We start from the raw sequence: 56,507 nt of genomic DNA, 5'->3' as shown, positions 1-56,507 counted from the left end.
CCAAGACCATGCACAACGAAGGCAACTACATCATCTCCCTGGGCAACCTGTGCCGCTGGCTGGCTCAGCAGGCCGAAAACCTGGGCGTGGAAATCTACCCGGGCTTCGCCGCGCAGGAAGCACTGTTCGACGAGAACGGCGTGGTGCGCGGGATCATCACCGGTGATCTGGGCGTTGACCGCGAAGGCAACCCGAAAGAAGGCCTGTACACCCCCGGCATGGAATTGCGCGGCAAGTACACGCTGTTCGCCGAAGGCTGCCGTGGCCACATCGGCAAGCAGTTGATCAAGCGCTTCAACCTCGACAGCGAAGCCGACGCCCAGCACTACGGCATCGGTCTGAAAGAAATCTGGGAAATCGACCCGGCCAAGCATCAACCAGGTCTGGTGGTGCACACCGCCGGCTGGCCGCTGGACATCATGGGCACCGAGAACACCGGCGGCTCGTTCCTCTATCACCTGGAAAACAACCAGGTGGTGGTCGGCCTGATCGTTGATCTGTCCTACAGCAACACCTACCTGTCGCCGTTCGACGAGTTCCAGCGCCTCAAGCATCACCCGGTGCTCAAGCAGTACCTGGAAGGCGGCAAGCGCATCAGCTACGGCGCACGCGCCATCTGCAAGGGCGGCCTGAACTCGCTGCCGAAAATGGTCTTCAAGGGCGGCGCGCTGATCGGTTGCGACCTCGGTACCCTGAACTTCGCCAAGATCAAAGGCAGCCACACTGCGATGAAGTCCGGCATGCTCGCCGCTGAATCCGTGGCCGAGGCGCTGTTCGCTGAAAAGGACGGCACCGAAGAACTGACCACTTACGTCGACGCGTTCAAGAAGAGCTGGCTCTACGACGAGCTGTTCGCCAGCCGCAACTTCGGCCCGGCGATCCACAAGTTCGGCGCCATCGTCGGCGGTGGTTTCAACTGGCTGGACCAGAACATCTTCGGCGGCAAACTGCCGTTCACCCTGCACGACACCAAGCCGGATTACGCTTGCCTGAAACTCGCGGCCGACTGCAAGAAGATCGACTACCCGAAACCGGATGGCAAAATCAGTTTCGACAAACTCAGCTCGGTGTTCATCTCCGGTACCAACCACGAAGAAGAACAGCCTTGCCACCTGAAGCTGGCCGACCTGAGCATCCCGATCGCCAAGAACCTGCCGATGTACGATGAACCTGCCCAGCGTTACTGCCCGGCCGGCGTGTATGAGGTGGTCACCAAGGAAGACGGCGAGAAGCGCTTCCAGATCAACGCCCAGAACTGCGTTCACTGCAAGACCTGCGACATCAAGGACCCTGCACAGAACATCACCTGGGTGGCGCCGGAAGGTGCTGGCGGCCCGACTTACCCGAACATGTAAGTTGATTCGCTGAACATCAAGGCTCCCTAAATGGGAGCCTTTTTGTTGCCCACAATTCATACCCCAACACAGATCCAATGTGGGAGCGAGCCTGCTCGCGATGGCAATTTATCATTCAACATTGATGCAAGCTGACCCACCGCTATCGCGAGCAGGCTCGCTCCCACAGAGGATGTGTGGTGAGTCAGGCAGCGCGCTCATCACCGGGATTACGCTCAAAGTAGCGCTTGTACTCCCGACTGAACTGCGACGTGCTCTGATACCCGACCCGATGCGCCACCTGCGCCACGCCCAGGCCCTCCGCCACCAGCAACGTCTGCGCCTTGAGCAAGCGCAATCGCTTCAAATACTGCACCGGCGACAACAACGTGCTGCGCTTGAAATGCTCATGAAAGGTCGACGCACTCATGTTCGCGCAACTGGCCAGGGTCTCGACGTTCAAGGGTTCGGCGTAGTGCGCATGCAAATGGCTGATCGACGCCGCGACACGGGCGAACTGCCCCTGCTGTTCCACCAGCGCGCGCAACACATCCGCCTGCGGCCCGCGCAACGCGACGAACAACAACTCGCGCAGGTGTGACGGCCCCATGATCCGCGCCTCCAGAGGATCGTGCAGACAACGCAACAGCCGTTCCACACATCCGCGCATGCCGTCGTCGAGCACCACCGAGGTCATCGACTCCGGCGTCTGCGCCGCAATGTGCCGCCCCGGCGCCAGTCCCATCGCCAACACCAATTCACCCAGCAGCACCCGGTCAATCGCCACGGAAACCCCGAGCAGCGGCGCATTCGGCAAGGCAAAGGTTTCGCACTCGAACGGCACCGGCAACGCTTGAATCAAGTAATGCCCGGCGCCGTATTCCAGGGTTCGCGGCCCCAGATACGCCAGTTTGCTGCCCTGGGCGATGATCATCAGGCTCGGTTCATAAATATGCGGGCCACGGGCGACGTCACAACTCGCGCGCAGAACTTGCACACCGGGCAACCCGGTCTGGGTGAAACCGTCGCGGGTCGCCAGTGGCTCAATCAGCGAAACCAGCGTGGCATTGGCATCGAGATGACGGGTCAACAACATGGGAGCTCTTCACAAAATAATCACGGAAAAAGGGATGAAAGCATCATCGCAGGTCTGATTGCCCATTGGACCCAACGAACGCAGATGCCGGAGGAATAGGCATGACACCCGGAGGAATCGCCATGGCCGCGCAAAGGTGCGGCGCCCAGAATGCGCCGCCTCACCTGTCATGCTTTTTGCGAGGTCCACCATGTACACCGCCATCGGATACGCCGCCCAGTCGGCCACCACTCCCCTTGCCCCCGTGAAATTCGAACGCCGCAGCCCGCGTGCCGACGACGTGGCGATCGAGATTCTCTACTGCGGCGTCTGCCATTCCGACATCCATCAGGCGCGCAATGAGTGGGGCATTGCCGTTTACCCGCTGATGCCCGGCCACGAGATCGTAGGCAAAGTGACCGCCATCGGTGCGAATGTCACCCAACATAAAGTCGGCGATCTGGTCGGCGTCGGCTGCATGGTCGATTCGTGCCGCAGCTGCGAGGCTTGCCAGGCCAACCTCGAACAATATTGCCTCGAAGGCCCGACCATGACCTACGCCACACCCGACCGGGTCGATGGCAGCAACACCATGGGCGGTTACTCCGACAGCATCGTGGTCAGCGAGCACTTCGTGGTGCGCATCCCGGAAAAACTTGACCTGGCCAGCGCCGCGCCGATCCTCTGCGCCGGCATCACCACCTACTCGCCGCTCAAGCACTACGGCGTGAAAGCGGGCGACAAGGTCGGGATTCTCGGCATGGGCGGCCTCGGCCACATGGGCATCAAGTTCGCCAAGGCAATGGGCGCGGAAGTGACGCTGTTCACCCGTTCGGCAAGCAAGGCGGAAGAAGGTCGTCGTCAGGGCGCGGACCATGTGATCGTGTCCACCGATGCCGAGCAGATGAAAGCTGCGGCCGGCCATTTCGACTTTCTGCTGGACACCATTCCGGTGCAGCACGACCTCAATCCCTACCTCGACACGCTGCGTTTCGACGGCGTGCACATTCTGGTGGGGTTGATTGAACCGATTGATCCGCCGGTCCACGCGGCCAAATTGGTGCTGGGTCGCCGCGTACTGGCGGGCTCGCTGATCGGCGGCATCGCCGAAACCCAGGAAGTGCTGGATTTCTGCGCCGAGCACAACATCACCTGCGACATCGAAATGCTCGACATCCGCCAGATCAACGAGGCTTACGCCCGCATGATCGCCGGTGACGTGAAGTACCGCTTCGTCATCGACATGGCGACGCTGAAGGTCTGATCAGACCTTAGCGCCAAGCTCAGCCGAGAGCCGGGCCGTGACCCCTTTGATCAGGGGAATCAGCTCGGCCATTTTTTCCAGCGGCATGTACGGCACGGTGCTGGCGATGCTGATGCCGGCGACGATGCGCTTGCTCGCGTCACGGATCGGCGCCGCCACGCAGCGGATCGACGGTTCGTTGTCTTCCAGGTCGAAGGCGTAACCGCCCGCCACGTACTCAATCATGCGCTGCTGGAACTGCTCCCAGGATTGCTCCGGGTGCTGCGGCCAGAACTGATTTTTCCCACCCGCCGGCAGGCTGACTTCGTACAGCCGTTGCCATTCTTCCTGCGTGTCATCGAGCATCAGCGCCTTGCCGATCCCGGTGCGCGCCAACGGCATGCGATGGCCAACCCGCGAACGCATTTCCGGACCATTGCGCCCCGGATTCTTGTGCAGGTACAGCACCTCGTCGCCCTCGCGAATCGCCAGGTGAATGGTGTCGCCGGTCAACGCCGACAACTCATCCAGATACGGACCGGCCAACGTGACCAGCGGCAATTCCTCACGCGCCTGAAAGCCCAGTTCGATCAGCTTCGGCCCCAGCAAATAACCGACTTGCGGCACCACGCGCAGATAACGCTCGTCCACCAGGCAACTGGCCAGACGATGGGTGGTGCTGCGCGTCGTGCCGATCAGCCGGGCGATTTCCTTGAGATCGCGGGCGCCACTGGCCACGGCCTGAACCACACCCAGACCGCGAAGCAGGGTCTGAGTGCCGGTCGGCGCGGCGTCCTTGGCGATTTTTGGGGCGTCTTCCTGCATATCCAGCCTTTACCGTTGAGCGAGTGAACGGGCGGCATTATGGTCGCCCGACGGCTACGACTACAACTTGATACGCTCGACCTTCCCGACCAGCAGAATGTAGGAAAGCGCCCCCAACAACGCGAGAACCGAGATGTAGGTGATCGCTGGAGCGAACGAATCACCGCTGGCGAGGAAACCGATGACAATCGGCGTGGCAATCGCCGACAGGTTGCCGATGAAGTTAAACACCCCGCCGGTCAGCCCCAACAAGCGTGCCGGTGCCAGCGTTGAAACCAGTGACCAGGTGATCGAAGCCAGACCGTTGCCGAAGAACGCCAAGGCGAGGAAGGCAATCACCAGCGGCGTCGACTCGACGAAATTGGCGCCGATGATCGAGGTGGAAATCAGCAAGCCGCCAATGATCGGCAACTTGCGGGCGAAACCCACCGTGTAGCCGCGACGGATCAGGAAGTCGGAGAAGAACCCGGAACAGAGTACACCGACGAAAGCGGCGAGAAACGGCAACGATGCCAGCAGGCCGGACTTGATGAAATCCATGCCGCGGTACTTCACCAGGTAGGTCGGGAACCACGTCAGGAAAAACCACAACGTCGAGTTGAGGCAGAACTGGCCAAGGTAAATGCCCCACAACTTGCGCTTGGTCAGGACGATGCCGAGGTCGGTCCAGCTGAATTTGGCCTTGACCTTCGCTTGCTCGGCCTGAATATCCACCAGCCCGCCGCCTTCGCGGATCAGGTCGATTTCAGCGTCATTGGCGCCTTTGAAATCCCGTGGCTCGCGATACACCGCGTACCAGATCACCGCCCAGAGAATGCCCACCGCACCGGTGCTGACGAACACCATGTGCCAGCCAAATTCATGCTGCAACCAGGCGAGTACCGGCGTCAGGAACGCCAATCCGACGAACTGGCCGGAGGTGTAGAAACCAATGGCCGTGGCGCGCTCGCGCTCCGGGAACCAGGTGGTGACTACGCGGCTGTTGATCGGATAGGCCGGAGCTTCCAGCGCACCGACCGCCATGCGCAAGACGAACAGCGCAATGAAGCTGGCGGCGAAACCGAGCATCACCGTGGCGATCGACCACAGCAGCAAGGCGAGGCTATAAAGGATGCGCGGCGGAACACGATCCACCAGCCAGCCGCCGGGGATCTGCATGGCGGCGTAGGTCCAGCCGAACGCGGAGAAAATCAGTCCGACGTGGATCGGGTCGATGCCCAGGTCACTGGTCAGCGCCGGGGCGGCGATGGACAGGTTGCTGCGGTCCAGATAGTTGATCACTACGGTGATAAACAGCAGGACCATGATGAAAAAACGCTTGCGGCTGGGCGCCACCAACGACGCCTGCCCGGTGAGGGTTTGCGGTTGCATGGGGAATGCCTCTTCTTATGTTTATTGAGGTCGATGTGGAACTGGAATGATGCCGATCTCCCTGTCCATGGAGATCAACCTGTGGGAGCCAGCCTGCTGGCGATCGCGTTGGGTCAGTCACCATGAATGCTGGATGTGCCGACCAAATCGCCAGCAGGCTGGCTCCCACAGGGATTTGCGGTGGGTCAGCGATCACTCACCACTCGGCAAAACTGCCATCGGCATGGCGCCAGATCGGGTTGCGCCAGCGATGCCCGACCGCCGCGCGTTCGATCACGTACTCCTCGTTGATCTCGATCCCCAGGCCTGGGCCGTTCGGAATCTTCACGAAGCCTTTGTCGTAATCGAACACCCGCGGATCCTTGACGTAATCCAGCAGGTCGTTGCTCTCGTTGTAGTGGATGCCCAGGCTCTGTTCCTGGATGAACGCGTTGTAGCAAACCGCATCCAGTTGCAGACACGCCGCCAGCGCAATCGGCCCCAACGGGCAATGCAGCGCCAGCGCTACGTCGTAGGCTTCGGCCATGTTGGCGATCTTGCGAGTCTCGGTGATGCCACCGGCATGAGAAGCATCCGGCTGGATGATGTCGACGTAACCTTCGCTGAGCACGCGCTTGAAATCCCAACGCGAGAACAGACGCTCACCGAGGGCAATCGGTGTGCTGGTCAGCGGCGCCAGCTCCTTCAGCGCTTCGTAGTTTTCGCTGAGCACCGGCTCTTCGATAAACATCAGTTTGTACGGATCGAGTTCCTTCATCAGCACCTTGGCCATGGGTTTGTGCACCCGGCCATGGAAGTCCACACCGATACCCACGTTCGGGCCGACCGCATCACGCACGGCGGCGACGTTGGCCAGGGCCAGGTCGACTTTCTCGAAGGAATCGAGGAACTGCAGCTCTTCGGTACCGTTCATTTTCACGGCGGTGAAACCACGGCTGACCGCTTCTTTCGCGGCGCGCGCGGTGTCTGCCGGACGGTCACCGCCAATCCACGAATAGACACGAATCTTGTCGCGCACCTGACCACCGAGCAGGTCGCTGACCGACACACCCAAGGCCTTGCCCTTGATGTCCCACAACGCCTGGTCGATACCGGCCAGCGCACTCATGTGGATCGCACCGCCCCGGTAGAAGCCGCCGCGATACAGCACGGTCCAGATGTCTTCGATGTTGCGTGGGTCTTTGCCGATCAGGTAGTCGGACAATTCTTCAACGGCAGCCGCCACCGTGTGGGCACGGCCTTCGACCACGGGCTCGCCCCAACCGGTCACGCCCTCGTCGGTTTCCACTTTCAGGAAGCACCAGCGCGGCGGAACGATGAAGGTGGTCAGTTTGGTGATTTTCATCTCTTCTCTCTCTTATTAGATGCAGCGCGCTCGGCGCCAAAAAAGTCTTAACGCAGAGCGTTCCACGCAGCGACGTAGGCCTTGGCGTTGGACGCCACTTGCGCCGCCGTCATGCCCGGTTTGAACAACCCGGACCCGAGACCGAAGCCCTTCACGCCCGCGTCGATAAACACCTGCATGTTCTCCGGGGTGATCCCGCCCACCGGCGCCAGAATCGTCCCGGCGGGCAACACCGCCAGCCAGGCTTTTACAACCGCCGGGCCCATTTGTTCAGCGGGGAACATCTTCAGCACGTCCGCGCCTTCGGCCAGTGCAGCGAACGCTTCGGTCGGCGTCGCCACGCCAGGCGACAGGAACAACCCGGCGGCCTTCGCGGCGCGCAACACTTTGGGATCGCTGTGGGGCATGACGATGACCTGCCCGCCGGCGGCTTTCACTTGCTCGACCTGTTCCGGCGTCAGCACCGTGCCGGCACCGATCAGGCAATCGGCGGGCAAGGTACTGCGCAGGATGCGGATACTTTCGTACGGCTCGGGGGAATTGAGCGGCACTTCGATGACGCGAAATCCGGCTGCGTAAAGGACTTCTCCGATAGCCGCCGCTTCCTGCGGGCGCAGGCCACGCAGGATTGCGATCAGACCGTTTTGCGCCAATGCTTGTTTGAGCATGTCAGACCTCCAGTCAGGTTTAACGGGATGGGTTTGGAGTGATCAGCCCGGCGGCGAGCGCCAGTTGCCACAACCCGCGTTCGGTGGCCTGTTCGGCCAGCGTCACTCGGGCAAAACCGCAGGCGTCGAGCGCCCGGCTGTAACGGGCACAGAGTTGGGAATTACCGATGAGAATGATCGACGGCAGATGAACGCTGTTGCGCCGACGCCGCTGAACCGTGGCCAGCGCCGAAAGCTCATGGCCGATCAACAGGCCGGACAAATAATCCGGTTGCGCACTGCCGCTCAATTCGCCGGTCAGCCCGAGGCTGCGGGCACTGAACAGCGTCGACAGCGGGCCGATTTCGCCGTCCGCCGACAGGGCCACTTGCACGCCACGGTCAAACGCGTCGCCATCGAAAGCCCCACCGCGTTGCTGGGTGCGCCCGAGAATGCTGTGTTCGCTGAGCACCGCGAAGACTTCGCCGGTCATAAAGGTGTCGAAATGCACGATGCAGCCGTCGGCCACTTCCACCCATTTCGAATGGCTGCCCGGCAGGCCGATCAACAGATCGTTGCCCGCCTCGCCCGCCAGGTTTTGCAGCACGCCGAGGACCTGGGTTTCTTCACCGCGCATCACGTTCGGTAGGCGCGAACGCTGAATCACACCCGGCACGATGTGCACATCGACACCGCGAAGACTGCGAATGGTTTGTAGGGAAGTTCCGAGATTGGCAACGTTTGCCGGCGTGTCGCGGTAGGCCGCTTCGCGCCAGCCTTGTGCGCTGCCAACCATGCCGCAGGCAATCACCGGCAAACCGGGTTGCTCATCGAGCCAGTCACCGCAGGCCTCGTCAAAGGCCAGTTCAAAACCGTCGGTGCATGCCAGACCGTTAATGATTCGCGGCGTCCAGGGCAGCTGCATGATTCCCGATGACAGCGAACGCTGTTCGAGCACCTGGCCACCTGCGGCGAGTTTGTAAGCACGTAATGAGGTTGTCCCCCAATCGAGCGCGATCAATTGCGCCAGCATCGCTTCACCTGTTTTGTTTATTGGCAGTGAGTGAGCTGGACTATAAACCCTGACACAGGGAAATCTCAATATATAAATATACATCCCATATTTTGGGATACACCCAAAAAAAGATCGCAGCCTTCGGCAGCTCCTACAGTGGGTCATCTACACCCTGTAGGAGCTGCCGAAGGCTGCGATCTTTTAAGCAATCAATTGCCCGCAGCAAAATCCCTTAGCACTGCGCCATCCATCCGATACCGCACCCACTCTTCCTGTGGCTGCGCACCCAAGGACTTATAGAACTCGATAGCCGGCTTGTTCCAGTCCAGCACGCTCCACTCAAAACGCCCGCAATCATTGGCGCAGGCGATTTTCGCCAAGTGGCGCAGCAGGGTTTTACCGGCACCGCCACCGCGCTGCTCGGGAGTGATGTAGAGGTCTTCGAGGTACAGGCAGTTGCTGCCCAGCCAGGTGGAATAGCTGAAGAAGAACACCGCAAAGCCGATCGGCAAACCGTCGCGCAGGCAGATTAGCCCGTGGGCGGTGGCGCCTTCGCTGAACAGGCTGCGCTCAATGTCGGCGACGCTGGCGATGACTTCGTGGCGGGCACGTTCGTAATCGGCCAGTTCAGTGATGAACGCGAGGATTTGCGGAGCATCGCTGGGGGTCGCCGGGCGGATTTCGATCGTCATGGACGTGCCTTCGTCAAAAGTGGAAAACGCCATACTAAGTCGGCGCGCAACGCTCGTCACACTGGAAATTCAAAGCTGATCTATGGAGGATGTGGAGCCGCTGCCCCAACCGTTTTCACTTAACAGGACGTTTATGACGACTGATGCTTTCGCGCCGCTGCCAATCCTCGCCGCCAGGTTGCTGCCCCACGCACTGGAACCCTCGGAAGACGGCGCCCACGATCTGTCGCACTTGCAGCGGGTCTGGCACAACGTGCGCACTCTTCATGCCGAGGAAGGTGGCGATATTGAAGTGCTGCTGGCAGCGGTGCTTTTGCATGATTGCGTGTCGGTGGAGAAGAACTCGCCGTTGCGTTCGCAAGCATCGCGACTGGCCGCCGAGAAGGCCTCTGCAGTGTTGACCGACATGCACTGGCCCAGCGCAAAAATCAGCGCCGTTGTACACGCCATCGAGGCCCACAGCTTTTCTGCCAACATCACCCCAAGTTCCCTCGAAGCGAAAATCATGCAGGACGCCGACCGTCTCGATTCCCTTGGTATGCTCGGCGTTGCGCGCACCTTTTACATCGCCGGTCGCATGGGCAGCGCGCTGTATGACCCACAAGACCCGGAAGCGAATACGCGGGAATACGATGACAAGCGCTTTTGCCTCGATCATTTCCAGACCAAGCTGCTGCACTTGGCAGACGGCTTCCAGACCCTCACCGGTCAACGCCTGGCCCGCATCCGGCATGAACGTTTGAAAAATTTCATGGAGCTGTTCAAAGAAGAAATCGGCATCGGCTGAGTGCATTACTCCGCCCACCACTAACCCTGGAATCGATAACCTCAGACCTAACATCGACGCCTTGCATGATAGATAGATGACACTCTCCGTTATCGGGTCAAGGAAGCGCGTCATGTCTACTGCTCCACCTCAGGTCTCCAGCAAACTGTTCGGCCTGTTTTGCCTCGCCAGTTATTTGCTGTCGCTGTCCTATGGCTCGACGTTTTTGCTGTCGCTGTTGATCGGCTCGCGCGGCGGTAATGAACACGATGCCGGCAGTGTGATTTCGGCGGCGATGCTCAGTACGTTTGCGGCGGTGATCGTTTCCGGGCACTTGTCCGACTGGCTTGGCGCGGCGCGTTCGATTGCGCTGTTCGGCGTGCTGCTGGTGGCGGCCAGCCTGGGTTTTGCACTGACGCCGGGCTTCGGCCATCTGCTGCTGTTTTTCGGCTTGCTGCTGGGTTTGGGCTGGGGCGTTTTCTATACGCTCGGGCCGATCATCGTCGCGAGCCTTGTGACGCCTGCCCAGCGGGCCAGATATTTCGCGCTGCTGTCGGGCAGCATGATGACCGGGATCGGCAGCGGCCCGTTGCTGGGCCGCGCGGCCAGTGCGCTGGGCTATCCCGTAACGGCGGCGTTTTACCTCGCGGCGATGGCCAGCCTGATCGGCGTTTTACTGTTCTGGCGCCTGGATGCGCAGCTGAAAAAAGCGCCCTCGCCGACCGCTGCGGTCGCACGCATTTCCTGGCGCGCAACCCGGCAGATTTTGTCGTCCCGCGCAGTGTTCCCGATCCTCATGGTCGGCCTCGGCGGCTGTGTGTTCGGTGGTCTGTCGAGCTTCCAAACCAGCTACGCGGCGTCTCGTTCGCTGGATTACTCGCTGTTCTTTTTCGGCTTCATGGGCGCGGCGATCAGCAGTCGGATGGTGATTGCCGGATTCGTGGTCAAGCGCGATCCGTTCCGCGCGTCTTGCCTGTTGTCCGGGCTGATGATGGTTTCGATTGTGATGTTCGGTTTCGTGGTCGACAGCGGCTTGAGCTACGTGCTCGCGGCGATAATGCTCGGGGTCGGTTACGGGTTGACGTATTCGGTGATCAACGGCCTGGCCGCGAATGAAGCGCCGCACGGCACCACCGCGCAAGCGTTGCTGCTGTTCAGCCTGTCGTACTTCATTGGTGTGTTCGGCTTTCCGTTGCTGGCCGGGAAGATCATCGTCGAACACGGGATGGCGACACTGTTGCTCACCGTTCTCGCCGTGGCGCTGTTGAACTGGCTGATCACCGTGGGCCGCCTGATCTGGCGCCGCTACACGGTCAAAACGTTGCAAGAAGCCTGAACCGTTCGTCGTTCATCAGTATCCATGAACGTCGATGAAAACCGATCAAGCTTGGTGCGGCTGGGGTTGAGGTGGCGCGCAAGCTGGACGAGTAAACGTTTGAGGGCCCCTTCGCGGGCAAGCCTCGCTCCTACAGAAACTACGCGATCCCTGTAGGAGCGAGGCTTGCCCGCGAAGACGTCAGATCAGGCGCCGAACGTTTTACTGATCAACGCATCCACCTCGGCAGTCCCAGGCGAAGTCGCCGGCCCCCACCGAGTCACCGCCAGCGCCGCTGCCGCATTCGCCCGCCGCGCCGCTTCACCCACAGACAACCCTCGCGCCAACCCGGCCACAAACACCCCGGCATGGGCATCCCCGGCGCCGTTGCTGTCCACCGCCTCAACCTTGAAACCCGGCACGTGCTGACGCTCGCCATGCTGATGAATCCAGCACCCTTGCGGACCGTCGCGGACCACCATCAACACCTTCGACGGCAGATGATCGGCCAATCGATCCAGCGCCTCGGCAATGTCCGACGCCCCGGTAAACCGCAGCGCCTCGACGCTGTTGCTGGTCCACACATCGACGCGCGGCAACAACGCCTGCATCAACGGCGCATCGGGTGATTCCACCAGCGGGCCCGGATCGAACACAACGTTGACCGCACTCGGCAACGCCAACACCCAATCCACCAGCGCCTGAGCCTTGCCGACATGCAGCAGGCTGTAGCCGCTGACGTAGACATAGTCGCCCGCCTGCGCCGCTACGCTGTTCAAATCCTCTGCGGACACTTCACCTTCGGCACCGATGTAGGAAACAAAACTACGCTCGGCCGAGGCGTCCGTGATCGCCACGCACAACCCCGTGTCTCGTTCAGCACTGTGAGCAATGCCGATGCGAATGCCTTCAGCCTTCATCGCCTCACGCGCCAGGTCGCCGAAACGACCGTTGCCGTGACGGCCCAGGTAAACCACCGGCAAGCCATTACGCTGAGCGGCGGCCATCACATTGAACCCGCCACCCGCTTCGAAACTGGCGGATTGCGCCAGTACGTCGCCGCCGGGCTGAGGCAGTTTATCCACGGCCATGACCAGGTCGATGATGACCTGGCCGGTGTGCAACATTTTAGGCATGAGCATTCTCGAGCGACGCAGCGCGGCGATCCCTGGCCCCACCGAGTACAAAATAAATCCCGCCGGCGACCAGGAACGTCACGATCCAGCCAAGGCCGTTATGCCCCAGCCACGAGTCGGAAAGGAACCCACGGAACCAGACGGTTTGTTCGGTGGTGCCAATGGTGGTGAAGCTGAAACCCAGCACGATCGCCAGGGCCCACGCACCGAAAGCACGCCACTCGACGCCGCCGCGATACCAGTAGGCGCTGCTCGGGCTGACGTCCAGCAGGTCTTTGGGGCTGTAGTAATGACGATGAATCAGGTCAACGACGAAGATCCCGACCCACGCCGTGATCGGCACGGCCAGCAGCGAAATGAAGGTGATGAACGGGCCGTAGAAACTGTCGGCGATCAGCATGAAGTAAATCGAACCGGCGAAAATCGCGACGATGTCGACCACCACGGCGTAGACGCGCTTGACCTTCAGGCCGAGGGTCAGCGTGGTCAAGCCGGCGGAATACACCGACAGGTTGTTCGACAGCAGCAAGCCGCCGAACGCGGTGATCAGGTACGGCACGGCCATCCAGGTCGGCAGCATGTCGCGGATCGCGATGATCGGGTCAGTGGCCGACGCCAGGTCGTTGTTGCCCACCGACAGCAGGCCGCCGAGGGTGATCAGCAACACCAGCGGGATCCCGGCACCAAACGCGGCGGAAGCCACCAGACGTGCCGCCTTGACGCTGCGATGCTGATAACGCGACATGTCCGCGCCGGCGTTGGCCCAACCGATCCCGGTGCCGGCGGCCATGGTGCCGACGCCGATGATCATTGCGCTAAGCGGTGCAGGCGTGGCGTTGAACACGGCGCTCCAGTCGATGGTGGCGCAGAGGAAACCGCCGACCAGAATGTTCAGCGCGCCGAACACATAAGTCGCCCACTTCTGAATCACCAGCAACGTCGCGTGACCGAGGCCGGACACCGACAAGGTCAGCAGCACGAAAATCGCGATGAAGATCAGGGTCAGCACCGGTGCGCTTTTGGCTTCCACCGGCGAGCCGAACAGGATCGAGCAAAGCGACAGCAACACGAACGCGGCGGTGGTGGTGTTGACGGTTTCCCAACCCAGCCGCGACATCAGCGAAACCAGGGTCGGGCCGATGTTGCCACGTACGCCGAAGATCGCCCGCGACAGCGTCAAGCTCGGTGCGCGGCCACGGCGACCGGCGATGGAAATGATCCCGACGACGGCAAAAGAACCGGCAGCGCCAAGGATCGCGACGATGATCGCCTGCCAGATCGCCAACCCGCGAAACGCCACCAGCGTAGCGCCGAGCGGCAGGCCGAGGATGGAAATGTTAGCGGCGAACCAGACCCAGAACAGCTGCAGCGGATGCCCGTTGCATTCAGCTTCCGGCACCGGCTCGATGCCCCGGGTTTCCAGTTGCCCGGCGCTTTGCCCGGCGTTCGATGAACTCATGTGAAATGCTCCTGTTGCCTTTGTTGTGGTTATGGGCAATTGCGGAAGTCGACATAACATCCCGGCGATCCTGGCCGTAGTTGTGCGATCCATTGCGGGTTATCAAATTAAATCGGCGGCGCGGCCATCGCGAGCAGGCTCGCTCCCACAGGTATTGGGAACACCGCAGATCACTGTGGGAGCGAGCCTGCTCGCGATGGCGTCAGCCCAGTCAACGCAAAGCCAACAGACCCTGCACCAACGGTTCCAGCTCCAACGAGTTAACGGCTTTGACCTTGTCGATCATCGCCACCGGCCAACTCTCAAGCCCCAGACAGGCCCCGAGCATGGCCCCCAGAATCGCCGCGATGGTGTCGGTGTCGCCCCCCAGACCTGCGGCCATGCACAGCGCGTCGAAGGCATTTATTTCACCGATGGCCACTTGCTGCGCCAAGGCAAACGAAACCACCACCGACTCCTGCGAAGCCACCGACGTGCCAATCACGTCGTACATCAAATCCGCCAGCATCGCCTTGTCGCTGTCGACGCTGATCGTCCGCGCCCAACTGATGCGCGAGGCAATGCGTCCGCCCGCGACCCAGTGGCCGTGGCTTTCCGCTTGCTGGGCGATTTGCTGGCCGAGGTTCAATGCCTCGCCAAGGTCCATGCCGTTGATGCCGGCCGAGACCACCGCCGCCACCGCCGCCGCGCTGGAGATGCCCAGCGTGGTGTTGTGGGTGACCTGGCAGGCCTGCACCACGGCGTTGATGAAACGCTCGGGATCGCGGACATCCGCCGAAATGCCGACGGGCGTGATGCGCATCGCCGCGCCGTTGGTGGTGCCGTAGCGCCCCGCTTCTTCCGGCGAATGGCCGGCGAGGATCATCTCGATCGCCCGTTTGGTCGACGGCCCGAGCAAATCCTGCGAGCCCTTGGCCTGCATCGCGGCTTCCCATTCGATCAGCCGTTGCGCCAGTACCGACGGCTCGATCCTGCCCTTGCCGTCGATCAACAACTGACCGACCAGAATGGCCTGTTCGGTATCGTCGGTGATCGAGCCTTTAGGCATGTTGGCCGCAATCGGCTGATTGGGGCCGGCGTCTTGCAGATCGGTGATTTCACCGAAACGCGCCTTGATGACGGCGCGGCTCAGCGATTGCGTCGGCATGCCCAGCGCATCGCCCAGGGCCAATCCGTAAAACGCGCCCAGTGCACGATTGAGCGCGGTCATTGTGGGTTTCCAAATTGCAGGTGCAGGCGAAAGTGCACGGGATCGAGCAGGCTTTCAACCTGCTCCATGAAGCGGTTCTGCCGGTCGTAGGTGGTGCGCAAGGCTTTGAGGAACACCGTGCCGACCGGACGACCGAGCAGCTCGGCGTCTTCGGCGCTCAAGGGTTCGGCGCCGATCCATTGATCGCCGCGCTCGCCGATGTAGCCGTACGCGGCCAGGGTGATGGTCAGGGAATTGTCGATCAGGCCGACACGCGGCAGGCTTTCCAGGCCTCCGGTGGCGGGCATCAATGAGCGTTCGAGGGAAACCAGCTTGCCGTCAGTGGAACGACGGCGGCGGTCGAGGGTGATGAATTGGTCAGTGCCGAAACGCGGCAGCAGGTCGGGGCGAGTCACCGCCTCGAGCCGCAGCACTTCGGTATTGATCAGCGCCCCGCTGTCGGCCAGCGCCTGCGCCCAACCGCTGCGCTGATCGAGCACCACCCCGTCGAACGTGACGATGGAACCGACACCACTTTGCGTCGCGATGTAGTTGCGCCGTTTCAATTCGGCCAGGGCTTCACGCAGCGTACCTCGGCTGACTTTGAATTCTTGAGCCAACTGATGCTCGCCCGGCAACTGAAAGCCGTCCTCCATGAGGCCGCTTTCAATGCGCCGGATGAGCTCGTCGACCACCCGTTGTTTCTTGTCAAATCGTACCTGTCTAATCATGTACAAATTGATACCCGAAACGACTTGTAACAGGCAAGACATATTTAGGGGGAGTGACGGAAGGATGCAGTCGCGAGGTGAATCAGTCAGACCGCCTTCGCGGGCAAGCCTCGCTCCTACAGGTTATATGTCAGTCGCGTAATCCATGCACGACACATAACCTGTAGGAGCGAGGCTTGCCCGCGAAGGGGCCAGCACAGACAACAAAAATCTCAGCGTTGTTTCAGACGGTCGATAACCACAGCCAGCAGCAAAATCGAACCACGAATCACGTACTGATAAAACGTATCGATGTTCTTCAGGTTCATCGCATTCTCGATGATCGCCAGAATCAACACCCCGGCAATCACATGCCGGATCATGCCGATCCCGCCACTGAGCGAAACCCCGCCAAGCACACACGCCGAGATCACCGTCAGCTCGAAACCCTGGCCGATCATCGGCTGGCCGGAAGTCATCCGCGACGCCAGAATCACCCCGGCCAACGCCCCGATCACACCGTGCACGGCGAAGATGATGATCTTGGTCCGGTCAACGTTGACCCCGGCCAGCAGCGCCGCTTCCTGGTTGCCGCCGATGGCCATGGTGTTGCGCCCGTAGGTGGTGTAATTCAGCAACCAGCCGAAAAACAGGAAGCAGGCAATGGTGATCAGGATCGGCACCGGCACGCCAAACAACTGGCCGTTACCGAAGACGAAGAACGACTCCTGCGACACGCCCACCGCTTTGCCATTGGCAAAAATGTAGGCCAGACCGCGAACGATCTGCATGGTCGCCAACGTAGTGATCAATGCATTGACCCGCAGCTTGGCGATCACGATCCCGTTGATCAGCCCGACGATCAAGCCCATGAACAGCGCCGCCACCACACCGAGAAAAACGCTGTCGGTGTCACGCATCACCACCGCCGCGACCACGCCGGCACAGGCAATCACCGAGCCCACCGACAAGTCGAAATGCCCCGACGCCAGGCAATACAACATGGTGCATGCGGCAATCCCGGTGGTGGAAATCGCCAGGCCCAGGCCGCGCATGTTCAGCGGCGAAAGGAAGTTGTCGATCAGCAAGGTGCAGAGCACAAAGATCCCGACGGCCGCGAGCAGCATCACCCAGTCATCGAGAAAGCGCCGCAGGTCCAGAGGTTTGCGCTGGGTGGGCAGAGCGTTGTTTTGGGTTGTCATCATAGTCACCTCTCAGTTCGCCACGCCGTCAGCACGGTGGCGCGGCAAAGCCAGTTGCAGCAGGTTGGATTCGTTGGCCTCGTCACGGGACAGTTCGCCGCGCATCGCGCCTTCGCAGAGCACCAGGATGCGGTCGGAAATACCCATCACTTCCATCAGGTCGCTGGACACCACGATCACCGCGATGCCGCTTTCAGCCAGGTTATGGATGATCTGGTAAATCTCGGCCTTGGCGCCGATGTCGATGCCGCGAGTCGGTTCATCCAGAAGCAGCACTTTCATCGGCATCGACAGCCAGCGGCCGAGAATCGCCTTCTGCTGATTGCCGCCGGACAGGTACATGATTTTCTGCGCCGCGCTGGGCGTCTTCACTTTCAGCGCCTTGATCTGCTTGTCGGCGTTGTCCTTCTCCCACAGGCCGCGCAACAGGCAACCGAAAGTGGAATGGGCGCCGCGCGCGCTGATGTTGATGTTCTCGGCAACGCTGGAGAGCGGCATGATGCCCTCCTTCTTGCGGTCCTCGGGACACAGCAGAATCCCGGCGGCAATCGCATCGCGGGGTGAACGCAGTTTCAGTTCATGCCCGCGCAATTCCAGGCGCCCGGCGGTGTTGCGTTCAAGGCCGCTGAGCATGCGGAACAGCTCGGTTCGCCCAGCTCCCACCAGGCCGAACAGCCCGAGAATTTCGCCTTTGTGCGCATCGAAACTCACCGGCTCACGCAAGCCCGGCCCGAGCAGACCGTCGACCCTCAACGCCACCGCGCCACGCTTGCGCGGGCGGTAATCGTAGATGTCCTGAATGTCGCGCCCGACCATGCACGTGACCAATTGATCGTGGGTCAGCTCGCTCATGTCCTCGAAGGTGCGCACGTAGCGGCCGTCTTTGAACACCGTCACCGCGTTGCAGATGCGGAACACTTCTTCCATGCGATGGGAGACGTAAAGCACCACTTTGCCTTCGTCGCGCAGGCGCCCGATGATCGCCATCAAGCGATCGATCTCCCGCGCCGAGAGGCTACTGGTCGGTTCGTCGAACGCGATCACATGCGCGCCACGGGACAATGCCTTGGCGATTTCCACCAGTTGCCGTTGACCGAGGGACAAGCGCCCGACCTTCTCCTGCGGATCGATTTCATCGGCCAGGCCCTTGAGGCAGGCCAGCGCTTGTTGTCGCAGTGCGTTGCGATTGATCAGGCCGAAACTGGCAGGCAAATGACCGAGGAACAGGTTTTCCGCCACGGTCATTTCCGGCACCAGGTGCAATTCCTGATGGATCACCGCCACCTTGTTGCCGATGCTGTCGGCGGTGGATTTGAAGACCATCGTTCGCTCGCCGATCTGCAGGTCGCCGCTGTTCGGCGTGTAGGCGCCGCCGAGGATTTTCAGCAGGGTCGATTTGCCGGCGCCGTTCTCGCCCATCAAGGCATGAACCTGACCCGGATGGGCAACGAAGCTGATGCCGTCCAGTGCCTTTACCCCGGGAAAGGTCTTGCCGATCCCGTTGAAGCGCAGGCTGCCGCCAACGCTGTCGTGTTGTGTCTGTACTTGCGCGTGCATAAAACACCTCATCACACAGATCAGGCAGCCCTGTCGCCAGGGCCGCCGATGAAATCAACCGCACCTCAGTTCCAGAGGCCGATTTTTTCCAGTTCCTGCTTGAAGTTGTCGCGCGTGATCAGGGTCACGTCGTCCATGGCGGTGTACTTCGCCGGCTCTTTGCCGGTGGTGACCCACTCGAACATCATGCTGGCGGTGTTGTAACCCTCGATGTGCGGGCTTGGCAGCATCGAGCCGAAGAAGCCGCTGTTGGGCTTTTTCAGTTCGCCGATGGCGTCGGTGCCGTTGATGCCGATGCCGATCACGTTGGCCGCAGCAAAACCGGCGCTCTCGGTGGCGCGTACGCCGCCCAGCACGGTGTTGTCGTTCATGCCGCCGATGATCAGGTTCTTCGCCGCGCCCGGCAGTTTCACCAGCGCCGAGTTGGTGGCGTCCATGCTGCCCGGCACGTCGAGGGTTTTCAGGGCCGAGAACAGGATGTGGTCTTTTGGCATGCCGGCGTCTTCCAGCGCTTTGACTGAACCGTCGGTGCGCTTCTTGCCGGTGTCGAGTTCGTTGTAGGTGTTGATGACCGCGTAGGTGTCTTTCCAGTCCCAGTTGCGTTTTTTCGCTTCGGCGGCCATCGCCGCGCCCTGCTTCTGGCCGACTTCGAACGCCGCCATGCCGAGGTAGGGAACGTCTTCCATGAACTTGCCGCTGGCATCGACGAAGCGGTCATCCACGGCAATCACTTTCAAACCGTTGAGTTTGGCTTTGGCCATGATCGCCGGGCCGAGGGACACGTCCGGCGGGCAAATCACGAAACCCTTGGCGCCGTTGGCAGCCAGGCTGTCGATGGCGGACAGGGTTTTCTCGCCGTCCGGCACGGCGATCTTGATGACCTTGAAGCCTTTCTCTTTACCGGCCTTTTCGGCGAAGGCCCATTCGGTCTGGAACCAGGGCTCTTCCGCCTGCTTGACCAGAAAACCGATCTTCACTTCCTCGGCCGCCAGCAAGCTGCTGCTGAGGCTGACCGCGGTGACCGCCAAAGCGGCACAGCACAGGGAACGGATCCCACGACGACGATTCATAAGCTGACTCCTTGTTATTTTTTTTGAGCGTTATTTTTCAAAGCCGGTGTAAACGTTGTAGCAAATAGTCATATCGTATGATGATTGGATTTCAGACGTAATTCCGCGCCTGAAACCCCGGTTATTCAGTCGTGGTACATCACCGAGCGCCCACCATCGATGGTGATGCACGAGGCGTTGATGAACGGCGCTTCATCGCTGGCCAGGAAGACTGCCGTCATCGCCACTTCAATCGGCTGGCCAATGCGCCGCGGCGGATGCAGATCGAAAGCGCGCTGACGTTCGGCCTGCGGGTCGGCAAAACCGTTCCAGTAATCGACGTTCAGTTGGGTTTCGATGTAGCCCGGTGCAATGGCGTTGACGCGAATGCCTTTCGGCGCGTATTCGATGCCCAGTGCGCGGGTCAGGCCGAGCAAACCGTGCTTGGCCACCGGGTACGGGAAGCAGCCGGGAATGATGTGCGTGGAATGGGTCGAGGCGATGTTGATGATGCTGCCGATGCCCTGCTCGATCATCTGCGGCAGCACCGCCTTGCAGCCGAACCAGGCGCCATCGAGGTCGATGGCAAAGCAGCGACGCCAGTCTTCTTCGGTCATTTCCAACGGATCGCGGAACACATTGACGCCGGCGCAGTTGACCAGCACGTCGATGCGACCGTGCAACTCGACGGCCCTTTTTGCCATCGCGTGCAGGTCTTGTTGATTGGATACGTCAACCTTGATCGCCTGAACATCGAAGCCTTGGGCGCGCCAATGCGCTGCGACGCTTTCGACTTTCTCGCCCTGGATGTCGCTGATGATCAGCCTGGCTTGCTGGCAAGCGAAGGCCGCAACAATCGCCTCGCCGATGCCCTGAGCGGCGCCGGTCAGCAGCACGACCTTGTTTTTCAGGCGCTCGCCCTTCGGCGGCTCGGGCACTGGAGGCAGGGAGAGCGCTTCAGCCATGGATCAGCGCTCCCTTTCGCGGGCACGACAAAAACCGGGCATCTGTCGATGTCCGGCCAAAAAACGTGTTGGAAAATCGCTGCATCACTTCACCTGTTTTGTTTTTTTAAGTGTGAGTGCGTGTAACTGATTGGAGCCGACTATAAACCCGACCGCCAAATAATCTCAATATATAATTTTACATCCCATATTTTGGGATTTAATCAGCAAATCTCGTACAGGCCTTTCCTGGTATATCGACCCGGATCGACAACACCGCGCCGTCCAGCGGATGGTTGAGCGGGCTCGCAGCGCTGGTGATGTAGAGGGTTTTCAGGTCGGCGCCGCCGAAGACACAACTGGTCGGGCGACTGACTGGCAATTCGATGATGCGATCGACATACCCATCCGGTGTCAGCCGGATCAGGCAGCTGCCGTCCCAGCGCGCGTTCCAGATATAACCTCTGGCATCCATCGCCGAGCCGTCGGGGCCGCCACGTTGATGCGGGCCGAACCAGACCAGCGCAGGATCGAGGCCGCCGTCGGTGCGGATGAAATGCTGGTAGAGCGTGCCATCCAGGCTGTCGGCGAAGTAAAGCGTGGTGGCGTCATCGCTCCACAACAACGTGTTGGGAATGCCCAAACCGCGCAGCAGCGGCGTGACCCGGGCATCCCGGTCGATACGAAACAAGCCGCCGGAACGCCGCACAACGGGCAGGTCTTCGCCATTTTCGCCGATGTTGTTTTGCATGGTGCCGAGCCAGAGTCGCCCCTGGGCATCGCAACGGGCTTCGTTGCCGCGATTGCCCGGCTGCGGGTCCGCGACGCAGAACAAGGTCAGCCGTGGCTCAAGGCCTGGTGAATCCAGATCGAGCCGATACACGCCACTGCTCAACGTCACCAGCGCATCGCCGCTTTCGCAGGGAATGAAAGCCGACACGTGCTCGGGCATCTGCCAGATCTGCACGTTGGCACCGATCAGGCGCAGTACCTGTTTGCCGGCGATATCCACCCAATAGAGGGCTTGCGTCGGCGCATCCCAGAACGGGCCTTCGCCGAGGCGTGCCCGGTGTCCGGTGACTGCGGTCCATTCCATGAAACCTCCTGCGTTGTTCTTGTTTTATGTGGGAGCGAGCCTGCTCGCGATGGACGTCAACGGTAACGCGTGTCCGCTGCATAAACGCGCTGCCTTGAAGTTTTTCGCGAGCAGGCTCGCTCCTACAGGGTTCTATGTTTTTAGCCGGCTTTTTTGTCGGCCATGACTTTTGGGTAGTAGCGTTTGATGGCCAGGTCGGCGTTGTCGATCAGCGTCATGCAAGCCCACACACCGCGCGCCGCGTCGCGGGCGGCGATGGCGTCGGCCATGTCCTTGTGAATCGGCAGCGTGCGGCGCAGTTCGTCCGGATCGGCGGCGGAAACTTCAAAAGACACCGCCAGCAACGCGCCGAGGGCCGGGACCATTTGTTCGATGAATTGATTGTGGCTGGCCGCGAGGATGCACTCGTGGAAGAACTGGTCGGCGCGGTTGTAATCGATGCCGCTGTGCACCGCCCGCTCCAGCGCGTTATAGGCCTGAAGCACCGCCTGCACCTGCTCGACGGTCGCTCGCTCGCAGGCCCAGCGCACGGCCATCGGCTCGATGGTGCGGCGTAAATCGAGGAGGTCGTCGACGAAGTTTTCCGGCAGGCCGCTGCGGGACAGCCAGCCGACGACTTGCGGATCGAAGAGGTTCCAGCGCCGCACCGGCAATACCCGCGTGCCGACCTTCGGCCCGACTTCGAGCATGCCTTTGGCGACCAGGGTTTTGATGGCTTCGCGGATGACAGTGCGACTGACGCCGAGCTGCTCGCCCAGGTCGGCCTCAACCTTGAGGGTGTCGCCGGGTTTTACCTGGCCCGCCGCAATCCAGCAACCCAGCCAATCGACCGTCGATGCGTGAAAACTGCTGGACATGGGCACCTCGATGCAGGGACGGCACAATGCCGTTCGCGATGGTTGCCCACGCTAATCATCATACGATTGGGTGTCAATTTGATTTTGAAGCTGAGTAGCGAGATCGCGTTATCGTTCCTCGCGGGCAAGCCTCGCTCCTACAGGTGCCGGCGAACTCTGTAGGAGCGAGGCTTGCCCGCGAAGGCGTCAGCACTGACGACTCAAGGCTCGAGACCGATGGGGAAGAAGATGCCGCCACTCCATACGCCCAGCCAACGCTGCCCATCGATTTCACGAGTCACCGCCAGCTCCACCAATTGGTAAAACACATTGCGATGAATCAGCGCTTCGAGATTGGTGCGCACATGCACGTAAGGCGCAGGCTCTTGTGTCACCGGGTCAATCACCACGCGGATCGCATGGTCGGCACCGGCCTCGGCGGTTTCATCCACATGGGTGGTGAAGCGCAAGACCTGGGCTTCACCCTCGCCTTCAACATCCACGGCAATCGCCACGAACGGAGCATCGTCAACCTTGATGCCGACTTTCTCGACCGGGGTGATGAGGAAATAATCATCGCCGTCGCGGCGAATGATGGTGGAGAACAGTTTGACCATCGGCTTGCGCCCGATCGGCGTGCCCAGGTAATACCAGGTGCCGTCGCGGGCGATGCGCATGTCGATGTCGCCGCAGAAGTCGGGGTTCCACAAGTGGACCGGTGGCAAGCCTTGGGTCTTGGGGATTTGCCCCAACAGGTCGTTGGCTTTTTGCGGGCCACTCATGGCGTTCTCCTTGGAATTACTGGTCGCTGAACCCCAGCAGGCTGCGCGCGTATTGCCGCAGCGGCGGGCCCATCAGGTCTTCAGGTTTTTTGTCGTAGAACGTCAGTAAACCGCCACGACTCTTGATACGTGCAGTATCAATCAAATACTGGGTGCTGGTCTCGATCAACATGATCTGAATCACGCCAGAGTCGATACCGAGACGATCCACGGCTTCCTGATCGAGCCATTCGTCCGTGTTGCCAATACGGTCGTCAGTCTTGGCGAAACGGGTGTAGAGCAGGTAATGCGCACCGACCGCACGGGCTTCGCCCATGGCCTGGTCGAGGCCTTCCGGCGTGCGTGCACGACGGACCATCGGGAAGTATTCGATAAAACCGTCGAAGGCGACTTCGGCGATCACGTTAGGTCGCGGGTAGACCGCACTGCCCGGCGGCACAAAGGCGCCTTGGGCGATATAGACGAACGAATCCGGCTGAATGCGCAGGTTGTGCACGCGGCGGCTGTCGCTGTGGTCAAGCAGCCCCACGTCGCTCATGTGGTAGCGAGCTTCTTCAGCCATATCGCTGACATTCATGCAGCCACCAAGCGCCAAAACGGCCAGCAGCAAAACCAGGCTACGCATCCTACCCTCCAGAGGCCGGTGACGGAAAACCGGCGAATGGCCATGGGATGCAGCTTCCGCGCCAGCTCCAGGAGCATTAGCGCCCGACAGATTGCATTCGCGGGCAAGCCTCGCTCCTACAGGTTGTACACACCCCTTGTAGGAGCGAGGCTTGCCCGCGAAGAGGCCGGTTCAGCCGCCGATAATCTTCATGACGGTCGCACCACCGGAAAACGCCACTTCCTGCTTGTCACCCAAGGCCTTCACCAAGAGTCGCTGCAACGCCGGCAATGCCTGATGGCGCGGTTTGTCCAGCAGATCGCCGACATAGTGACGGTTGCTCGACGACAGGCAGCCATGCAGCCACCCGGTTGAAGACAGGCGCAGCCGCGAACAGGTTCGACAGAACGGAACACTTTCGTTGGCGATTACCCCGAAATAGCCCTGCCCCGGAATTTCATAGCGCACCGCAGTGGCGTCAACCGGCGCATCGGCCTGGAGATACTCATAGCGATCACCGATCAGGCTCAGCAGCTGTTGCAGGCTGACGAATTGTTGCAGGAATGCGTTGTTGTCGTTGGCCAGGTGGCCCATGCGCATCAGTTCGATGAAGCGCAACTCGTAACCGCGTTCCAGGCAATAATCGAGCAGCGGCATGACTTGATCGAGGTTCTGCCCGCGCAGCGGCACCATGTTGACCTTGATCTTCATGCCGGCAGCGCTGGCCTGGTCCATGCCATCGAGCACAGTCGCCAGATCGCCGCCGCGAGCAATGCTGCGGAATGCGCCGGCATCCAGGGTATCGAGGGAAACATTGATGCGACGAATGCCGGCATCGACCAGCAGGGGCAGTTTTTTCGCCAGCAATTGACCATTGGTGGTCAGGCTGATGTCTTGCAGGCCCATCTGCCCGACGGCGGTCATGAAGGCTTCGAGTTTGGGGCTGACCAACGGCTCACCGCCGGTGATGCGCAGTCGTTCGATCCCCGCCGCCTCGATCAAGTAGGCAACGCCGCGTGCCATGGCTTCGGCCGACAGTTCATCCTGCGCAGCGACCAGCCGCTTGCCGTTAGGCACGCAATAGGTACAGGCGTAATTGCAGGCGGAGGTCAGGCTGATTCGCAGATTACGGAAACGCCTGCCTTGACGGTCAACGATCATGGTCACTCCGGCACAAGGAATTCGGACGACGTAAAACTTGACTCACAAATCAAGTTTTAGCAAGTCCCATGCCTGAGTATATTACTGAGGTACTGCGCCATATAGCGAAATCATGGCGCAATAAGGCAACTGAATGACTCAGCTACTCGGCGTGTCGGTGTCGCGCTTGCGCTTGTTGCCCATGCGCACGCCGATGTCCATCAGGAACTGGAAGAAGCCTTCCTGATCTTCCAGCACATTGCTCCAGAACGGCGAGTGATACAGCGCCACGGCGCCGTGCACCAGCGCCCAGGATGCGCAGTAATGGAAGTAAGGCGGCACGTCTTCGAGCTTGCCTTCGCTGATCCGGCCCTTGATCAGCAGGGTCAGGCGTTCGAAGTTCGAGGCGCGAATCTTGTGCAGCTCCTCGATCATCTCCGGCACCTGATTGCCCTTGACCACCTTTTCTTCCAGGCGATCGAACAAGCGGTAACGTTGCGGATCGCGCATGCGGAATTCGAAGTAGGCCCGGGACAGCGCTTCCTTGTCCTTGTCGACATCGGCCGAATGCAACAGCTCGTTCAAATCGCGCTCGTAATCGAGCATCAGGCGCAGGTAGATCTCCGCCTTGGATTTGAAGTGCTTGTAGATTGTGCCTTTGCCGATACCGACGGCATCAGCAATCATCTCGACGGTGACACTGTCTTCACCTTGGTCGAGGAACAGCTTGAGCGCGGTATCGAGAATTTCTTGCTCACGGCGACGAAATTCACGGACCTTACGAGGTTCTTTATGCATAAGAAAAGGTCTGTCGGGGTCAAAATTCGAAGCCGCGTATTATGCCTAACTTGCGGCAAAATGCACGGATCATCCTTCCATATCTGTGTTTCTAGATGAATTCTGTCAGCACCAGCTTTTAATGAGAACTCTTCCGAAGCGCCTGTATTCCAAAATTGTTTAAAAACCTGGGCCGGTAAACTGGACTCAGCGCAATACTGATCAATACTTCAACTGTCGGCGGGGCATCTCCCCCAAGTGCCGCGTCGATATTGGTACCAACGGACCGCGTACCATTGTTTTACTCCTAATGGTCTTAACCCGGATTCACCCCCCAGAACCCGGGTTTTTTTTGCCTGCGATTTAACCTTTCACATGCGCCAGCGGGAACAGTCGCTTGAAGTTCTCGGTCGTCTGCGCGGCAAATCGCTCGTAGGATTCACCGCGTAGCATTGCCAGAAACTCTGCCACTTCCCGCACATATTGCGGCAGGTTCGGCTTGCCGCGATAAGGGATCGGCGCCAGGTACGGCGAGTCGGTTTCCACCAGCAATCGGTCGGCAGGCACTTTACTGGCCACGTCACGCAGCGCATCGGCGTTGCGGAAAGTGACGATGCCAGACAAGGAAATGTAATAACCCATGTCCAGCGCCGCTTTGGCCATGTCCCAATCTTCGGTAAAGCAATGCAAAACGCCGGCCTGGGGCAACGCGGCCTCGCGCAGCAGGTTCAGCGTGTCCGCCCGGGCACCGCGTGTGTGAATGATCACCGGTTTGCCGGTCTGCTGCGCAGCTTGCAGGTGCAGGCGAAACGACTCCTGCTGCAACTCCGCCGCTTCAGGTTCGTAGTGATAATCCAGGCCGGTTTCACCAATCGCGACCACACGCGGGTGATTGAGCTCCTGCAGCAGCCAATCCAGCGCTGGCGCAGCGCCCGGTTGCACGTCCAGCGGGTGCACGCCGACCGAACAGTCGACATCGTCATAACGTTCGGCCAGGGCTTTGACGTCGGCGGCGTTGTCGACGCTGACGCCGATACACAGAAAGTGCCCTACCCCGCGCTGGCGGGCCGCGTCGAGTGCGGCATCCAGCGAGCCGTCATGGGCGGCGAGGTCAAGGCGATCAAGGTGACAATGGGAATCTACGAGCATAAAAAGGGCTGCAACTTACATCGTATGAGTGGGACGGTCGGACTTCAGGGCTCCGGCCAGGTGGGTTTCGATTCGACTGCGCGCGGTGTCGTCACCGTCGTTGAACTGCACGCCGACGCCAGCGGCCCGGTTGCCTTGCGCGCCTTTGGGGGTGATCCAGGCAACCTTGCCGGCGACCGGAATTTTCTCCGGCTCGTCCATCAGGTTCAGCAGCATGAATACCTCATCGCCCAACTTGTAGCTCTTGTTGGTCGGGATAAACAGGCCACCGTTCTTGATGAAGGGCATGTAGGCCGCGTAGAGCACGGAGCTGTCCTTGATGGTCAGGGACAAAATGCCGTTGCGCGGCCCCGGATTGACAGCTTCATTCATGCTGACCTCCACTGCTGATGTTCAGAGGATAGGCCCAGTCGGTCACTTCTGGGTAGGCAATGACGCCCATTGCACCAGCAGCGCTTCAAGCAACAGCACCCGATTGAGGTTGGCCTTGCTCATGACTTTCTGACGCTGGGCGAGGATCCAGTCCTGAATGTTCAGGACTTTGTCCTGAGCGCTTTTCTGCGCCAGGTATTGAATCACCTTGCGCATATCGGCCAATCCCAGCCCGTCTTCATCCTGAGTCAGCTGATACCGCAGGATCAGGCTCGACCAGTCGCAGAACCAGTCAAACAGCAATAACAGCGGAATCGCGTTCCAGCCTTCGGCCAGTTGCGTCGGCGATTGCTGCTGCTTGAGCAACTTCTTCACACCGTCGACCACCAACGCCCGCTGCTCGCGCACGCCCTGGGCCTGCAAATTCACCGCCGCCAGCGGTGAGCCGGCGGCGAGAGTCAGCAGTTCGACGCGCTCTTCTTCCGAGCTGTCCGGTAACGCCTTGGCCAGCCACTCAAGACTCATGGCCTCGCTTGGCAGTGGACAGGCTTGCTGCACGCAGCGGCTTTTGATGGTGGGCAACAGTCGACTGGTCTGGTGACTGACCAGTAACAGCACCGTGTCGCCGGACGGCTCTTCAAGGCTTTTGAGCAAGGCGTTGGCGGCGTTGATGTTCATCGACTCGACCGGCTCGATCAACACCACTTTGCGCCCGCCCATCTGCGCAGTCTGGACCACGAAGCTGACCAGTTCGCGGACCTGATCGACCTTGATCGCCTTGTCGGCTTCTTCCGGCTCGAGGATGTAGTTGTCAGGGTGGCTGCCGGCTTTGAGCAGCAGGCAGGATTTGCATTCACCGCAAGCGTCCTGCGCGGTCGGACGCTGACACAGCAGGCTGGCCATCAGGCGCTCGGCCAGCGCTCGCTTGCCGATCCCGGCCGGGCCGTGCAGCAGATAGGCGTGCGCATGTTGTTTGCGACCTGCCAACTGCTGCCAGAGGCTGTCCTGCCACGGATAGGCTTCAGCCACGGGTCAACTCCAGCAGACGCGGCAACAAGGCGTCCAGCGACTGTTGAACCTGCGCCAGCGGCTGGGCGGCGTCGACCAGCACATACCGCGCCGGGTCGGCTTTAGCGCGTTTGAGGAACGCACTGCGCACCGCATCGAAAAACGTCCGGCCTTCGAGTTCGAAGCGATCCAGGCGACCGCGAGCGCTGGCGCGGGCCAGACCCACTTCCACGGGCAAATCGAAAATCAGCGTCAGGTCCGGGCGCAACTCGCCCTGAACGAAGCTTTCCAGCGTAGCGATGCGTTCCAGCGACAAACCGCGACCGCCGCCCTGATAGGCGTAGGTCGAGTCAGTAAAGCGATCGCACAACACCACCGCGCCACGGGCCAGCGCCGGGCGGATCACGCCGGCCAGATGCTGGGCGCGCGCGGCAAACACCAGCAACAGCTCGGTGTCGGGGTCCATGGCCTCCTCGACTGGCGCCAACAGCACCTCGCGGATCTTCTCGGCCAAAGGCGTGCCGCCCGGCTCGCGGGTCAGCACCACTTCGATACCGGCGGCGCGCAGGCGCTCGGCGAGGTATTCGCGATTGGTACTCTTGCCGGCGCCTTCGGGGCCTTCCAGGGTAATAAACAAGCCAGTCACAGGCAGTCCTTAGTCAGAATCATTGCGGGCTTTGCGGCGCGGTTGCATCCGATTCGGGCGCGGGTGCAGCAGCGGGCTCTTTAGCAGGTTCTTGAATCGTTTCTTGAGCCGGCTCTGGCGGCGTCACTGGTGCCAACGCCTCCGGGGCCGGGTCAGGCGAAGCCGCCGGGATCGGAGCCTGCTCATTCGTCGCCTCTGGCGCGGTGACCGGCGCCGGGCTGGAGCGGTAATCGGCGCGACGCTTGAGCTGAAATTCACGCACCGCGCTGTTGTGAGCATCCAGATCATCGGAGAACACGTGGCTGCCATCGCCGCGCGCGACAAAATACAGACTGTTGCCGGCCACCGGGTTGAGTGCCGCATGGATCGCTTCGCGACCGACCATCGCGATCGGCGTCGGCGGCAGGCCAGAGATCACGTAGGTATTGTAAGGGGTCGCTTCCTTGAGATGGGCGCGGGTCAACTTGCCGTTGTAGCGATCACCGAGGCCGTAAATCACGGTCGGATCGGTCTGCAACAGCATGCCCATTTCCATGCGCCGCACGAACACGCCAGCGATCTGCCCACGCTCTTGCGGTACGCCGGTTTCCTTTTCCACCAGCGAAGCCATGATCAGCGCCTGGTAGGGTTCGGTGTACGGCACGTCAGCCGCGCGCTGCCCCCACTCCTTGGCCAGGACTTCGTCGAGGCGGTCGTAGGCTTTTTTCAGCAGCTCGACGTCCGTCATGCCACGCACGAAACGGTAGGTGTCCGGGAAGAATCGCCCTTCCGGGAAGATCCCGGCGTGACCGAGCTTGTCCATCACTTCGCTATCACTCAAGCCGTTCAGCGTCTGCTCAAGTTTTTCATCCTTGGCCAGCGCAGCACGCACTTGATGGAAATTCCAGCCTTCGACCAGCGTCAGGCTGTACTGCACCATTTCCCCGCGTTTCCACAGGTCGATCAGGTTTTCTACCGTCATGCCGGGCTGCATGCGGTACTCACCTTTGTGCAACGGTTGCCCGGCCAGGTTGAAGCGCCAGTACACACGCAACCAGAAAGCGTCCTTGATGACGCCATCGGCTTCGAGTCGATAGAAAGTGCGGGTGGGTGTCGTGCCTTTGGGCACTTCCAGGAGTTGTTCCTGGGTAATGTTCAGCGGCTGTTCCAGCGCCGAATGAATCTTCCAGGCCGAAGCGCCCAGACACAGCCCTGCCAGAACCAGTCCGGTTTCCAGCAGCAGCAAGAATTTACGTCTCACGTATCAAGCATCCAGTAGCGCGCGGGCAATGGTTTGGAGTTTACGGGTGAGCGGCCCAACCGGCCAGCTCAGAGCTGCATAGGCGCGCACCGGCCAAACGCCATACACGCTGTTGCAGATAAAGACCTCATCAGCCCATTGCAGCTGTTCGAGGGTGATGTCGGTGATTTGCGTGGGAATCCCCAAGGACTCGGCTTGAAACAATAATTCGGCGCGCATCACGCCAGCCACACCACAGCGCTTGAGATCGGCAGTGATCAACACACCATCGCGGACCAGGAACAGATTACTGAACACACCCTCAATCACCCGCCCGGCCTGATCGAGCATCAAGCCTTCGGCATGCTCGGTGTCTTGCCATTCGGACCGGGCGATGACTTGCTCAAGACGGTTCAGGTGTTTGAGCCCGGCGAGCAAGGGTTGTCTGGACAGTCGTGTGGCGCAAGGAAACAGGCGAACGCCCTGCTCCGCATGTACGACAGGGTAAGCGGCAGGCGGGTTGCCCTGAAGAATGCGTCGGGCCTGGGCCGCAGGGTCAGGCGCATAACCGCGCAGGCTGTCGCCGCGGGTGAGGATGAGTTTGAGCACGCCCTCGCCCAGTGCTGCGGCGTAGGCCAGCAGCTCGCTGCGGATCAGCGCGTGATCGGCCGTGATCGCCAGGCGTGAACAGCCTTGCGCCAGGCGCGACAGATGCCGGTCCAGCAACAGCGGCTGCCCGTTCCGCACGGCAATGGTCTCGAACAGACCATCACCGTAAGCCAGGCCGCGATCCTTCAGCGACAGAGCGTCAGCCGGCTGACCGTCGACCCAGCTGTCCATCAGTCAGCGAACCGGCGGAACACCAGCGAGCCGTTGGTACCGCCAAACCCGAAGGAGTTGGACAGGACCACATCGATGTCCATGTTGCGAGCGGTGTGCGGCACGAAGTCCAGGTCGCAGCCTTCGTCCGGCTCGTCGAGGTTGATGGTCGGCGGCGCCACCTGGCTATTGATCGCCAGCACACTGAAGATCGCCTCGACTGCGCCCGCCGCACCCAACAGGTGACCGGTCATGGACTTGGTCGAACTGACCGCCAGCTTGTAGGCGTGATCGCCGAACACCGACTTGATCGCGCAAGCTTCGGCAAGGTCGCCGGCCGAAGTCGACGTACCGTGGGCGTTGATGTACTGGACTTGATCGCTATTGATCTTCGCATCGCGCAGGGCGTTGGAAATGCAACGAGCAGCACCCGCACCGTCAGCCGGCGGCGACGTCATGTGGTAGGCATCGCCACTGGTGCCAAAGCCGATCAGTTCGGCGTAGATGGTTGCGCCGCGAGCCTTGGCGTGTTCCAGCTCTTCAAGCACCAGCGCACCGGCACCGTCGGACAGGACGAAGCCGTCACGGCCCTTGTCCCATGGACGGCTGGCGCGGGTCGGCTCGTCGTTGCGGGTCGACAGCGCGCGGGAGGCACCGAAGCCGCCCATGCCCAGACCGCAAGCGGCCATCTCGGCGCCGCCGGCAATCATCACGTCGGCTTCGTCGTACATGATGTTGCGGGCTGCCATGCCGATGCAGTGCGTACCGGTGGTGCACGCGGTGGCGATGGCGTAGTTAGGTCCCTGTGCACCCAGGTGGATCGACAGGAAACCGGAAATCATATTGATGATCGAGCCAGGCACGAAAAACGGAGAGATCCGTCGTGGGCCGGAATCATGCAGCGTGCGGCTGGTTTCTTCGATATTGGTCAGACCGCCAATACCCGAACCCATGGCCACGCCGATGCGCTCACGGTTGGCGTCGGTGACTTCAAGACCGGCGTTACGCACCGCCTGAAAACCTGCGGCCAGACCGTACTGAATGAACAGGTCGAGCTTGCGAGCTTCCTTGACCGACAGGTATTCCTCGACATTGAAGCCCTTTACCGAGCCGCCAAAACGGGTGGAATAGGCAGAAAGGTCGGTGTGTTCGATCAGACCAATGCCACTACGGCCAGCCAGAATGCCCTGCCAACTGCTCGGCACATCCGTGCCCAGTGGCGACAACATACCCATACCGGTGACTACGACGCGTCTACGCGACACAGCACTCTCCTTTTTCAAATGACGACTTTGCATCAGGCCTAAAGAAAAAACCGCACGCCATGATGGCAGTGCGGTTTTTCCATGACAGCAAGCAACGATTACAAACTATTACGCCTGGTGGCTAGTAACGTAGTCGATTGCAGCTTGTACAGTAGTGATCTTCTCAGCTTCTTCGTCAGGGATTTCGGTCTCGAATTCCTCTTCCAGAGCCATCACCAGCTCAACGGTGTCAAGGGAGTCGGCACCCAGGTCTTCAACGAAGGAAGCAGTGTTGACCACTTCTTCTTCTTTAACGCCCAGTTGCTCAGCAACGATTTTCTTGACGCGCTCTTCGATGGTGCTCATACCTTGTTTTCACTCCTAATGGACAAATTCAGGCAGCTGGCCAGTGGGTAAGTGTATAGAAAGACTTTTCAGTTTTTCAACTGAAAGCTTCACTCCTCAAACCCCGTGACCCTCTGCCTATAAATAGATTGCAGCTTTATAACGGATTTTAGACAGCTCGTATGACATTTTTTTGAAGCAACCCGTCACATTTAACTCATGTACATCCCGCCGTTCACCGGGATTGTAGCCCCAGTAACGTAAGCCGCACCGTCGGATGCAAGAAAAGCGACCACAGACGCGATCTCTTGAGCTTGCCCCAGACGACCCAGCGGAATTTGCGCCTGCAAGACTTCACGCTGTGCCTCGGGCAGTTCGCGGGTCATATCGGTGTCGATGAACCCAGGGGCCACCGAGTTTACCGTAATCGAACGCGAACCGACTTCACGCGCCAGAGCACGGCTGAAACCTTCCAGACCTGCCTTGGCGGCAGCGTAGTTTACTTGGCCTGCGTTGCCCATGGCACCCACAACCGAGCCAATACTGATAATTCGTCCCCAACGGGCTTTGGTCATACCGCGCAGAACGCCCTTGGACAGGCGGAACAGACTGTTCAGATTGGTATCGACGACGTCATGCCACTCGTCGTCTTTCATGCGCATCACCAGGTTATCGCGGGTGATGCCGGCATTGTTGACCAGGATCGCCGGCGCACCGAACTGCTCCTGGATGCTCGCCAGCACAGCGGCAACGGATTCGTCGCTGGTGACATTCAGTTCCAGGCCAGTGCCTTGAATACCGTTTTCTTTCAGGGTAGCGGCGATGCGCTCGGCACCCGAGGCGGATGTCGCGGTGCCCACAACAATGGCGCCCTGACGACCCAGTTCCAGGGCGATGGCCTGGCCGATACCGCGGCTCGCACCGGTGACCAGTGCAACTTTACCTTGCAGACTCATGCAAGCTTCTCCTGATTCAGGCCAACGCTGCACGGGCGGCAGCGAAGGCGTCTGGGGTATTGAGGTTGGATGTCGACACGCCTTCGGCGCAGCGTTTGTTCAAGCCTGCCAGCACTTTGCCGGGGCCGCATTCGACCAACTGGGTCGCGCCCTTGGCGGCCAGCGCCTGGACCGATTCAACCCAGCGCACAGGCTTGTAGAGCTGCTCAAGCAGATCGCGCTTGAGGGTTTCGAGATCGGCCGGCACGTTCGCGCTGACGTTTTGTACCACAGGAATCTGTGGTGCCTGCCAGTTGATCGCAGCGATCGACTCGGCGAAACGCTCGGCGGCTGGACGCATCAGCTCGCAATGGGACGGTACGCTGACCGGCAACGGCATGGCGCGCTTGGCACCACGAGCCTTGCAGCCTTCGATGGCGCGCTCGACCGCAGCCTTGGCACCGGCAATCACGACTTGACCCGGAGAGTTGAAATTGACCGCGCTGACCACTTCGCCTTGCGCCGCTTCGGCACAGGCTGCCAGTACGTCAGCATCGTCCAGACCGAGAATGGCAGCCATACCGCCCTGCCCGGCCGGAACGGCTTCTTGCATCAACTGACCGCGACGCTCCACCAGTTTCACCGCGTCGCCCAGACTCAGGCTGCCCGCAGCGACCAGGGCGCTGTACTCGCCCAGGCTGTGACCGGCAACGTAAGCCGGACGCGCACCACCTTCCGCCAGCCACAGACGCCACAAGGCGATCGAGGCGGTCAGAATGGCCGGCTGGGTTTTATCGGTTTGATTGAGTTGCTCTTCCGGCCCTTGCTGGGTCAGTGCCCACAGGTCGTAACCGAGCGCGTCGGATGCTTCTTTGAATGTTTCGAGGACCACCGGATGTTGCGCGCCCAACTCGGCCAGCATGCCGAGGGACTGCGAACCCTGTCCTGGAAAGACGAATGCGAGGGAAGCAGACATGTAACAAGCCCCTAATGATCTTGTCGTCGGAGAATTGACGTCCCGCTTGGGGGACGCAAGAAACTGACAGTTGGATGGCAAATTGAACTGAGCGGTCACATTTAAGCATTGTCCGACGAAAACGCCTAAAGCAACAAATCCTCCAGACGACCGTGAATGCGTTCCGGCAGGTTTTCCTGGATCTCGATCAAGGCTCGCTGAATCGCACTCTGGAAGCCCTGAACCCCTGCCGAACCGTGGCTTTTCACCACAATCCCCTGCAACCCGAGGAAGCTTGCGCCGTTATGCCGAGCAGGCGCCAGATCAGCCTGAAGACGCTTCATCAGCGGCAGCGCCAGGGCGCCCACCATTTTCGATGCGAGGTTTTTTTTGAAAAGCGCTTCAATTCGCCCGGCAATCATGGTCGCCAGACCTTCACTGGACTTGAGCAAAATATTGCCGACAAAACCGTCGCACACCACCACATCCGCCTCGCCACGGTACAAACCGTCACCTTCGACAAAACCGATGTAGTTGATGCCGCGAGCGCTCTGCAACAAGGTCGCCGCCAGCTTGACCTGCTGATTGCCCTTGATGTCTTCGGTGCCGATGTTCAGCAATGCGACCCGTGGACGAACGATGCCCAGAGTTTGCGCCGCGACCGAGCCCATCACCGCAAACTGCAGCAGATGCTCGGCGCTGCAATCGACGTTGGCGCCCAGGTCGAGCAACTGACAGTAGCCCTTCTGCGTCGGAATCGCCGCGACCATGGCCGGCCGGTCAATACCCGGCAAGGTCTTGAGCACGAACCGTGACAAGGCCATCAGCGCGCCGGTATTGCCGGCGCTGACGCAGGCCTGAACCTTGCCATCACGCAACAACTCAAGCGCCACGCGCATCGACGAATCCGGCTTGCCACGCAAGGCCTGGGCAGGTTTTTCGTCCATGGTGATCACTTCGGATGCCGGGGTAATCGACAGGCGCGAGCGATCCACAGCCGATTGGCCAGCGATCAATTCTTCAAGAAGGGAGGGTTGACCGACAAGGGTCAGGTGCAGCGAGGGTGTAGCAATCAGACAAGCGAGGCTGGCCTGAACAATGCTGCGGGGACCGAAGTCCCCGCCCATTGCGTCAATCGCGATGACTTGAGCGGACAAGTGATTACTCGTCAGCGCCCTTGTCGATCACTTTACGGCCACGGTATACGCCTTCTGGCGATACGTGGTGACGCAGGTGAACTTCACCGGTGGTTTTTTCTACAGACAGGGTGCTAGCCTCGAGAGCGTCGTGCGAACGACGCATGTCACGGGCGGAGCGGGATTTTTTGTTCTGCTGAACAGCCATAATTGATTAACTCCTAAACGTTTGGGTCACGCTTTAACTGCGCCAATACACTGAACGGGTTGGACCGCGTTACCTCGTCCTCGCTCGGTTCGGGCTCATCGAGACCCGCCGGCTGCTGGCATTCTTCCGGATGATGAGCAGGCACAATGGGCAAGGCGAGCAGAAGCTCCTCCTCGATCAGTGACTGCAGATCCAAAGGATCTTCGCCCAGTTCCAGCACGTCATAACCTTTCGGCAACGACTGGGTATTCGCACCCTCCTTCACCACAGCATAACTGCATTCGCTGTGGATCGGCAGGGTGACCAGCTCAAGACAACGCTGGCAAACCATTTTGACTTCGGTGTCGATAAAGCTGTGGATTACCACAGACTTACGTTCATCTCGTTCAAAAACGAATTTAGCCTGCACCGTACCGACATTGTCGGAAAGCGGGTCGCAGAGTCTCTCCAAATCGGCCAGCAGCAGTTCACCTTGAAGGGTGGTGCCACGGTCAGCCAATTTGCGCGGGTCAACGTGAGGTGGAATCGGGTCATTCAACATAGGCGCAGCATTATAGGGATGCACCCAGCCATGTCAAAGGAAATTCAGCCCTGTCCGTCACCTGGAAGCCTCGCTAGAATTCGCGCCTGTCTTCTGGAGATGCGCATGCTGCCTTTATTACTCGCTTCAAGCTCAGTGTATCGCCGGGAATTGCTGGCCCGCTTGCAGCTGCCGTTCACCTGCAGCTCGCCGGACATCGACGAAAGTCATCGGCCGAATGAGGCCGCCGTCGAACTGGTAAAGCGCCTCGCCGAAGAAAAAGCCCGGGCTCTTGCCGGCAGCCACCCCGCCCATCTGATTATCGGCTCTGACCAGGTTGCAGTGCTCGGCGAGCGCATTATCGGCAAACCCCACACCTTCGAAAAGGCTCGCGAGCAGTTGCTGGCCTCAAGCGGCGCCAGCGTAACCTTTCTGACCGGCCTGGCCCTGCTCAATAGCCAGACGGGACACTGCCAGGTCGACTGCGTGCCGTTCACCGTACACATGCGCACACTCGACACCGCACGCATCGAACGCTACCTGCGCGCCGAACAGCCCTACGATTGCGCTGGCAGCTTCAAGGCCGAAGGTTTGGGGGTGAGCCTGTTTCAACGCACCGAAGGCCCTGACGCCACCAGCCTGATCGGCCTGCCGCTGATTCGTCTGATCGACATGCTGCTGGCTGAAGGAGTGCAAATCCCCTGACGGTTGCCGAGTCCTTCACTGATCTTGAGGACGCCATCGCCAGCAAGCTGGCTCCTACAGGATGTGGGCGCCAACAAAAAACCGGCCACTTGGGCCGGTTTTTTTATGTAGCCGGAAGATCAGCGCAGCGACGGACCCTGGAAGCCCATCCACATCGCCAACTGCTCAGCCACGCTGGCGCCCAGTTTCTTCGAGAAGCGATCGAACGGCGATTCCTGAACGGTGAAGTCCACCAGCTCTTTCTCGCCAATCACATCACGCGCCACCGAACTGGCATTACCCAGACCATCGATCAACCCCAGCGGCAGCGCCTGCTCACCGGACCAGACCAACCCGGAGAACAACTCCGGATGCTCTTTGTCCTTGAGCCGGTCGCCACGACCCGTCTTGACGCTGTTGATGAACTGCTGGTGCGTCGTATCGAGCACGCCCTGCCAGAACCGAGTCTCCTCAGGCTTCTGCGGCTGGAACGGATCGAGGAACGACTTGTGCTCGCCCGACGTATAAGTCCGACGCTCGACACCCAACTTCTCCATGGTGCCGACAAACCCGTAACCGGCCGCCGTCACGCCAATGGAACCCACCAGGCTCGCCTTGTCGGCGTAAATCTGATCCGCCGCACTGGCGATGTAATAAGCACCGGAAGCCCCCAGATCGGAGATTACCGCGTAAACCTTGGTGTCCGGGTTCAAGCCGCGCAACCGGCGAATCTCGTCATACACGTAGCCGGACTGCACCGGACTGCCGCCCGGACTGTTGATGCGCAGGATGACGCCTTTGACCTTCTTATCTTCGAAGGCGGCACGCAGGCTGCCGACGATGTTGTCAGCGCTGGCGGGCTCCTTGTCGGCGATCATGCCCGTCACTTCGATCAGCGCAGTGTAATTGGCGCTGCGAGTGGCGGCTTTCTCCATGTCCATCAGCGGCGTGAACAGAATCAACGCGCCAAACAGGTACACAAAGGTCAGCAACTTGAAGAAAATCCCCCAGCGACGCGACCGACGCTGCTCCTGCACGCTGGCGAGCAGGGTCTTTTCCAGCAGCTTCCAGCTTTTTTCGTCACCGCTCTCTGCGCTCGGCTTGGCGGGCGCTTTCCATTCGTCGGTCATGGCCATCTACCCCGGCAAAAACTAATTAAGCCCGCTGACTCAGCCAGGCATGCAATTCTGAAAAACGATCAATGGCCAGCGCCGGTTCGAACAATTTCAGCGCTTCAATCGATTGCGCGCCGTAGCTGACCGCCACCGAATCCATGCCGGCGTTGCGCGCCATCTGCAGGTCGAATGACGAATCGCCAACCATCAACGCTTGCTCCGGGCGAACTTCGCAATGGGCGAGGATCTGCTCAAGCATCAGAGGATGGGGTTTGCTGGCGGTTTCGTCGGCGGCACGGGTGATGTCGAAATAATCTTCCCAGCCGTGCGACTTCAGCACCCGATCCAGTCCGCGACGCGCCTTGCCGGTGGCAACCGCTAAATGATAACCCTCGGCGCGGAACGCCTCCATCGACTCGACAACCCCTTCGAACAACGGCGAAGGCACGGCTTCAGAGGCGATGTAGTGGTCCGCATAATGCTCGCGAAACGCCACCAGTTCGGTATCGCTGATCTCGGGGTACAACGTGCGAATCGCCTCCGGCAGGCCCAGACCGATGATGCCTTTGACAGCAAAGTCATCGCGCAACTGAAAACCGGAACGCTCGGACGCAACATGCATTGCTTCGACAATCCGACCAATGGAATCAGCCAGCGTGCCGTCCCAATCGAAAATCAGCAGTTTGTAATCAGAGGGGTGCACTCAGGCGCTCCACAGTCTTGGCCCACATCTCGTCGACAGGCGCCTGCAACTTCAGTTCACCGCCATCCGGCAGCGGCACGGTCAACATGTACGCGTGCAGGAACAGGCGTTTGCCGCCCAGATCGCGGATTTCCTTGCTGAAATCGTCATCGCCGTACTTGGTGTCGCCGGCAATGCAATGCCCGGCGTGCAAGGTGTGAACACGGATCTGGTGAGTCCGGCCAGTGATTGGCTTGGCCTCGATCAGGGTGGCAAAGTCGCCGAATCGACGCAGGACCTTGAACACGGTCACCGATTCCTTGCCCTCCTCCTCGTCGACCTCGACCATCCGCTCGCCGGAACGCAGATTGCTCTTGCCCAGCGACGCACGGACCTGCTTGATCGATGCCGCCCAGTTGCCGCGAACCAGCGCCATGTAGCGCTTGTCCACGCCATCACCGCGCAAGGCCGTGTGCAAGTGACGCAGCATGCTGCGTTTCTTGGCGATCATCAGCAGGCCGGAGGTGTCACGGTCAAGGCGGTGAACCAGCTCGAGCTCCTTGCAATCCGGACGCAACTGACGAAAGGCTTCGATCACGCCGTAAGTCAGGCCGCTGCCGCCGTGAACCGCAATGCCGCAAGGCTTGTTGATCACGATCAGCGCTTTGTCTTCATAGACAATCGAGGCTTCGAGTCGCTGCAGCAGGCCCTGGGCCAGCGGCACGGGTTCGTCGCGCTCAGGCACGCGAACCGGCGGCACGCGCACGATATCGCCCGCCTGCAGCTTGTATTCGGGCTTGATCCGGCCTTTGTTCACTCGCACTTCGCCTTTACGCAAAATGCGGTAAATCAAGGTCTTGGGCACGCCTTTGAGCCGAGCGAGAAGGAAGTTATCAATACGTTGGCCGGCATATTCCGGCGAGACCTCAAGCAGTTGTACGCCTGGGGTCGAGGGGGCAGTAGTCGTCATGGCGCGGATGATATCAATTTTTTATGGAATTGAAGCACTTAATCATTACTGCTATAGTCGCGAACGCCGCCAAAAGCGGCCTGGACAGCGGACAAACGGTCAAAAACCGGCCCTGACCAATGCAATTCACCAGGACGCGAGGCCGTCCTACGGCGCTTTCGCTACGTAACGGTGGAGTTTGCAGGTGTAACGAGCGCAGGTGACATGAGGCCTGAATCACGCCGCAAAGCAGAGTTTTCACTCGCTACGCGAGCCCATATTCACGGCCAGTTCACAAAGTGCAGTCAGCTGCGAATGACCCCGAGCGAACGCTTCGGAAACAACGCCTAAATTAGCCATGATGCGTGACCTCCCCTTTCGGAGCTCACGGTAAATGCCAACCCGCTGCGGATTCTGCGCGCGGCAGCACCCGAATTATCAGGGATACGTGTAGGGTGGAGATGCACAACCGCTGGACTGTGTAGCAATAGGCTTTATCAAGACGCTTCATCTCGTCCACAGCCGCCGGTTGATTCCTCCTCCTGACTGAGTGCTTAAGTAGCCACAGCAAGCAGGACGCGTACGTCGCGACGAAGGCCCACATTGGCCGGACTTCGCTAGACACGGGAATGGCCAACCACTCCCGACGCACCTGACACCGACCATGAGAAGTCGTGTGTGCCGAACGCCGTTTCCGGCAGCCCGGAAACCGACGGTACTACATGAAAAGAATGCTGATTAACGCAACTCAACCCGAAGAGTTGCGTGTTGCACTGGTAGATGGCCAACGCCTCTACGACCTGGACATCGAATCCGGTGCACGCGAGCAGAAGAAGGCCAACATCTATAAAGGCCGGATTACTCGCATCGAACCAAGCCTTGAGGCTGCCTTTGTCGATTTCGGCTCCGAGCGCCACGGCTTCCTGCCCCTCAAAGAAATCTCCCGCGAATACTTCAAGAAAGCCCCTGAAGGCCGCGTCAACATCAAAGACGTCCTGAGCGAAGGCCAGGAAGTCATCGTTCAGGTCGAAAAAGAAGAACGTGGCAACAAGGGCGCAGCCCTGACCACCTTCATCAGCCTGGCCGGTCGTTATCTGGTTCTGATGCCGAACAACCCGCGTGCCGGCGGTATCTCCCGTCGCATCGAAGGTGAAGAGCGCAACGAACTGCGAGAAGCCCTGAACGGCCTGGTTGCACCGGCCGACATGGGTCTGATCGTGCGCACTGCCGGCCTGGGCCGCAGCAGCGAAGAAATGCAGTGGGACCTCGATTACCTGCTGCAACTCTGGACCGCCATCAAAGAAGCCTCGCTGGATCGCTCCGCGCCATTCCTGATCTACCAGGAAAGCAACGTGATCATCCGCGCCATCCGCGATTACCTGCGCCAGGACATCGGCGAAGTGCTGATCGACAGCGTTGAAGCCCAGGACGAAGCCCTGACCTTCATCCGCCAGGTGATGCCGCAGTACGCCAGCAAGATCAAGCTGTACGAAGACAGCGTTCCGCTGTTCAACCGTTTCCAGATCGAAAGCCAGATCGAGACCGCTTTCCAGCGCGTCGTCGAACTGCCTTCCGGTGGTTCCATCGTTATCGATCCGACCGAAGCCCTGGTGTCCATCGACATCAACTCGGCGCGCGCCACCAAAGGCAGCGACATCGAAGAAACCGCCCTGCAGACCAACCTTGAAGCCGCCGAAGAAATCGCCCGTCAGTTGCGCCTGCGCGACATCGGCGGCCTGATCGTCATCGACTTCATCGACATGACCCCTGCCAAGAACCAGCGCGCCGTGGAAGAGAAAGTCCGCGAATGTCTGGAAGCCGACCGCGCTCGCGTGCAGGTTGGCCGCATCTCGCGCTTCGGCCTGCTGGAAATGTCCCGTCAGCGCCTGCGTCCATCGCTCGGCGAAAGCAGCGGCATCGTTTGCCCGCGTTGCAACGGCACCGGCATCATCCGTGATGTTGAATCGCTGTCGCTGGCAATCCTGCGCCTGATCGAAGAAGAAGCCCTGAAAGACCGCACCGCCGAAGTTCGCGCACAAGTGCCAATTCCGGTCGCAGCCTTCCTGCTTAACGAAAAACGCAACTCGATCACCAAGATCGAACTGCGCACCCGTGCCCGCATCGTCATTCTGCCGAACGATCACCTCGAAACGCCGCACTTCGAAGTTCAGCGCCTGCGTGATGACAGCCCGGAAGCCAGCATCAACCAGTCCAGCTACGAAATCGCTGCTGCCGCTGCCGAAGTCGAAGAAGTCCAGCCAGCCGCTGCGACCCGCACCCTGGTTCGCCAGGAAGCCGCGGTCAAGACTGCGCCGGCCCGCGCCAACGCTCCGGTTCCGACCGAAGTCGTCGCCGCACCGGTTGCTGCACCGGCCGCCGCGCCAGAGCCAAGCCTGTTCAAAGGTCTGGTGAAGTCGCTGGTCAGCCTGTTCGCTACCAAGGAAGAGCCTGCTGCTCCGGTTGTGGTTGAAAAACCAGCGACCACCGAGCGCCCGGCCCGCAACGAAGAGCGTCGCAACGGCCGTCAGCAGAGCCGCAACCGTAACGGTCGCCGCGATGAAGAACGCAAGCCTCGCGAGGAACGTGCACCGCGTGAAGAACGCGCACCACGTGAGCCACGCGAAGCCCGTGAAGAAACCCCGGCAGTCGCTCGCGAAGAACGCGCTCCACGTGAAGAGCGCGCACCACGCGCCCCTCGCGAAGAACGTGCACCGCGCGCGCCTCGTGAAGATCGCAAGCCACGTGGCGAGCGTGAAGAACGTGTTCGTGAACTGCGTGAACCACTGGACGCCGCCGCTCCGGCTGCTGCCGCTACCGCTACTGCTGAAGAGCGTCCAGCTCGTCAGCCACGCGAAGAGCGTGCGCCACGTCCACCGCGTGAAGAGCGTCAACCACGCGCCGAGCAAGCCGCTGCCGCCGTTGCTGAAGAAGAGCTGACTGGCAACGAAGAGCAACTGCAGGAAGACGGTCAGGAAGGCGCCGAAGGCGATCGTCCACGCCGCCGCTCCCGTGGCCAGCGTCGTCGCAGCAACCGTCGCGAGCGTCAACGCGATGCCAACGGCAACGTGATCGAAGGTTCGGAAGAATCCGAGTCCGCCGAAGGTAACGAAGGCGCCGAAGCACCAAGCGCTGCCGATCTGGCCGCTGGCCTGGCTGTTACCGCAGCCGTTGCCAGCACCGTGATCAGCGCTCCGGCCGAAGCACAGGCCAACGAGCAAGCCGAACGCGCCACTGCCGCCACACTGGAAACTGCTCCAGTCGAAGCGCCAGTCGTTGAAGCGACCACGCCTGTAGAAGTAACTGCTGCTCCGGAAGTCGAAGTAGCTCCGGTTCGTGAAGCACAGCCTGAAGTCGAAGCTGCCGCCGAGCCTGCCGTCGTTGCTGAAACGCCTGCCGTGGTTGCAGAGCCGGTTGTTGAAACCGTCGCTGAAACCGTGACCGAAACCGTTCGTGAAGTTCGCGAAGAGCAAACCGCTTTCAACTGGGTTGCCGAGCCGGTAGCGGTCGAAACGCCAGCACCAGTCGCTGAAGTTGCGGTTGTCGAGCCTGTTGTTGTGGCTGCCGAACCAGAGCCTGCTCCGGTCGTTGAAGCCCCTGTTGTCGCCGAAGTGGCTGCACCAGTGGTTGAAGCTGCCCCGGCCAGCGCCCTGACACCAAGTGGCCGCGCACCTAACGACCCGCGTGAAGTGCGTCGTCGCAAGCGTGAAGAAGAGCGCCTGCAGAAGGAAGCCGAACTGGCTGCCGCTGCTGCTCCGGTCGCTGTCGAAGTGGCACCGGTTGTTGCTGAAGTCGTCGAGGCTGCTCCTGCCCCGGCTGCTGAAGTGGCTGCCGAGCCCGCTGACTCCGTGATCGACGAAGCTCCACGCTCCGTTCAGGAAGCGGTAGAGCAACACGAGCAAGCCCAGGAAAAAGAGCACGAGCCTAAACCTCTCGTCTGATTCCATCGGCTACTAAAAAGCCCCGCCTGGTAACCCAGGCGGGGCTTTTTTTATGCCGGCGGTTCCACAGTTAGACCGCGTTATCGTTCTTCGCGGGCAAGCCTCGCTCCTACAGGTTTTCCGCCGATCACTGTAGGAGCGTGCGGTGCGGCGATCCGACTTGCCCGCGAAGGCGGAGGATCAGGCGAAAACCAACGCCTCAGGCACATCCACATCCCACAACACCCCGGCATCCTCGACCGCCACCTCAACCACCCGCGCCGACGCAAACAACGGCTTGGCCCCGCGATCCCCCGACAACGCCATCAACCCCGGTCCAAACGTTCGCCCGAAACCAACCGGATGGCCATATTCGCCATTGATCACCGGAACACTGATCCCATCATCAGAAAACCCCGCCAACACCTGTTCAACCGTCGACGGCAGAATGAACGGCATATCCCCCAACACAATCAACCAGCCACCGAGCTGCGGGCACGCCGCCACCCCAGCCGCAATGCTGTCGCCCATGCCGGAGGATTCCACCAGCACAATCTCGAAACCATACGCCTGAGCCATACGAGCCACTTGCGGGCGATCTTCGGTCGTCACCAGCACGCGCTTCGCCAGCGTGGCCGGCAAACTCACCAGCACCTGCTCGATCACCGAACGAACGCCGCCATCGCGTCCCGTACAGTCCGCCAGCAACTTGTCCCTGTCGGCCCCCGCCACCTGTCGAAACCGAGTGCCCTGCCCCGCCGCCAACACGATGACGCCGATTGGCCCGCTCATGCCTCCTCCTGCAACGGCTTCTTCTGTTTCAGCTCGACGCCGTTCTTGATCGCGACAATTTCCGCCAGCAGCGACAAGGCGATTTCCGCCGGGGAATGGCTGCCGATGTGCAGGCCGATCGGGCCGTGCAAGCGCTCGATGGCCTCTTGGGACAAGCCTAGCTGAGCGAGGTTTTCCCGGCGCTTCAGGCTGTTGACCCGCGAACCCAGCGCGCCGACGTAAAACGCCCTGGAATCGAGTGCCGTCAGCAGCGCCATGTCATCCAGGCGCGGATCGTGGGTCAGCGCGACGATGGCCGTACGTTCGTCGGTCTGGATGTTCAGCACCGCTTCGTCCGGCATTCCGGATACGAAGCGCCCATGCTGTTCTTCCCAGCCGTAGACGAACTCGGTGCGTGGATCGCAGATCAGCACTTCGAAATCCAGCAGCCGCGCCATCTCGGCAACATAACGGGACAATTGCCCCGCGCCGATCAGCAACAACCGCCAACGCGGACCGTAAATGGCGCGCAACGTGGTGCCGTCAAAACTCAGCGCATCGCTCTTGGTCGCCGGCTGCAACGTCACTTCGCCGCTCGCGATATCCAGCGAGCGCGCCGTGATTTCATGGGCCTCGCAACTCGCCAGCAACCCGGCAACCCAAGCCGGGTCGCCGACTCGTTCCTCGGTCAGGCGCAACGTGCCGCCACACGGCAAACCAAACCGTGCGGCCTCCTCGCGAGTAACGCCGTAAGTGATCAACTGCACCGGCGGCCCATCAGCCGGAATCCGGCCATCGTGCAGCCGGGCGATCAAGTCATCCTCGACACAACCACCGGACACCGAACCGATCACCACCCCGTCTTCGCGCAAGGCCAACATCGCGCCAGGCGCCCGGGGCGCAGTGCCCCAGGTCTGGACCACGCTGTACAACACCACTCGCTGACCGGCGCGGCGCCATTCCAGCACGCTGCGCAGGACATTCAGATCAACGCTGTCCATCAAGCCTCGGCCTTCTGCCAACCTTGCAGTTGATAACGAACCGGCAAGTCGCGGATGCGTTTGCCGGTGGCGGCGAAGATCGCATTGCACAGCGCCGGCGCAATCGGCGGCACGCCAGGTTCACCGACACCGCCCAACGGCACCACGCCCGGCGGCGTGACCAGATGCACGGCGACTTCCTTCGGCGCCAGGGACATGCGCGCCACTTCGTACATGTGGAAGTTGTCTTGCTGGACCTTGCCGTCCTTGAAACTGATCTCGCCCAGCACCGCGTTGCCCAGCCCCATCACACAAGCACCTTCGAACTGCGAGCGAATCCGCTCCGGGTTGATCTGCGGGCCGCAATCCACCGCTATATCGGCCTTGTGCACGATCAACGTGCCGTCATCTTTGACTTCAACCTCGATCACCGCTGCCACGTAAGTGACAAAGCTGTAATGCACCGCCAGTCCCAAGCCTCGGCCCTTCGGCAACTCTCGCCCCCAACCCGCGGCTTTCGCGGCGGTTTCAAGGACGGTGCGCATGCGCCCGGTGTCGATCGGATAGCGTTCGGGCGACTCGCCGTAGTTCCACTCTTCACTCAACGTACGCGGATCGATCTGACGGTCCGGACCGAGCAATTTGATCTGGTACTTGAGCGGATCCTGTTTGGCCTTGTGTGCCAACTCATCGACAAAGCACTGGATCGCGAAGCCGTGAGGAATGTTCGACACCGAGCGATACCAGCCGACCCGCGTATGAATCGCCGCTTCCGGGTTCTCCAGGCGCACGTTGGGGATCGCGTAAGCCATGTTGGTGAAGCCCATGCCCAGCTCGAAAGCGGCCTCATGGTTCATGCCCGGCGCGAACAGCGCGGTGATACTCGGCGCTACCGTGCGGTGCAACCAACCCGACGGCAGGCCGTCCTTGTTCAGGCTGGCCTTCAAGTATTCAGCCGAGACGGTGTGGAAATACGAACAGTGGATGTCGTCTTCACGAGTCCATTGCACCCGCACCGCCTTACCGGGGAATTCCTTGGCGAGGATCGCCGCTTCGATGATGAAGTCCGGCTTGGACTTGCGGCCGAAACCGCCGCCGAGCAGGGTGACGTGGAAGGTGACGTTATCGAACGGAATGCCCAGGCGTTCGCCGATTCGTTCACGGGTGACCTGCGGCGCCTGGCTTGGCGCCCAGGCTTCGCACACGCCATCCTTGAAACGGGCGATGGCGACCATCGGCTCCATCGGCGCTTGCGTCAGGTGCGGCAGATAGTAAGAGGCTTCGAGGGTGCTGTCGGCGCCGCTCATGGCCTGGTCGATGTTGCCGGTATTGCGCACCACTTTGCCGGGCTTGAGCGACGCCGCTTCAATTTCCTTGCGGTAGGCGATCGAGTCGTAACTGGCGTTGGGGCCGTCGTCCCATTCGATTTTCAGTGCATCGCGGCCCTTGATCGCCGCCCACGTATTGCTGGCCACCACCGCCACGCCGCCCAACGGCTGAAATTCCGAGGGCAGCGGACGGCCTTCGATCTGGATGACTTTGACCACCCCGGGGACTTTCAGCGCCGCGCTGTCATCCACGGATTTGACCTTGCCGCCATACACCGCCGGACGTGCAATTGCGGCGTAAAGCATGCCGTCGATATGCACGTCGGCACCGTAGATCGCGCGACCGTTGACGATGTCAGCACCGTCGATGGCCTTGGTGCCTTCCTTGCCGATGTAGCGGAATTCTGACGGATCCTTGAGCCGCAGGCTGTCACGCGCCGGCACCGCCAGCGCACCGGCAGCGACGGCGAGCGCGCCGTAACCCAGTTCACGACCGCTCGGTTTATGGATGACTTTGTGCAATTGCGCGTGGCACTCGCCGACCGGGACTTTCCACTGTTCGGCGGCCGCCTGTTCGAGCATGGTCCGCGCGGCTGCACCGCAGCGACGCATCGGCTCGTACCAGTGGCGCATGCTGCGCGAACCGTCGGTGTCCTGGTTGCCGAAGCGCACTTCATCGCCCGGCGCCTGCTGCACTTTCACCAGCGCCCAGTCGGCTTCAAGTTCATCGGCCACGACCATGGTCAGGCTGGTGCGTACGCCCTGGCCCATTTCTGAACGGTTGCAAACCACGGTCACGGTGCCATCCGCAGCGATGCTGACGTACACCTTCGGATCATCGATCCAGCCGTTGGGCATGCCGTCGGCGCCGAATTTCTTTTCCTTCTCGGCTGCGAACGCGTCCTGCCAGCCCCAACTCGCGGCGACCACCAGCGCACTGGTGGCACCGACGCCTTTGAGGAAACCGCGACGACTGAGGTTACTCAGGGCGAAATCATTCGGGAACTGGCTCATGCCTTGGCTTCCTTCAGGTGAGTGGATGCCTGGCGGATGGCGGTCTTGATGCGGTTGTAGGTGCCGCAACGGCAAATATTGCCGACCATCGCCTCTTCGATCTGTTCGTCGCTCGGGTTCGGGTTGGTCTTGAGCAGTGCGGTGGCGGACATGATCTGCCCGCCCTGGCAGTAACCGCACTGGGCGACGGCGGTGTCGAGCCAGGCTTGCTGCACGATTTGCCCGACCGGGTCGGCGTGCAGGTTGTCGATGGTGCTGACGTTCTGACCGACTACCGAGCCGATCGGCGTGATGCAACTGCGCGCCGGGGCGCCTTCGATGTGAATGGTGCAGGCGCCGCACAGGCCCATGCCGCAGCCGAACTTGGTGCCGTTGTAACCGGCCACGTCGCGGATGGCCCAGAGCAGCGGCATGTCCTCGGTGACATCGAGTTGATGGTCTTGACCATTGAGTTTCAGGGTAATCATGGGCACGCCCGCATAGTGGTATGGGTTATGGGGTCGAGCAATCTGCCGCTGGGGGATTAGCGGTTGGCATCACGCAGATCGACTCAGGCTAATGAGGCTCTCTTATGCGGACGAAGATGTCTGCATCGGGCCCTTGATGGAGCAAATGCTTGCATCGTTAGGGGGCTAAGTTAACCCAGCATTAACAAAAAAGCCCTGCACAATCGAAGATGTGCAGGGCTTTGAGATCAGCCTTGAAAGCGTAGCCTCAATACTGATTGGGCTCCATTTCCAGATCGACATGGAAGCGTTCTGAAATGTCTTTTTGGATGCGCTGTGCCAGGTTCAGCAACTGCAGACCGGTCGCGGCCCCGTAGTTGACCAGCACCAGCGCCTGCAACTTATGCACGCCCGCGTCGGCCTCGCGAAAACCTTTCCACCCTGCCCGCTCGATCAGCCAGCCCGCAGCCAGTTTCATCTGCCCGTCGGGTTGCGCGTAAGCCACCAGGTCCGGGTATTCGCCTTTGAGCCGAGTGACCAGTGCAGCCGACACCAAGGGATTTTTGAAGAAGCTGCCGGCGTTACCAAGCACCGCCGGGTCCGGAAGCTTTTCGTTGCGGATGCTGCAAATCGCCTGGCTGACGTCGGTGGCGGTCGGGTGATCGATGCCTTGCTCGGTCAGACGCTGACGCACCGGGCCGTACTCCAGATGCAAGTGCTCGGCACGGTCCAGGGCGAACCGAACCCGCAGGATCAACCAGCGCCCCGGTTCCTGTTTGAACAGGCTGTCGCGGTAAGCGAAGTTGCATTCGGCCAGCGTGAAGTCGCGCAGCTCGCCAGTCTGGCGGTCCAGCGCGGTCAGGCCGGCGAACACGTCCTTGATCTCCACGCCATAGGCGCCAATGTTCTGCATCGGTGCCGCGCCGACGGTGCCGGGGATCAGGCTGAGGTTTTCCAGACCCGACAACCCCTGCGCCAGGGTGTGTTGCACAAACGGATGCCAAGGCTCGCCGGCCTCGGCTTCGATCACGACCTTGTTGCCGTCGTCGCTCAAAATGCGAATCCCGCGGGTGGCCATGCGCAGCACCAGCGACTGGATGTCGGCGGTCAGCAGCAGGTTGCTGCCACCACCGATCACCAGCAACGGCACGTCATGCTCCACCGCATAGGCCAGCGCCTCGCGCACGTCGGCATCGCTGTGAGCCTCGGCAAACAAGCGCGCCTGAACGTCCACGCCAAAGCTGTTGTAAGGCTTGAGCGAAACCTGTGGCTGAACCTGCAAACTCATAACCGGCCCTTCAATTCGATCACCAGTCGATCACAGGCGCCCTCGATCAAGTCGAGCACCTGCTCAAAACCCTGGTTGCCATCGTAGTAAGGGTCCGGTACTTCATCGACTGGCGACTGGTAGCGGCGCAGGAACAGGTCCAGTTCGGCCTTGGACTTGCCCTTGGCAGGTTGCAGCGCCATGAGGTCGCTCAGGTTGCTGTTGTCCATCGCCAGGATCAGGTCGTACGTGGAAAAATCGGCGCGGGTCACTTGCTGGGCGCGCTGCATCGACAGGTCGTAACCGCGCAGCTTGGCCGCGGCCTGGCTACGTTTGTCCGGAGCCTTGCCGACATGCCAGCCACCGGTGCCGGCGGAGGCGACTTCGACTTGATCGGCCAGCCCCGCTTCACGCAATTTGTGCCGCAGCACACCTTCGGCCGTGGGTGAACGGCAGATGTTGCCCAGGCAAACGAACAAAACCCGCATCAGGCCTCCAGCAGGCGACGAACGCGCTCGAGGTCTTCAACCGTATCGACGCCGGTGGGCGGTGCGATCAGCGCGTCGGCGACGTGAATCCGCACGCCGTGCCACAGCGCACGCAGCTGCTCCAGGGATTCGGTGTTTTCCAGCCAGCACGGGCCCCAGCTGACGAAGTCATGCAGGAAACCGGCGCGGTAGGCGTAAATGCCAATGTGGCGGCGATACGGCACGCCTTCCGGCAACACGTCGCGACTTTTCGCGAACGCGTCCCGAGCCCATGGCAACGTCGCACGACTGAACGTCAGCGCCAGGCCATTGAGGTCGCTGACCACCTTGACCACGTTGGGGTTGAACAGGGTTTCGACATCTTCGATCGGCTCGGCCAGCGTGGCCATGCGCGCTTCGGTGTGGGCCGCGAGGTTGGCCGCGACCTGATCGATCACGCTTGGCGGGATCAGCGGTTCGTCACCCTGCACGTTGACCACAATCGCGTCGGACGCCAGACCGAGTTTTGCGGCGACTTCAGCCAAACGGTCCGTGCCGGAATTGTGGTCTTCGCGGGTCAGCACCACGTCGGCACCAAACGCGATGCACGCCTCGACAATGCGCGCATCGTCAGTGGCAACCACCACACGCTCGGCGCTGCTTTTGCACGCTTGTTCCCAGACGTGCTGGATCATCGGCTTGCCGGCGATCAGCAGCAGCGGTTTGCCCGGCAGGCGGGTCGAGGCGTAACGCGATGGAATGACAACGGTAAAGGCTGTGGTCATTTATCCAGACGCTCGTCGGTGGTCAGCGTGCGAGCTTCGGTTTCGAGCATCACCGGAATGCCGTCGCGAATCGGGTACGCCAGGCCGGCGCCCTTGCTGATCAGCTCGGTTTTGTCGGCGCTGAGCTTGAGCGGGCCTTTGCAGACCGGGCAAGCGAGGATGTCGAGCAATTTGGTGTCCATGAGCATTCCCTGGATATAAACGGTTTAAGGCAAAAGTCGAGCCGGCAACAGGCGCATCAACTGCGTATCGAACCAGGCCACGAAGGCCGGCGATGGCGCAGCATCGACCGCCAGGTACCACCAATCGGCGGCGGCGAAGGCACGGCACTTCACCGCGTCCTTTTCGGTCATCACCAACGGCAATGACGGTGTGAAATTCAAGGCCTGCACGCTGTACTCGGCGTGGTCGGCAAATGCATGCGGGACTGGCTGCCAGTGTAGCGTTTCGAGGGTCGTGAAGAAACGCTGCGGATTGCCGATCCCGGCCACGGCATGCAGCGCCTGGCCTGCTGGGAAGTGGTCGAGGGGACGGCGTTCGCCGCTGTGCAGGTTGACCAGTTCCGTGGGTTGCAGCTGGAAGGCAAAACCGTTGTCGCGATCATCAGTGGCGCCGTTGAACAGCACCGCGTCAACGCTTTGCAGGCGTTCGACCGGTTCGCGCAACGGTCCCGCAGGCAGGCAGCGCTGGTTGCCCAGGCCTCGGGCGGCGTCAATCAGCACCAGCTCAAGGTCGCGGGCCAAACGGTAATGTTGCATGCCGTCGTCGGAGAGGATCAGGTCCAGAGGTTCGCTCGCCAGCAGCGCTTTGACCGCACTGCTGCGGTCCGGGTCGATCATCAACGGAACGCCGGTACGCTGGACGATCAGCAGCGGTTCGTCGCCGGCGATGTCGGCGCTTTGATCGGCCTCGACGCGCCACGGCAGTTGCGGCGGTTTGGCGCCATAACCACGGCTGACCACGCCGACCCGCAAACCGCTGCGCTGACAATGCTGGATCATCCACAGAATCAGCGGCGTCTTGCCGGTGCCGCCCACCGTGATGTTGCCGACGACGATCAGCGGCACCGGTGGCTGATAAATCTCGCCCTCACCCGCCAGAAAGCGTTTGCGCTTGTTCATGACCACGCGCCGGTACAGCCACTCCAGCGGCTGCAACAGCTTCAGGGCCGGATGACCCTGGTACCACGCGGCGAGCAAGCGATCGGACATGGCCATCAGGGCGCGGGCTGCGCCGCCTCGACAGTGGTCATGCGCAGGTGACTGAAGCCGAGTTTGCCGGCGGCGTCCATGGCGGTGATAACCGATTGATGCTGGGTCTTGCCGTCCGCACTGATCGACAGCGGCAGGTTGGTGTCACCGTTGGATTCTTTTTGCAACGCGTCCATGAGCGCGGTCAGATCGTTCTTCTGCAAGACCTGATTGTTCACCGAGAACACACCTTCGGCGCTGATGGCCACGTCCAGGTGTTTGACCTGCTGGTCTTCGGCAGGCGAACCGCTGACCGCTTCGGGCAGATCGACGCGCAACTGGGTTTCACGGGTGAAGGTAGTGGTCACGACGAAAAACAGCAGCAGGATAAACACCACGTCGATCAGCGACGCGAGGTTGATGTCGACCGTTTCCCGCGGTTTGCGGCGGAATTTCACGCTTTTTTGCCCTCGGTCAGGTCCACGTCACGATCACCCTGTACCACCTCGACCAGCTTGATCGCTTCCTGTTCCATGCCAACCACCAGCTCATCGATGCGGCGTTGCAGGAAACGGTGGAAGAATACCGCCGGGATACCGACCATCAGACCAGCAGCCGTGGTGATCAAGGCCTTCGAAATACCACCGGCCAGCACGGCGGCATTGGTGCCCATGCCCGTCCCCATGAACGCGCTGAAAATATCGATCATGCCCAGCACGGTGCCGAGCAAACCCAGCAACGGCGCCATGGCGGCGATGGTGCCCAGCGCATTGATGTAGCGCTCGAGCTCATGAATCACCCGCGCGGCGGCTTCTTCGATGCACTCTTTCATGATCTCGCGACCATGTCTGGAGTTGGCCAGGCCTGCCGCCAGAATCTCGCCCAATGGCGAATTGGCGCGCAATTCCTTGAGTTTTTCTTTATTGAGTTGCTTGTCCTTGATCCACACCCAGACCTGCCCGAGCAAGTGCTCCGGGGTCACACGACTGGCGCGAAGGGTCCAGAGACGCTCGGCGACGATCGCCATGGCCGCGATGGAACTCAGAATGATCGGCAGCATCATCCAGCCGCCGGATTTGACCAATTCCCACACAGTGACAGTCCCCTCGAAAAAGTGCGCCACTCTAACATAGGGGGTCGATGCACCGAAGACCGTGATGTCGCATCCGGTCGGGCTTTCATAACTCGCGGTTATTGCGTGGAACGCCAGAAACGCCGTTCTTGACGCATCGTCCACGGGGGATCGAAGCGTCCGAGGTGCAGACGGATGGCGCCCTGCTCGGCGCTGTCATGGATTTCCATACCGCGTTTTTTATAACGGGCCATGACCGTGGGGTGCGGGTGACCGAACGAATTGCCGTTGCCGCGAGAGATCAGCACGGCTTTGGGTTGCAACGCAGTGAGCAACGCCATCGACGACGAGCTGCGGCTACCGTGGTGCGGCGCCTGCAACCAATCGGTGGGCACTGCGAGCGGGCTGTCGAGCAGGGCGCGCTCGGCGGCGCTGTCGATATCACCGGTCAGCAATAATCGCTCGCCATTGGCTTCTATTTGCAGCACGCAGGATTTTTGATTGCGGTCCGTGGCCGAAGGCCATTGCCAGAGCTGAAACCTCACGCCGTCCCAGGTCCATTGCTGGCCACTCTCGCAGGCATCGGCGTGCAATTCGGCGGGCAGCGCCAAGGGATCACCGCTGAGCACCTGCTTAATCGGCAAACCATTGGCAACCGCTCGCGCACCACCAGCGTGATCGGCGTCGGCATGGCTGATCAACATCAGGTCGAGCTCGTTCACGCCGAGTTTGCGCATCGCTGGCAGAACCACTCGCTCGCCTAGATCGAAGTCGCCGAAGCGTGGTCCGGTGTCATACAACAGCGTGTGATGGCGAGTTCGCACCAGAATCGCCAACCCTTGACCGACATCCAGCTGCCAGACTTCGGCGATGCCCTCGGGCAAAAGTGGCCGTGGTGGAAAAACCAGCAACAGCAACAACGGCCAACCCAACGGGCGCAACGGTACACCGCGCGGCATTAGCAGAAGAAATGCGCCGAGCATGCCCAGTGCCCATATCCACAATGGAATCGCCACGGGCACCCACGCAGGCAATTGACCGGCCATCAACCCAAGGCCCTTGAACAGCCAGTCGATCAGCCCACCCGCCAACCACAACAAGCCCTCGCCCACATACGGCAGCGGCAACAACAGGGTTCCCAGCAAGGCCGGCGGCAATACCAGCAAACTGATCCAGGGCACCGCCAACAGATTGGCGACCGGCCCGCTGAGACTGATCGGCAATCCCAACACCAGTAGCAACGGGCCCAGGCCGATCGCGATCAGCCACTGAGCACGGGTCCAGGTTTGCCACCATCGCCAAGGGCCCAAGCGACCGCCGAAGGTGAAGATCAACACCGCCACTGCGGCGAAGGACAGCCAGAAACCCGGTTGCAGGCTCGCCAGCGGGTCCAGCAACAAAACAGCATTGAGCGCCAGCAACAGCGGCCACCAGGCGCCGAGGTGACGAAATCGCAGGCGCCACAACAGCACCAGGCCGATCATCACGCAGGCCCGCCGCACCGGTACTTCGAACCCAGCCAGCAGTCCGTAACCAAGGGCGGCGGCGAATGCCAGTGCGCAGGCCCATGGCAGCCACGGCAAGCGGTGCGGCCACACCCCATAACGAGCGAGTCCGGCAATCAGCAGGTAAACCACCCCCGCCAGCAAACCGATGTGCTGTCCGGAAATCACCAGCAAATGCACGGTGCCGGTGTCTTGCAACACCCGCCAATCCTCACGACTCAGCCCGGCGCCATCCCCCAGCACCAGCGCAATCAACGCCCCGGTTCGCCCCTGGGTATCCACGGTTTGCAAACGCTGGCGGATGCTGTCGCGCCAGGCCCATCGGGCTTCCCTGAGCCGCTCACCGTCCTTGATCGTTCCGGTAGCGCCGATGCGTTGTGCCAGCAGCCAGGCGTCGTAATCGAAGGCATGAGGATTGAGCAGCCCGGCAGGACGTTTCAGCTTCACCGCGAGCCGCCAGCGTTCACCACTGTTGACCGGCGGTCCGTCATACCAGGCCAGGCGCATCCGTTGCGGCACCTTGGCCTGTCTCGACCGGACGTCTGCCAGTTCGAAGCGCACAACCCCGTCATTGTTCTGCGGCAAACCGGTCACCCGCCCTTCGACCCAACGGGTTTCGCCATCGAGATTCGCTGACAAACGATCATCCAGCGCCCACTGTGCATTTGCGCCGGCCCAACTGATGCCGAACAGAAAAAACGCCAATGGGCACGTGCGAAATGGCAGCGCCATCAAACCCGTTACGGGCAACACCAGCCATAACCAGACCGGCGGTAATACCGGCAAAAAACGCAGGGCCAGCAGACCCAACGCCAGCGCCATCATCCCTGTGCGCATACGCCCGTCCTTGAGAGTCCCCTTCTAGGCATAGCCGGCTCGCGGCACGTGCATCGTTATTAATTGTCACAAAGTCTGAATGGGCGGCTCATAGAATCCAGACATACTTGCCGCCTTAACCGACCGAGAAGCCCTATGCCCCGGCGCTTATTCAAACGTTACATGCCAGACCCGATCAGCATCAGGGAACACAAATCCTTACGCTTTCTCGGCACGCTGTTGCATGACCCGAACCTCTGGCATCTCAACCGTCACTCGGTCGCACGGGCTATGGCGGTGGGTTTGTTTGCGGCGTTCCTGCCGATTCCGTTGCAGATGCTGGTGGCGGCGGTTCTGGCCATTGTCGTACGCGGCAATATGCCGATTGCGGTCAGTCTGGTCTGGCTGACTAATCCGATCACCATGCCTGCGGTGTTCTTTTGTACGTATCAGACCGGGGCGTGGTTGATGGATGTCCCGGCTCGTCATCTGCCGGATGAGTTGACCTGGGAGTGGATCAGCGGGGAGCTGTCTACGCTGTGGCAGCCGTTTTTGCTGGGGTCGGTTGTGGTGGGGCTGGTGTTGGGGGCGCTCGCGTATTGTTTGGTGATGATGTATTGGCGGTGGTGGGTGAGTCGGCAGTGGGCTCGGCGCAAGAAAAAGCGGATGTTGTGAATGCGGTAGCTGGGCGGGATTGGATCGGGGGTACATATCCATTACTGCGGTGACGGCGGCTATTGGTTTCGCCCTTACGGCGAGTCACTTGGAAGAGCCCCAAGTAACCAAGGGCTCTTGCCCCTTTCGTTCGGTGCCTCGCTGTGGCTCGGCATGCCCTCGCTCCGGTCCTGCTCCGT

Annotated in this window: 56 protein-coding genes (1 of these 56 running past the window's edge); 7 read left to right on the top strand and 49 right to left on the bottom strand. The window is 60.7% G+C overall.

Annotation, left to right across the window (positions count from 1 at the left end; all coding sequences use genetic code 11):
- Positions 1-1,355, top strand: partial view of an electron transfer flavoprotein-ubiquinone oxidoreductase gene (locus KGA97_RS11840; protein WP_032829072.1) — the 3' portion only. The gene continues 310 nt to the left of window position 1, outside the view; the window shows 1,355 of its 1,665 coding nt (coding positions 311-1,665); its start codon lies off the left edge, out of view; it ends in the stop codon at positions 1,353-1,355.
- 184 nt (positions 1,356-1,539) lie between these two features.
- On the opposite strand, the gene KGA97_RS11835 is transcribed toward KGA97_RS11840, so the two are convergent.
- Positions 1,540-2,430 carry an AraC family transcriptional regulator gene (locus tag KGA97_RS11835; RefSeq protein ID WP_207286294.1) on the bottom strand — a complete coding sequence of 297 codons (891 nt, stop codon included), beginning with the start codon at positions 2,428-2,430 and terminating at the stop codon, positions 1,540-1,542.
- Positions 2,431-2,620: 190 nt separating this feature from the next.
- On the opposite strand from KGA97_RS11835, the gene KGA97_RS11830 reads away from it, so the two are divergent.
- The gene (locus KGA97_RS11830) at positions 2,621-3,673 is read left to right on the top strand and encodes an NAD(P)-dependent alcohol dehydrogenase (protein ID WP_008032874.1); all 1,053 of its coding nucleotides are present in this window, start codon (positions 2,621-2,623) and stop codon (positions 3,671-3,673) included.
- On the opposite strand, the gene KGA97_RS11825 is transcribed toward KGA97_RS11830, so the two are convergent.
- From KGA97_RS11825 to KGA97_RS11800, 6 genes are all read right to left on the bottom strand, one after another.
- A complete protein-coding gene (locus KGA97_RS11825) occupies positions 3,674-4,477 on the bottom strand; it encodes an IclR family transcriptional regulator (RefSeq protein ID WP_223480819.1) in 804 nt (267 codons plus the stop codon).
- A 60-nt stretch (positions 4,478-4,537) separates the two neighbouring features.
- On the bottom strand, positions 4,538-5,848 hold the full coding sequence (locus KGA97_RS11820; RefSeq protein ID WP_008032871.1) for an MFS transporter: 1,311 nt from the start codon (positions 5,846-5,848) through the stop codon (positions 4,538-4,540).
- A gap of 196 nt (positions 5,849-6,044) precedes the next feature.
- The gene (gene dgoD, locus KGA97_RS11815) at positions 6,045-7,193 is read right to left on the bottom strand and encodes a galactonate dehydratase (protein WP_007903915.1); all 1,149 of its coding nucleotides are present in this window, start codon (positions 7,191-7,193) and stop codon (positions 6,045-6,047) included.
- A gap of 47 nt (positions 7,194-7,240) precedes the next feature.
- Positions 7,241-7,861, bottom strand: a complete 621-nt coding sequence (locus KGA97_RS11810) for a 2-dehydro-3-deoxy-6-phosphogalactonate aldolase (protein WP_008032870.1) — start codon at positions 7,859-7,861, stop codon at positions 7,241-7,243.
- A gap of 19 nt (positions 7,862-7,880) precedes the next feature.
- A complete protein-coding gene (locus KGA97_RS11805; protein WP_223480818.1) occupies positions 7,881-8,873 on the bottom strand; it encodes a 2-dehydro-3-deoxygalactonokinase in 993 nt (330 codons plus the stop codon).
- 191 nt (positions 8,874-9,064) lie between these two features.
- Positions 9,065-9,547 carry a GNAT family N-acetyltransferase gene (locus tag KGA97_RS11800; RefSeq protein ID WP_008034765.1) on the bottom strand — a complete coding sequence of 161 codons (483 nt, stop codon included), beginning with the start codon at positions 9,545-9,547 and terminating at the stop codon, positions 9,065-9,067.
- Positions 9,548-9,680: 133 nt separating this feature from the next.
- On the opposite strand from KGA97_RS11800, the gene KGA97_RS11795 reads away from it, so the two are divergent.
- Positions 9,681-10,334, top strand: coding sequence for an HD domain-containing protein (locus tag KGA97_RS11795; protein ID WP_223480817.1), 654 nt, complete (start codon positions 9,681-9,683; stop codon positions 10,332-10,334).
- Between the two features lie 112 nt (positions 10,335-10,446).
- Positions 10,447-11,649, top strand: coding sequence for an MFS transporter (locus KGA97_RS11790; RefSeq protein WP_223480816.1), 1,203 nt, complete (start codon positions 10,447-10,449; stop codon positions 11,647-11,649).
- A 185-nt stretch (positions 11,650-11,834) separates the two neighbouring features.
- On the opposite strand, the gene KGA97_RS11785 is transcribed toward KGA97_RS11790, so the two are convergent.
- The 27 genes from KGA97_RS11785 to KGA97_RS11655 form a co-directional block, all read right to left on the bottom strand.
- Positions 11,835-12,764, bottom strand: coding sequence for a PfkB family carbohydrate kinase (locus tag KGA97_RS11785; protein WP_223480815.1), 930 nt, complete (start codon positions 12,762-12,764; stop codon positions 11,835-11,837).
- The gene (locus KGA97_RS11780; RefSeq protein WP_008031640.1) at positions 12,757-14,223 is read right to left on the bottom strand and encodes a purine-cytosine permease family protein; all 1,467 of its coding nucleotides are present in this window, start codon (positions 14,221-14,223) and stop codon (positions 12,757-12,759) included. Before KGA97_RS11780 ends, KGA97_RS11785 begins: the two co-directional genes overlap by 8 nt.
- Positions 14,224-14,434: 211 nt before the next feature.
- Positions 14,435-15,433: an ADP-ribosylglycohydrolase family protein gene (locus KGA97_RS11775; protein ID WP_192227899.1), complete on the bottom strand. Its 999-nt coding sequence runs from the start codon at positions 15,431-15,433 to the stop codon at positions 14,435-14,437.
- Positions 15,430-16,143: a GntR family transcriptional regulator gene (locus tag KGA97_RS11770; RefSeq protein ID WP_032832566.1), complete on the bottom strand. Its 714-nt coding sequence runs from the start codon at positions 16,141-16,143 to the stop codon at positions 15,430-15,432. The genes KGA97_RS11775 and KGA97_RS11770 overlap by 4 nt, the downstream gene beginning before the upstream one ends.
- Before the next feature lie 212 nt (positions 16,144-16,355).
- Positions 16,356-17,324 (bottom strand): L-arabinose ABC transporter permease AraH, encoded by a 969-nt coding sequence (gene araH / locus KGA97_RS11765; RefSeq protein WP_032828927.1) that lies wholly within the window; start codon positions 17,322-17,324, stop codon positions 16,356-16,358.
- 12 nt (positions 17,325-17,336) lie between these two features.
- On the bottom strand, positions 17,337-18,881 hold the full coding sequence (gene araG, locus KGA97_RS11760; protein WP_223480814.1) for an L-arabinose ABC transporter ATP-binding protein AraG: 1,545 nt from the start codon (positions 18,879-18,881) through the stop codon (positions 17,337-17,339).
- Positions 18,882-18,946: 65 nt separating this feature from the next.
- On the bottom strand, positions 18,947-19,951 hold the full coding sequence (locus KGA97_RS11755; RefSeq protein ID WP_008031628.1) for a substrate-binding domain-containing protein: 1,005 nt from the start codon (positions 19,949-19,951) through the stop codon (positions 18,947-18,949).
- Positions 19,952-20,076: 125 nt separating this feature from the next.
- Positions 20,077-20,895 carry an SDR family oxidoreductase gene (locus KGA97_RS11750; RefSeq protein ID WP_008031626.1) on the bottom strand — a complete coding sequence of 273 codons (819 nt, stop codon included), beginning with the start codon at positions 20,893-20,895 and terminating at the stop codon, positions 20,077-20,079.
- Positions 20,896-21,094: 199 nt separating this feature from the next.
- Positions 21,095-21,970 carry an SMP-30/gluconolactonase/LRE family protein gene (locus KGA97_RS11745; RefSeq protein ID WP_223453152.1) on the bottom strand — a complete coding sequence of 292 codons (876 nt, stop codon included), beginning with the start codon at positions 21,968-21,970 and terminating at the stop codon, positions 21,095-21,097.
- 140 nt (positions 21,971-22,110) lie between these two features.
- The gene (locus KGA97_RS11740; RefSeq protein WP_223480813.1) at positions 22,111-22,827 is read right to left on the bottom strand and encodes a FadR/GntR family transcriptional regulator; all 717 of its coding nucleotides are present in this window, start codon (positions 22,825-22,827) and stop codon (positions 22,111-22,113) included.
- A 200-nt stretch (positions 22,828-23,027) separates the two neighbouring features.
- Positions 23,028-23,588 (bottom strand): DUF1285 domain-containing protein, encoded by a 561-nt coding sequence (locus KGA97_RS11735; RefSeq protein ID WP_008040881.1) that lies wholly within the window; start codon positions 23,586-23,588, stop codon positions 23,028-23,030.
- Between the two features lie 16 nt (positions 23,589-23,604).
- On the bottom strand, positions 23,605-24,213 hold the full coding sequence (locus KGA97_RS11730; protein WP_008040882.1) for a DUF4823 domain-containing protein: 609 nt from the start codon (positions 24,211-24,213) through the stop codon (positions 23,605-23,607).
- 171 nt (positions 24,214-24,384) lie between these two features.
- Entirely contained in the window at positions 24,385-25,353 is a 969-nt protein-coding gene (locus KGA97_RS11725; RefSeq protein WP_008031614.1) for a GTP 3',8-cyclase MoaA, read from the bottom strand.
- A gap of 138 nt (positions 25,354-25,491) precedes the next feature.
- A complete protein-coding gene (locus KGA97_RS11720) occupies positions 25,492-26,130 on the bottom strand; it encodes a TetR/AcrR family transcriptional regulator (RefSeq protein ID WP_008031613.1) in 639 nt (212 codons plus the stop codon).
- Between the two features lie 342 nt (positions 26,131-26,472).
- On the bottom strand, positions 26,473-27,258 hold the full coding sequence (locus tag KGA97_RS11715) for a TatD family hydrolase (RefSeq protein WP_008040884.1): 786 nt from the start codon (positions 27,256-27,258) through the stop codon (positions 26,473-26,475).
- Positions 27,259-27,273: 15 nt separating this feature from the next.
- Positions 27,274-27,630 carry a PilZ domain-containing protein gene (locus tag KGA97_RS11710; RefSeq protein WP_192227904.1) on the bottom strand — a complete coding sequence of 119 codons (357 nt, stop codon included), beginning with the start codon at positions 27,628-27,630 and terminating at the stop codon, positions 27,274-27,276.
- Between the two features lie 42 nt (positions 27,631-27,672).
- On the bottom strand, positions 27,673-28,659 hold the full coding sequence (locus tag KGA97_RS11705; protein WP_192420234.1) for a DNA polymerase III subunit delta': 987 nt from the start codon (positions 28,657-28,659) through the stop codon (positions 27,673-27,675).
- Positions 28,652-29,284: a dTMP kinase gene (gene tmk, locus KGA97_RS11700; protein ID WP_008040886.1), complete on the bottom strand. Its 633-nt coding sequence runs from the start codon at positions 29,282-29,284 to the stop codon at positions 28,652-28,654. The genes KGA97_RS11705 and tmk overlap by 8 nt, the downstream gene beginning before the upstream one ends.
- Positions 29,285-29,303: 19 nt before the next feature.
- Positions 29,304-30,524 carry an endolytic transglycosylase MltG gene (gene mltG / locus KGA97_RS11695; RefSeq protein ID WP_207286285.1) on the bottom strand — a complete coding sequence of 407 codons (1,221 nt, stop codon included), beginning with the start codon at positions 30,522-30,524 and terminating at the stop codon, positions 29,304-29,306.
- A 3-nt stretch (positions 30,525-30,527) separates the two neighbouring features.
- Positions 30,528-31,343: an aminodeoxychorismate lyase gene (pabC, locus tag KGA97_RS11690; protein ID WP_008040888.1), complete on the bottom strand. Its 816-nt coding sequence runs from the start codon at positions 31,341-31,343 to the stop codon at positions 30,528-30,530.
- On the bottom strand, positions 31,343-32,587 hold the full coding sequence (gene fabF, locus KGA97_RS11685; protein WP_008031595.1) for a beta-ketoacyl-ACP synthase II: 1,245 nt from the start codon (positions 32,585-32,587) through the stop codon (positions 31,343-31,345). The genes pabC and fabF overlap by 1 nt, the downstream gene beginning before the upstream one ends.
- Before the next feature lie 108 nt (positions 32,588-32,695).
- Positions 32,696-32,932, bottom strand: a complete 237-nt coding sequence (gene acpP / locus KGA97_RS11680) for an acyl carrier protein (RefSeq protein WP_003175607.1) — start codon at positions 32,930-32,932, stop codon at positions 32,696-32,698.
- A gap of 191 nt (positions 32,933-33,123) precedes the next feature.
- Entirely contained in the window at positions 33,124-33,867 is a 744-nt protein-coding gene (gene fabG / locus KGA97_RS11675) for a 3-oxoacyl-ACP reductase FabG (protein WP_008040890.1), read from the bottom strand.
- 16 nt (positions 33,868-33,883) lie between these two features.
- Positions 33,884-34,822, bottom strand: a complete 939-nt coding sequence (gene fabD / locus KGA97_RS11670; RefSeq protein ID WP_192227907.1) for an ACP S-malonyltransferase — start codon at positions 34,820-34,822, stop codon at positions 33,884-33,886.
- A 125-nt stretch (positions 34,823-34,947) separates the two neighbouring features.
- Positions 34,948-35,958 (bottom strand): phosphate acyltransferase PlsX, encoded by a 1,011-nt coding sequence (gene plsX / locus KGA97_RS11665; protein WP_081500214.1) that lies wholly within the window; start codon positions 35,956-35,958, stop codon positions 34,948-34,950.
- Between the two features lie 4 nt (positions 35,959-35,962).
- Entirely contained in the window at positions 35,963-36,145 is a 183-nt protein-coding gene (rpmF, locus tag KGA97_RS11660; protein WP_003179396.1) for a 50S ribosomal protein L32, read from the bottom strand.
- A gap of 13 nt (positions 36,146-36,158) precedes the next feature.
- The gene (locus tag KGA97_RS11655; RefSeq protein ID WP_008031588.1) at positions 36,159-36,686 is read right to left on the bottom strand and encodes a YceD family protein; all 528 of its coding nucleotides are present in this window, start codon (positions 36,684-36,686) and stop codon (positions 36,159-36,161) included.
- A gap of 105 nt (positions 36,687-36,791) precedes the next feature.
- Between KGA97_RS11655 and KGA97_RS11650 the strand changes: the two genes are divergently transcribed.
- On the top strand, positions 36,792-37,370 hold the full coding sequence (locus tag KGA97_RS11650; RefSeq protein WP_008040893.1) for a Maf family protein: 579 nt from the start codon (positions 36,792-36,794) through the stop codon (positions 37,368-37,370).
- A 119-nt stretch (positions 37,371-37,489) separates the two neighbouring features.
- Here the strand turns inward: KGA97_RS11650 and sppA are convergent, their stop codons facing one another.
- The 3 genes from sppA to rluC are packed head-to-tail and all read right to left on the bottom strand — an operon-like array spanning position 37,490 to position 40,116.
- Positions 37,490-38,479, bottom strand: coding sequence for a signal peptide peptidase SppA (sppA, locus tag KGA97_RS11645; protein ID WP_032832571.1), 990 nt, complete (start codon positions 38,477-38,479; stop codon positions 37,490-37,492).
- A gap of 25 nt (positions 38,480-38,504) precedes the next feature.
- On the bottom strand, positions 38,505-39,167 hold the full coding sequence (locus tag KGA97_RS11640) for an HAD-IA family hydrolase (protein ID WP_192227908.1): 663 nt from the start codon (positions 39,165-39,167) through the stop codon (positions 38,505-38,507).
- The gene (gene rluC / locus KGA97_RS11635; protein WP_008031576.1) at positions 39,154-40,116 is read right to left on the bottom strand and encodes a 23S rRNA pseudouridine(955/2504/2580) synthase RluC; all 963 of its coding nucleotides are present in this window, start codon (positions 40,114-40,116) and stop codon (positions 39,154-39,156) included. Before rluC ends, KGA97_RS11640 begins: the two co-directional genes overlap by 14 nt.
- Before the next feature lie 701 nt (positions 40,117-40,817).
- On the opposite strand from rluC, the gene rne reads away from it, so the two are divergent.
- A complete protein-coding gene (gene rne / locus KGA97_RS11630) occupies positions 40,818-44,033 on the top strand; it encodes a ribonuclease E (RefSeq protein WP_223480812.1) in 3,216 nt (1,071 codons plus the stop codon).
- Positions 44,034-44,213: 180 nt separating this feature from the next.
- Here the strand turns inward: rne and KGA97_RS11625 are convergent, their stop codons facing one another.
- The 12 genes from KGA97_RS11625 to KGA97_RS11570 all read right to left on the bottom strand — a co-directional run bounded on the left by KGA97_RS11625 (position 44,214) and on the right by KGA97_RS11570 (position 55,674).
- Entirely contained in the window at positions 44,214-44,804 is a 591-nt protein-coding gene (locus KGA97_RS11625) for an NTP transferase domain-containing protein (protein WP_223480811.1), read from the bottom strand.
- The gene (locus KGA97_RS11620; RefSeq protein WP_223480810.1) at positions 44,801-45,784 is read right to left on the bottom strand and encodes an XdhC family protein; all 984 of its coding nucleotides are present in this window, start codon (positions 45,782-45,784) and stop codon (positions 44,801-44,803) included. Before KGA97_RS11620 ends, KGA97_RS11625 begins: the two co-directional genes overlap by 4 nt.
- A complete protein-coding gene (locus KGA97_RS11615) occupies positions 45,784-48,105 on the bottom strand; it encodes a xanthine dehydrogenase family protein molybdopterin-binding subunit (RefSeq protein WP_223480809.1) in 2,322 nt (773 codons plus the stop codon). Before KGA97_RS11615 ends, KGA97_RS11620 begins: the two co-directional genes overlap by 1 nt.
- Positions 48,102-48,572, bottom strand: a complete 471-nt coding sequence (locus tag KGA97_RS11610; RefSeq protein ID WP_008031566.1) for a (2Fe-2S)-binding protein — start codon at positions 48,570-48,572, stop codon at positions 48,102-48,104. Before KGA97_RS11610 ends, KGA97_RS11615 begins: the two co-directional genes overlap by 4 nt.
- A 247-nt stretch (positions 48,573-48,819) precedes the next feature.
- Positions 48,820-49,839: a UDP-N-acetylmuramate dehydrogenase gene (murB, locus tag KGA97_RS11605; protein WP_223480808.1), complete on the bottom strand. Its 1,020-nt coding sequence runs from the start codon at positions 49,837-49,839 to the stop codon at positions 48,820-48,822.
- Positions 49,836-50,306, bottom strand: coding sequence for a low molecular weight protein-tyrosine-phosphatase (locus tag KGA97_RS11600; RefSeq protein WP_223480807.1), 471 nt, complete (start codon positions 50,304-50,306; stop codon positions 49,836-49,838). The genes murB and KGA97_RS11600 overlap by 4 nt, the downstream gene beginning before the upstream one ends.
- Positions 50,306-51,070, bottom strand: a complete 765-nt coding sequence (gene kdsB / locus KGA97_RS11595; RefSeq protein ID WP_192420260.1) for a 3-deoxy-manno-octulosonate cytidylyltransferase — start codon at positions 51,068-51,070, stop codon at positions 50,306-50,308. The genes KGA97_RS11600 and kdsB overlap by 1 nt, the downstream gene beginning before the upstream one ends.
- Positions 51,067-51,252 carry a Trm112 family protein gene (locus KGA97_RS11590; protein ID WP_007945752.1) on the bottom strand — a complete coding sequence of 62 codons (186 nt, stop codon included), beginning with the start codon at positions 51,250-51,252 and terminating at the stop codon, positions 51,067-51,069. Before KGA97_RS11590 ends, kdsB begins: the two co-directional genes overlap by 4 nt.
- A gap of 24 nt (positions 51,253-51,276) precedes the next feature.
- Positions 51,277-52,287, bottom strand: a complete 1,011-nt coding sequence (lpxK, locus tag KGA97_RS11585) for a tetraacyldisaccharide 4'-kinase (protein ID WP_008045104.1) — start codon at positions 52,285-52,287, stop codon at positions 51,277-51,279.
- Positions 52,287-52,718, bottom strand: a complete 432-nt coding sequence (locus tag KGA97_RS11580) for an ExbD/TolR family protein (RefSeq protein ID WP_008031559.1) — start codon at positions 52,716-52,718, stop codon at positions 52,287-52,289. The genes lpxK and KGA97_RS11580 overlap by 1 nt, the downstream gene beginning before the upstream one ends.
- On the bottom strand, positions 52,715-53,353 hold the full coding sequence (locus KGA97_RS11575; protein WP_008045105.1) for a MotA/TolQ/ExbB proton channel family protein: 639 nt from the start codon (positions 53,351-53,353) through the stop codon (positions 52,715-52,717). The genes KGA97_RS11580 and KGA97_RS11575 overlap by 4 nt, the downstream gene beginning before the upstream one ends.
- Before the next feature lie 98 nt (positions 53,354-53,451).
- Positions 53,452-55,674 carry a DNA internalization-related competence protein ComEC/Rec2 gene (locus tag KGA97_RS11570; protein ID WP_223480806.1) on the bottom strand — a complete coding sequence of 741 codons (2,223 nt, stop codon included), beginning with the start codon at positions 55,672-55,674 and terminating at the stop codon, positions 53,452-53,454.
- Positions 55,675-55,809: 135 nt separating this feature from the next.
- On the opposite strand from KGA97_RS11570, the gene KGA97_RS11565 reads away from it, so the two are divergent.
- Complete coding sequence (locus KGA97_RS11565; RefSeq protein ID WP_008031552.1) at positions 55,810-56,328, top strand: DUF2062 domain-containing protein; 519 nt, start codon at positions 55,810-55,812, stop codon at positions 56,326-56,328.
- Positions 56,329-56,507: the final 179 nt, after the last annotated feature.

Origin of the sequence: Pseudomonas sp. BF-B-15 (assembly GCF_019946675.1) — a bacterium.
GTDB classification, from domain to species: domain Bacteria; phylum Pseudomonadota; class Gammaproteobacteria; order Pseudomonadales; family Pseudomonadaceae; genus Aquipseudomonas; species Aquipseudomonas migulae.
Note: the sequence above shows the minus strand (reverse complement) of the source record. Positions and strands in the feature narration are given on the sequence as shown.

Excerpts from the sequence above, each read along its gene's own strand:
- dgoD (WP_007903915.1), bottom strand. The coding sequence starts at position 7,193 with ATGAAAATCACCAAACTGACCACCTTCATCGTTCCGCCGCGCTGGTGC.
- araG (WP_223480814.1), bottom strand. The coding sequence starts at position 18,881 with ATGCACGCGCAAGTACAGACACAACACGACAGCGTTGGCGGCAGCCTG.
- KGA97_RS11780 (WP_008031640.1), bottom strand. The coding sequence starts at position 14,223 with ATGAGTTCATCGAACGCCGGGCAAAGCGCCGGGCAACTGGAAACCCGG.
- KGA97_RS11725 (WP_008031614.1), bottom strand. The coding sequence starts at position 25,353 with ATGATCGTTGACCGTCAAGGCAGGCGTTTCCGTAATCTGCGAATCAGC.
- KGA97_RS11745 (WP_223453152.1), bottom strand. The coding sequence starts at position 21,970 with ATGGAATGGACCGCAGTCACCGGACACCGGGCACGCCTCGGCGAAGGC.
- murB (WP_223480808.1), bottom strand. The coding sequence starts at position 49,839 with ATGAGTTTGCAGGTTCAGCCACAGGTTTCGCTCAAGCCTTACAACAGC.
- rne (WP_223480812.1), top strand. The coding sequence starts at position 40,818 with ATGAAAAGAATGCTGATTAACGCAACTCAACCCGAAGAGTTGCGTGTT.
- KGA97_RS11655 (WP_008031588.1), bottom strand. The coding sequence starts at position 36,686 with ATGTTGAATGACCCGATTCCACCTCACGTTGACCCGCGCAAATTGGCT.
- KGA97_RS11620 (WP_223480810.1), bottom strand. The coding sequence starts at position 45,784 with ATGGACAGCGTTGATCTGAATGTCCTGCGCAGCGTGCTGGAATGGCGC.
- KGA97_RS11610 (WP_008031566.1), bottom strand. The coding sequence starts at position 48,572 with ATGATTACCCTGAAACTCAATGGTCAAGACCATCAACTCGATGTCACC.
- KGA97_RS11615 (WP_223480809.1), bottom strand. The coding sequence starts at position 48,105 with ATGAGCCAGTTCCCGAATGATTTCGCCCTGAGTAACCTCAGTCGTCGC.
- acpP (WP_003175607.1), bottom strand. The coding sequence starts at position 32,932 with ATGAGCACCATCGAAGAGCGCGTCAAGAAAATCGTTGCTGAGCAACTG.
- KGA97_RS11800 (WP_008034765.1), bottom strand. The coding sequence starts at position 9,547 with ATGACGATCGAAATCCGCCCGGCGACCCCCAGCGATGCTCCGCAAATC.
- KGA97_RS11625 (WP_223480811.1), bottom strand. The coding sequence starts at position 44,804 with ATGAGCGGGCCAATCGGCGTCATCGTGTTGGCGGCGGGGCAGGGCACT.
- KGA97_RS11730 (WP_008040882.1), bottom strand. The coding sequence starts at position 24,213 with ATGCGTAGCCTGGTTTTGCTGCTGGCCGTTTTGGCGCTTGGTGGCTGC.
- rluC (WP_008031576.1), bottom strand. The coding sequence starts at position 40,116 with ATGACGACTACTGCCCCCTCGACCCCAGGCGTACAACTGCTTGAGGTC.
- KGA97_RS11785 (WP_223480815.1), bottom strand. The coding sequence starts at position 12,764 with ATGCCTAAAATGTTGCACACCGGCCAGGTCATCATCGACCTGGTCATG.
- KGA97_RS11720 (WP_008031613.1), bottom strand. The coding sequence starts at position 26,130 with ATGCATAAAGAACCTCGTAAGGTCCGTGAATTTCGTCGCCGTGAGCAA.
- KGA97_RS11755 (WP_008031628.1), bottom strand. The coding sequence starts at position 19,951 with ATGAATCGTCGTCGTGGGATCCGTTCCCTGTGCTGTGCCGCTTTGGCG.
- KGA97_RS11565 (WP_008031552.1), top strand. The coding sequence starts at position 55,810 with ATGCCCCGGCGCTTATTCAAACGTTACATGCCAGACCCGATCAGCATC.
- KGA97_RS11790 (WP_223480816.1), top strand. The coding sequence starts at position 10,447 with ATGTCTACTGCTCCACCTCAGGTCTCCAGCAAACTGTTCGGCCTGTTT.
- KGA97_RS11770 (WP_032832566.1), bottom strand. The coding sequence starts at position 16,143 with ATGATTAGACAGGTACGATTTGACAAGAAACAACGGGTGGTCGACGAG.
- rpmF (WP_003179396.1), bottom strand. The coding sequence starts at position 36,145 with ATGGCTGTTCAGCAGAACAAAAAATCCCGCTCCGCCCGTGACATGCGT.
- sppA (WP_032832571.1), bottom strand. The coding sequence starts at position 38,479 with ATGACCGACGAATGGAAAGCGCCCGCCAAGCCGAGCGCAGAGAGCGGT.
- KGA97_RS11820 (WP_008032871.1), bottom strand. The coding sequence starts at position 5,848 with ATGCAACCGCAAACCCTCACCGGGCAGGCGTCGTTGGTGGCGCCCAGC.
- araH (WP_032828927.1), bottom strand. The coding sequence starts at position 17,324 with ATGACAACCCAAAACAACGCTCTGCCCACCCAGCGCAAACCTCTGGAC.
- KGA97_RS11750 (WP_008031626.1), bottom strand. The coding sequence starts at position 20,895 with ATGGCTGAAGCGCTCTCCCTGCCTCCAGTGCCCGAGCCGCCGAAGGGC.
- KGA97_RS11795 (WP_223480817.1), top strand. The coding sequence starts at position 9,681 with ATGACGACTGATGCTTTCGCGCCGCTGCCAATCCTCGCCGCCAGGTTG.
- KGA97_RS11740 (WP_223480813.1), bottom strand. The coding sequence starts at position 22,827 with ATGTCCAGCAGTTTTCACGCATCGACGGTCGATTGGCTGGGTTGCTGG.
- KGA97_RS11715 (WP_008040884.1), bottom strand. The coding sequence starts at position 27,258 with ATGCTCGTAGATTCCCATTGTCACCTTGATCGCCTTGACCTCGCCGCC.
- pabC (WP_008040888.1), bottom strand. The coding sequence starts at position 31,343 with ATGGACAGCTGGGTCGACGGTCAGCCGGCTGACGCTCTGTCGCTGAAG.
- KGA97_RS11835 (WP_207286294.1), bottom strand. The coding sequence starts at position 2,430 with ATGTTGTTGACCCGTCATCTCGATGCCAATGCCACGCTGGTTTCGCTG.
- KGA97_RS11805 (WP_223480818.1), bottom strand. The coding sequence starts at position 8,873 with ATGCTGGCGCAATTGATCGCGCTCGATTGGGGGACAACCTCATTACGT.
- KGA97_RS11570 (WP_223480806.1), bottom strand. The coding sequence starts at position 55,674 with ATGCGCACAGGGATGATGGCGCTGGCGTTGGGTCTGCTGGCCCTGCGT.
- fabG (WP_008040890.1), bottom strand. The coding sequence starts at position 33,867 with ATGAGTCTGCAAGGTAAAGTTGCACTGGTCACCGGTGCGAGCCGCGGT.
- kdsB (WP_192420260.1), bottom strand. The coding sequence starts at position 51,070 with ATGACCACAGCCTTTACCGTTGTCATTCCATCGCGTTACGCCTCGACC.
- KGA97_RS11830 (WP_008032874.1), top strand. The coding sequence starts at position 2,621 with ATGTACACCGCCATCGGATACGCCGCCCAGTCGGCCACCACTCCCCTT.
- KGA97_RS11600 (WP_223480807.1), bottom strand. The coding sequence starts at position 50,306 with ATGCGGGTTTTGTTCGTTTGCCTGGGCAACATCTGCCGTTCACCCACG.
- KGA97_RS11825 (WP_223480819.1), bottom strand. The coding sequence starts at position 4,477 with ATGCAGGAAGACGCCCCAAAAATCGCCAAGGACGCCGCGCCGACCGGC.
- KGA97_RS11710 (WP_192227904.1), bottom strand. The coding sequence starts at position 27,630 with ATGAATGAAGCTGTCAATCCGGGGCCGCGCAACGGCATTTTGTCCCTG.
- KGA97_RS11810 (WP_008032870.1), bottom strand. The coding sequence starts at position 7,861 with ATGCTCAAACAAGCATTGGCGCAAAACGGTCTGATCGCAATCCTGCGT.
- fabD (WP_192227907.1), bottom strand. The coding sequence starts at position 34,822 with ATGTCTGCTTCCCTCGCATTCGTCTTTCCAGGACAGGGTTCGCAGTCC.
- lpxK (WP_008045104.1), bottom strand. The coding sequence starts at position 52,287 with ATGGCCATGTCCGATCGCTTGCTCGCCGCGTGGTACCAGGGTCATCCG.
- KGA97_RS11650 (WP_008040893.1), top strand. The coding sequence starts at position 36,792 with ATGCTGCCTTTATTACTCGCTTCAAGCTCAGTGTATCGCCGGGAATTG.
- KGA97_RS11735 (WP_008040881.1), bottom strand. The coding sequence starts at position 23,588 with ATGAGTGGCCCGCAAAAAGCCAACGACCTGTTGGGGCAAATCCCCAAG.
- KGA97_RS11590 (WP_007945752.1), bottom strand. The coding sequence starts at position 51,252 with ATGGACACCAAATTGCTCGACATCCTCGCTTGCCCGGTCTGCAAAGGC.
- KGA97_RS11775 (WP_192227899.1), bottom strand. The coding sequence starts at position 15,433 with ATGACCGCGCTCAATCGTGCACTGGGCGCGTTTTACGGATTGGCCCTG.